This window comes from Chondromyces crocatus (assembly GCF_001189295.1).
Lineage (GTDB): Bacteria > Myxococcota_A > Polyangia > Polyangiales > Polyangiaceae > Chondromyces > Chondromyces crocatus.
The window spans coordinates 7,552,672-7,610,342 of record NZ_CP012159.1; the positions used below are offsets into that span (position 1 = coordinate 7,552,672).

31 protein-coding genes and 34 tRNA genes (2 of these 65 only partly in view) are annotated in these 57,671 nt (G+C 69.3%); 17 read left to right on the forward strand and 48 right to left on the reverse strand.

The annotated features are described in order from the left end of the window. Window positions 1-502, forward strand: the 3' portion of a protein-coding gene (locus CMC5_RS26995) for a cytochrome P450 (protein ID WP_050433121.1). The gene continues 875 nt to the left of window position 1, outside the view; the window shows 502 of its 1,377 coding nt (coding positions 876-1,377); its start codon lies beyond the left edge, outside the window; its stop codon occupies window positions 500-502. 15 nt (window positions 503-517) lie between these two features. On the opposite strand, the gene CMC5_RS27000 is transcribed toward CMC5_RS26995, so the two are convergent. After that, window positions 518-1,924 (reverse strand): cytochrome P450, encoded by a 1,407-nt coding sequence (locus CMC5_RS27000; protein ID WP_169796669.1) that lies wholly within the window; start codon window positions 1,922-1,924, stop codon window positions 518-520. Window positions 1,925-2,200: 276 nt separating this feature from the next. Here CMC5_RS27000 and CMC5_RS27005 point away from each other — a divergent pair, with 276 nt between their 5' ends. The 3 genes from CMC5_RS27005 to CMC5_RS27015 all read left to right on the forward strand — a co-directional run bounded on the left by CMC5_RS27005 (window position 2,201) and on the right by CMC5_RS27015 (window position 18,358). Next, window positions 2,201-7,831, forward strand: coding sequence for a type I polyketide synthase (locus CMC5_RS27005; protein WP_050433123.1), 5,631 nt, complete (start codon window positions 2,201-2,203; stop codon window positions 7,829-7,831). Between the two features lie 4 nt (window positions 7,832-7,835). Further along, the gene (locus CMC5_RS27010; RefSeq protein WP_050433124.1) at window positions 7,836-17,219 is read left to right on the forward strand and encodes a hybrid non-ribosomal peptide synthetase/type I polyketide synthase; all 9,384 of its coding nucleotides are present in this window, start codon (window positions 7,836-7,838) and stop codon (window positions 17,217-17,219) included. Window positions 17,220-17,860: 641 nt separating this feature from the next. Further along, a complete protein-coding gene (locus CMC5_RS27015; RefSeq protein ID WP_156338893.1) occupies window positions 17,861-18,358 on the forward strand; it encodes a hypothetical protein in 498 nt (165 codons plus the stop codon). A gap of 167 nt (window positions 18,359-18,525) precedes the next feature. Here the strand turns inward: CMC5_RS27015 and CMC5_RS27020 are convergent, their stop codons facing one another. Further along, window positions 18,526-19,491 carry an AraC family transcriptional regulator gene (locus CMC5_RS27020; protein ID WP_063796356.1) on the reverse strand — a complete coding sequence of 322 codons (966 nt, stop codon included), beginning with the start codon at window positions 19,489-19,491 and terminating at the stop codon, window positions 18,526-18,528. Window positions 19,492-19,525: 34 nt separating this feature from the next. Between CMC5_RS27020 and CMC5_RS27025 the strand changes: the two genes are divergently transcribed. Continuing rightward, window positions 19,526-20,473 (forward strand): NmrA/HSCARG family protein, encoded by a 948-nt coding sequence (locus tag CMC5_RS27025; protein ID WP_050433126.1) that lies wholly within the window; start codon window positions 19,526-19,528, stop codon window positions 20,471-20,473. A 52-nt stretch (window positions 20,474-20,525) separates the two neighbouring features. Here CMC5_RS27025 and CMC5_RS27030 read toward each other — a convergent pair whose 3' ends face one another. From CMC5_RS27030 to CMC5_RS27180, 38 genes are all read right to left on the reverse strand, one after another. After that, window positions 20,526-23,432 (reverse strand): poly(A) polymerase, encoded by a 2,907-nt coding sequence (locus CMC5_RS27030; RefSeq protein WP_050433127.1) that lies wholly within the window; start codon window positions 23,430-23,432, stop codon window positions 20,526-20,528. Between the two features lie 9 nt (window positions 23,433-23,441). Further along, entirely contained in the window at window positions 23,442-25,220 is a 1,779-nt protein-coding gene (locus CMC5_RS27035) for an RNA ligase family protein (RefSeq protein ID WP_050433128.1), read from the reverse strand. 688 nt (window positions 25,221-25,908) lie between these two features. Then, the gene (locus tag CMC5_RS27040) at window positions 25,909-26,433 is read right to left on the reverse strand and encodes an HNH endonuclease (protein WP_050433129.1); all 525 of its coding nucleotides are present in this window, start codon (window positions 26,431-26,433) and stop codon (window positions 25,909-25,911) included. 52 nt (window positions 26,434-26,485) lie between these two features. After that, window positions 26,486-26,559: transfer RNA gene (locus CMC5_RS27045), tRNA-Leu, on the reverse strand. Window positions 26,560-26,572: 13 nt separating this feature from the next. Then, window positions 26,573-26,644 (reverse strand) — tRNA-Val (locus CMC5_RS44980). Between the two features lie 141 nt (window positions 26,645-26,785). Next, window positions 26,786-26,869, reverse strand: a tRNA-Leu gene (locus CMC5_RS27050). Window positions 26,870-26,873: 4 nt separating this feature from the next. Then, window positions 26,874-26,955, reverse strand: a tRNA-Leu gene (locus tag CMC5_RS27055). A 6-nt stretch (window positions 26,956-26,961) separates the two neighbouring features. Then, a tRNA-Val gene (locus CMC5_RS27060) sits at window positions 26,962-27,034 on the reverse strand. A gap of 47 nt (window positions 27,035-27,081) precedes the next feature. After that, window positions 27,082-27,155: transfer RNA gene (locus tag CMC5_RS27065), tRNA-Pro, on the reverse strand. Between the two features lie 21 nt (window positions 27,156-27,176). Then, window positions 27,177-27,251, reverse strand: a tRNA-Pro gene (locus CMC5_RS27070). Between the two features lie 21 nt (window positions 27,252-27,272). Next, window positions 27,273-27,346: transfer RNA gene (locus tag CMC5_RS27075), tRNA-Pro, on the reverse strand. An 84-nt stretch (window positions 27,347-27,430) separates the two neighbouring features. After that, a tRNA-Arg gene (locus CMC5_RS44985) sits at window positions 27,431-27,502 on the reverse strand. 207 nt (window positions 27,503-27,709) lie between these two features. Beyond that, window positions 27,710-27,780 (reverse strand) — tRNA-Gly (locus tag CMC5_RS27080). A 3-nt stretch (window positions 27,781-27,783) separates the two neighbouring features. Beyond that, a tRNA-Thr gene (locus tag CMC5_RS44990) sits at window positions 27,784-27,856 on the reverse strand. A gap of 20 nt (window positions 27,857-27,876) precedes the next feature. Then, window positions 27,877-27,947, reverse strand: a tRNA-Gly gene (locus CMC5_RS27085). A 4-nt stretch (window positions 27,948-27,951) separates the two neighbouring features. Then, window positions 27,952-28,026: transfer RNA gene (locus tag CMC5_RS27090), tRNA-Glu, on the reverse strand. A gap of 24 nt (window positions 28,027-28,050) precedes the next feature. Further along, window positions 28,051-28,123 (reverse strand) — tRNA-Ala (locus CMC5_RS27095). Between the two features lie 76 nt (window positions 28,124-28,199). Beyond that, window positions 28,200-28,270 (reverse strand) — tRNA-Ala (locus CMC5_RS27100). A gap of 125 nt (window positions 28,271-28,395) precedes the next feature. After that, a tRNA-Asp gene (locus tag CMC5_RS27105) sits at window positions 28,396-28,467 on the reverse strand. Window positions 28,468-28,487: 20 nt separating this feature from the next. After that, window positions 28,488-28,612: transfer RNA gene (locus CMC5_RS44995), tRNA-OTHER, on the reverse strand. Window positions 28,613-28,681: 69 nt separating this feature from the next. Further along, a tRNA-Ala gene (locus tag CMC5_RS27110) sits at window positions 28,682-28,755 on the reverse strand. A gap of 23 nt (window positions 28,756-28,778) precedes the next feature. Then, window positions 28,779-28,850: transfer RNA gene (locus CMC5_RS45000), tRNA-Met, on the reverse strand. A gap of 53 nt (window positions 28,851-28,903) precedes the next feature. Then, window positions 28,904-28,975: transfer RNA gene (locus CMC5_RS27115), tRNA-Asp, on the reverse strand. Window positions 28,976-28,995: 20 nt separating this feature from the next. Then, a tRNA-OTHER gene (locus tag CMC5_RS45005) sits at window positions 28,996-29,118 on the reverse strand. Window positions 29,119-29,187: 69 nt separating this feature from the next. Continuing rightward, a tRNA-Ala gene (locus CMC5_RS27120) sits at window positions 29,188-29,261 on the reverse strand. A gap of 104 nt (window positions 29,262-29,365) precedes the next feature. After that, window positions 29,366-29,437: transfer RNA gene (locus tag CMC5_RS27125), tRNA-Asp, on the reverse strand. Window positions 29,438-29,449: 12 nt separating this feature from the next. After that, a tRNA-Arg gene (locus tag CMC5_RS45010) sits at window positions 29,450-29,577 on the reverse strand. A gap of 206 nt (window positions 29,578-29,783) precedes the next feature. Further along, window positions 29,784-29,911 (reverse strand) — tRNA-Tyr (locus CMC5_RS45015). Window positions 29,912-29,991: 80 nt separating this feature from the next. Further along, window positions 29,992-30,062: transfer RNA gene (locus CMC5_RS45020), tRNA-Arg, on the reverse strand. Between the two features lie 451 nt (window positions 30,063-30,513). Next, on the reverse strand, window positions 30,514-32,220 hold the full coding sequence (locus CMC5_RS27130; RefSeq protein ID WP_050433130.1) for a TROVE domain-containing protein: 1,707 nt from the start codon (window positions 32,218-32,220) through the stop codon (window positions 30,514-30,516). Window positions 32,221-32,329: 109 nt separating this feature from the next. Then, window positions 32,330-32,401 (reverse strand) — tRNA-His (locus CMC5_RS27135). Between the two features lie 108 nt (window positions 32,402-32,509). Then, window positions 32,510-32,581, reverse strand: a tRNA-Glu gene (locus tag CMC5_RS27140). A gap of 8 nt (window positions 32,582-32,589) precedes the next feature. Continuing rightward, a tRNA-Thr gene (locus tag CMC5_RS27145) sits at window positions 32,590-32,661 on the reverse strand. Between the two features lie 28 nt (window positions 32,662-32,689). Further along, window positions 32,690-32,761, reverse strand: a tRNA-Asn gene (locus tag CMC5_RS27150). Between the two features lie 104 nt (window positions 32,762-32,865). Further along, a tRNA-Tyr gene (locus tag CMC5_RS27155) sits at window positions 32,866-32,945 on the reverse strand. 726 nt (window positions 32,946-33,671) lie between these two features. Beyond that, window positions 33,672-33,744: transfer RNA gene (locus CMC5_RS27165), tRNA-Lys, on the reverse strand. 762 nt (window positions 33,745-34,506) lie between these two features. After that, window positions 34,507-34,578: transfer RNA gene (locus tag CMC5_RS27170), tRNA-Lys, on the reverse strand. Window positions 34,579-35,947: 1,369 nt separating this feature from the next. Next, window positions 35,948-36,022 (reverse strand) — tRNA-Glu (locus CMC5_RS27180). Window positions 36,023-36,342: 320 nt separating this feature from the next. Here CMC5_RS27180 and CMC5_RS27185 point away from each other — a divergent pair. The 3 genes from CMC5_RS27185 (at window position 36,343) to CMC5_RS27195 (ending at window position 38,438) form a co-directional block, all read left to right on the forward strand. Then, window positions 36,343-37,449, forward strand: a complete 1,107-nt coding sequence (locus CMC5_RS27185) for a hypothetical protein (protein ID WP_050433133.1) — start codon at window positions 36,343-36,345, stop codon at window positions 37,447-37,449. 85 nt (window positions 37,450-37,534) lie between these two features. Next, window positions 37,535-37,900 (forward strand): hypothetical protein, encoded by a 366-nt coding sequence (locus CMC5_RS27190; RefSeq protein ID WP_050433134.1) that lies wholly within the window; start codon window positions 37,535-37,537, stop codon window positions 37,898-37,900. A 199-nt stretch (window positions 37,901-38,099) separates the two neighbouring features. After that, window positions 38,100-38,438, forward strand: a complete 339-nt coding sequence (locus tag CMC5_RS27195; RefSeq protein ID WP_050433135.1) for a hypothetical protein — start codon at window positions 38,100-38,102, stop codon at window positions 38,436-38,438. 69 nt (window positions 38,439-38,507) lie between these two features. Here CMC5_RS27195 and CMC5_RS27200 read toward each other — a convergent pair whose 3' ends face one another. The 5 genes from CMC5_RS27200 to CMC5_RS27220 form a co-directional block, all read right to left on the reverse strand. Next, on the reverse strand, window positions 38,508-39,320 hold the full coding sequence (locus CMC5_RS27200; protein WP_156338894.1) for a hypothetical protein: 813 nt from the start codon (window positions 39,318-39,320) through the stop codon (window positions 38,508-38,510). Further along, the gene (locus CMC5_RS27205; RefSeq protein WP_082362834.1) at window positions 39,317-41,011 is read right to left on the reverse strand and encodes an MFS transporter; all 1,695 of its coding nucleotides are present in this window, start codon (window positions 41,009-41,011) and stop codon (window positions 39,317-39,319) included. The genes CMC5_RS27200 and CMC5_RS27205 overlap by 4 nt, the downstream gene beginning before the upstream one ends. A 63-nt stretch (window positions 41,012-41,074) precedes the next feature. Then, a complete protein-coding gene (locus tag CMC5_RS27210) occupies window positions 41,075-41,701 on the reverse strand; it encodes an ABC transporter ATP-binding protein (RefSeq protein ID WP_050433138.1) in 627 nt (208 codons plus the stop codon). Further along, entirely contained in the window at window positions 41,698-42,963 is a 1,266-nt protein-coding gene (locus CMC5_RS27215; protein WP_050433139.1) for a hypothetical protein, read from the reverse strand. Before CMC5_RS27215 ends, CMC5_RS27210 begins: the two co-directional genes overlap by 4 nt. Window positions 42,964-44,007: 1,044 nt before the next feature. Then, on the reverse strand, window positions 44,008-46,140 hold the full coding sequence (locus CMC5_RS27220; RefSeq protein ID WP_050433140.1) for a hypothetical protein: 2,133 nt from the start codon (window positions 46,138-46,140) through the stop codon (window positions 44,008-44,010). Between the two features lie 258 nt (window positions 46,141-46,398). Here CMC5_RS27220 and CMC5_RS27225 point away from each other — a divergent pair, with 258 nt between their 5' ends. Then, complete coding sequence (locus CMC5_RS27225; protein WP_050433141.1) at window positions 46,399-46,785, forward strand: hypothetical protein; 387 nt, start codon at window positions 46,399-46,401, stop codon at window positions 46,783-46,785. Window positions 46,786-46,816: 31 nt separating this feature from the next. Here the strand turns inward: CMC5_RS27225 and CMC5_RS27230 are convergent, their stop codons facing one another. Continuing rightward, on the reverse strand, window positions 46,817-48,100 hold the full coding sequence (locus tag CMC5_RS27230; protein ID WP_050433142.1) for a hypothetical protein: 1,284 nt from the start codon (window positions 48,098-48,100) through the stop codon (window positions 46,817-46,819). A gap of 251 nt (window positions 48,101-48,351) precedes the next feature. Here CMC5_RS27230 and CMC5_RS27235 point away from each other — a divergent pair, with 251 nt between their 5' ends. From CMC5_RS27235 to CMC5_RS27255, 5 genes are all read left to right on the forward strand, one after another. Next, window positions 48,352-48,972 carry an OmpA family protein gene (locus CMC5_RS27235; RefSeq protein WP_050433143.1) on the forward strand — a complete coding sequence of 207 codons (621 nt, stop codon included), beginning with the start codon at window positions 48,352-48,354 and terminating at the stop codon, window positions 48,970-48,972. After that, a complete protein-coding gene (locus CMC5_RS27240) occupies window positions 48,969-49,487 on the forward strand; it encodes a hypothetical protein (protein WP_050433144.1) in 519 nt (172 codons plus the stop codon). Before CMC5_RS27235 ends, CMC5_RS27240 begins: the two co-directional genes overlap by 4 nt. After that, window positions 49,484-49,723 (forward strand): hypothetical protein, encoded by a 240-nt coding sequence (locus tag CMC5_RS27245; RefSeq protein WP_050433145.1) that lies wholly within the window; start codon window positions 49,484-49,486, stop codon window positions 49,721-49,723. Before CMC5_RS27240 ends, CMC5_RS27245 begins: the two co-directional genes overlap by 4 nt. Beyond that, the gene (locus CMC5_RS27250; RefSeq protein ID WP_050433146.1) at window positions 49,720-50,202 is read left to right on the forward strand and encodes a hypothetical protein; all 483 of its coding nucleotides are present in this window, start codon (window positions 49,720-49,722) and stop codon (window positions 50,200-50,202) included. Before CMC5_RS27245 ends, CMC5_RS27250 begins: the two co-directional genes overlap by 4 nt. Window positions 50,203-50,575: 373 nt before the next feature. Continuing rightward, the gene (locus CMC5_RS27255; protein WP_050433147.1) at window positions 50,576-51,574 is read left to right on the forward strand and encodes a discoidin/SUN/FTP domain-containing protein; all 999 of its coding nucleotides are present in this window, start codon (window positions 50,576-50,578) and stop codon (window positions 51,572-51,574) included. Window positions 51,575-51,634: 60 nt separating this feature from the next. On the opposite strand, the gene CMC5_RS27260 is transcribed toward CMC5_RS27255, so the two are convergent. Next, the gene (locus CMC5_RS27260; protein WP_050433148.1) at window positions 51,635-52,387 is read right to left on the reverse strand and encodes an SDR family NAD(P)-dependent oxidoreductase; all 753 of its coding nucleotides are present in this window, start codon (window positions 52,385-52,387) and stop codon (window positions 51,635-51,637) included. A 689-nt stretch (window positions 52,388-53,076) separates the two neighbouring features. Next, window positions 53,077-53,601, reverse strand: coding sequence for a hypothetical protein (locus tag CMC5_RS27265; protein WP_050433149.1), 525 nt, complete (start codon window positions 53,599-53,601; stop codon window positions 53,077-53,079). Window positions 53,602-54,070: 469 nt separating this feature from the next. Between CMC5_RS27265 and CMC5_RS27270 the strand changes: the two genes are divergently transcribed. The 3 genes in view from CMC5_RS27270 to CMC5_RS27280 are tightly spaced (each overlapping or abutting the next) and all read left to right on the forward strand, a layout consistent with a single transcriptional unit that may run on beyond the window. Then, window positions 54,071-55,231 (forward strand): efflux RND transporter periplasmic adaptor subunit, encoded by a 1,161-nt coding sequence (locus CMC5_RS27270; RefSeq protein WP_169796670.1) that lies wholly within the window; start codon window positions 54,071-54,073, stop codon window positions 55,229-55,231. Continuing rightward, window positions 55,228-56,709, forward strand: a complete 1,482-nt coding sequence (locus CMC5_RS27275) for a TolC family protein (RefSeq protein WP_050433151.1) — start codon at window positions 55,228-55,230, stop codon at window positions 56,707-56,709. The genes CMC5_RS27270 and CMC5_RS27275 overlap by 4 nt, the downstream gene beginning before the upstream one ends. After that, window positions 56,706-57,671 carry the 5' portion of an efflux RND transporter permease subunit gene (locus tag CMC5_RS27280; RefSeq protein ID WP_050433152.1) on the forward strand. The gene runs 2,265 nt beyond the window's last position, so only the first 966 of its 3,231 coding nucleotides appear in the window; the start codon lies at window positions 56,706-56,708; the stop codon falls past the right edge of the window. The genes CMC5_RS27275 and CMC5_RS27280 overlap by 4 nt, the downstream gene beginning before the upstream one ends.

The following is a 57,671-nucleotide window of genomic DNA, read 5'->3' on the forward strand; positions in this document are numbered from 1 at the left end:
GGTGCTCGGCCAGGAGACAATCGTGGCCGAGCACCTGCCTGCGCTGGAGTACCTCGACGCAGCCATCAAGGAGTCGCTCCGCTTGAGGCCCCTCGTACCGCTCATCTCACGCAGGACCAAGGCGCCCTTCGAACTCTCGCGGCACACGCTTCCGGCCGAGACCATGCTCATCCCGGCCCTCGTGCTCACGCACCTCCGCGAGGACCTCTATCCAGATCCCGAGCGCTTCGATCCGGCGCGGTTTCTCGGCACGAAGCCGGACCCTTATGCGTGGCTCCCCTTCGGAGGAGGCGCACGGCGCTGCCTCGGGATGGCGTTCGCCATGTACGAGATGCGCATGGTCCTCGCGACGGTGCTCCGCCGCGCGAGCCTCGAGCTTGCGTCGAACCGGCCCGTTCGCATGGTCAACCGCCACATCATGCTCGCGCCATCGGACGGAGCCCCCGTGGTGCTGAAAGCGCGCCGACCGAAGCCGCAGACGAAGAACTCGGCCGCGGCCTGACTTCCCCTCTCGGCGTCACGCCTCGCGGCGCCCCTCCAGAACGACAGGTACGCCGCTCGACGGTGCCAGGAAGATCCCTCGGCGCTCGGGCCGCACCTCACCGCCTCCGACCGGCCGAAGCGCCGCTCGCGCCACGAGCCGCGCGAGGATCACCTTCATCTCGTACATCGAGAAACCTGCGCCCAGACACCGCCGGGCCCCACCGCCGAAAGGAAAGAACTCGTACGGGCTCACGCGCCGGCCGATGAACCGCTCCGGCAGAAATCGCTCCGGCTCCGGCCAGAGATCCGCCCGCCGGTGCGTCAGGTACACGCACGGGCACACGTAGCTCCCCGCTGGCAGATCGTACTGCCCGAAGCGAAGCGGTCGCTGCAAGATCCTCAGGATGACGGGCGCCACGGGCGTCAGCCGCATCGTCTCTTTGATGAATGCGTCCAGGTACGCCAGCTCCGCCACCTCCTGCAGCCAGCCTGCGCCCTCTCCCTTCACCCCGGACAGCTCGTCGTCGAGCTTTCCTCGAACCTCGCGGTGCTGGAGCAGGTGGTGGACCGCCCAGGAGAGTGCGTTGGCCGTCGTGTCGTGTCCCGCAATGAACAGCGTGATGAGCTGATCGTGCAGCTCGTCGTCGCTCATCCCTTCGCCATTCTCGTCGCGTGCATCGAGCAGCATCGACAGGACGTCATCCCCCCGCTGCGAAGAGGCACGGCGCAGCGAGATCTCCGCGTGGATGAGCGCACCAATCTCCCGCTTCGCCTGCAGGATGGCGCCGCCAGGCATGAACAGGCTGAGATCACGCTCGCCGAGCGGCCCGAGCGCCACCTTCGTCGGCCCCCGCGTGAGCATCGACATCACCCATTCAGGCGGTAGCATCGCGAAGAGGCCGTGGAACAAGGGGCTCGTCGTCTGCCGCACCAGCTCGGCGACGAGTTTGCTGAACGGCTCGTAGAACGCCCGCTCGTGCACGCCGAAGAGGAGGCGCAGGATCACGTCGAACGTCAGCTCGTGCATCGCCTTGCTCACGGAGAACGATTTCCCGATGGGCCAGCGGTCGATGTGCTGATCGGTGATCTCGCGCATCAAGCGCCCGTAGCGCCCGAGCCGCTCGTTGTGGAACGGCGGGAGGACCAGGCGCCGCGACCGGAGGTGCTGCGCCCCGTCCAGGCTGAGGACCGATCGCTCACCGAACAGGAACCCCATCAGCCCCGTGTTCGCCTGGCCCGCGGAGAGGTCCTCTGCGCTCGCGACGAACACCTGCTTGATGACCTCGGGATCGGTCACGTACACACTCGGGGGATACGAGGTGAAACGCGTGGTGAAGGTGTCGCCGTGCTCCCTCGTGCATCGCTCCATGAACGAGGTTGGATCGAACATCCACCAGAAGAGCTGGACACGTCCTGGGAGCGTGGGACCGGAGGGGAGCATGGCGTCTGGTCGAATCCTCTCGTTGCGCGGCGCGGGATGAGCACGCGCGTGGGAAGCGACCATACCGCGCCGCGTCCGTGGGCCGGGTGAATATCGTGCGCCCTCGATCGGCTATGGCAGGATCCCGTGGTCGCCAGTCCGATATCAACCGGATGCGCGCATCCACAGCGCAGTGCCCCGCTTGACAGGGTTTTGTCCCCAAGAATACGTTGGCGCGGCTTATCGCCGATATCATTGCGATGTCGGCGAATGTCACACGAAAGCAAAAACGACCCCATGGCTGATCTGTCGAATCGCGAGGCGGCACAGGGAATCGACATCCGGCGCGTTATCATCGCGTGGCTGTCCGCGAAGCTCGGCATCGCGGCCGAGAGGATGAATCCTCGGGAGCGATTCTCTCGTCATGGCGTGACCTCCGCGATGGCAGCGGAGCTGATGACGCACCTCGCGGGCGTGCTCGGCCAACGGTTGCCCGCGACGCTCCTCTGGGATCATCCAACCGTGGAGGCCCTCGCGCGCCATCTCGAAGGCGCGGAGCAGCCCCGCACAGCGATGCGAGGTCAGGGCCTCAGGATGGCCCGTTCGACAGCGCCGGACGAGCCGATCGCGATCGTGGGGCTCTCATGCCGCACCCCGGGCGCCGAGGACCCCGACGCGCTGTGGGCGCTGCTCGCACGCGGCGGCGACGCACTCACCGCGCCACCGCCGGATCGATGGGGTGCTGGCGAGGCGAACGGCGGAGGCTTGCCGCCGAGAGGTGGCTTCCTGCGCCAGGTGGAAGGCTTCGATCCGCTTTCGTTCGGCATCTCGCCTCGCGAGGCAATCGCCATGGATCCACAGCAACGGCTCATGCTGGAGCTGACCTGGGAGGCGCTCGACGACGCCGGGCAGCCCGTCGACGCGCTGCGAGGTACGAACGCGGGTGTCTTCTTCGGGGCGATGTGGAGCGAGTATGGCCGCTTCTCGTGCGCGCGGTCGGATCTGATTGGCCCGCACACCGCGACGGGCATGGACTCGAGCATCATCTCCGCGCGCGTCTCCTACACGTTCGGGCTCGCAGGCCCGAGCCTCACGGTCAACAGCGCCTGCTCCTCCTCACTCGTCGCCGTCCACCTCGCATGCCAGAGCCTGCGCCGCGGCGAGTGCGCGGTGGCGCTCGCGGGGGGCGTGAACCTCATGCTGCTGCCCGAGAGCACGATGGCGATGGCCCGGTTTGGAGGGCTATCTCCGAACGGCCGCTCCAGAGCGTTCGACGCAGGGGCCGATGGGTACGCGCGCGGCGAGGGTGCGGGCGTCGTCGTGCTGAAGCCGCTGTCGCGAGCGCTCGCAGACGGCGACCCGATCTACTGCGTCATCCGCGGGAGCGCCGTCAACAACGACGGATTCAGCAATGGCCTGACCGCACCCAACCCTGCAGCGCAGGAGGACGTACTGCGCGCTGCGTGCGCGGACGCAGGCGTCTCGCCGGGCAGCATCCACTATGTAGAGGCTCACGGCACAGGGACGGCGCTCGGCGATCCCATCGAAGCCAAGGCGCTCGGCGCGGTCCTGGGCGAAGGAAGGGATGAGCTTCGCCCTCTCCTCGTCGGCTCGATCAAGACGAACATCGGTCACCTGGAGGCCGCCGCCGGGATCGCAGGTCTCATCAAGGTGGCGCTCGCGATGAAGAACGGCATGCTCCCAGCCAGCCTTCATTTCGACGAGCCGAACCCCGAGATCCCCTTCGACGCCCTGAAGCTCCGCGTGCAGCGCGAGACGGCCCCCTGGCCCTTCGCAGACGAGGCGCCGCGCGCCGGGGTGAGCTCCTTCGGCTTCGGCGGCACGAACGCGCACGTGATCCTGGAGGGGTGGAGACCAGCCGCGCAGATCCTCCCGCTTTCGGCGTCGGATCCAGCGGGACTCGTGAGCCACTCAGAGCGGCTCGTCGAGCAGCTCGACGGTGGGGCGCCCTGGGAGGGTGTCTGTCTCGCCGCGGCGCGGCGGATCTCGAAGGGTTCCAGCCGTCTCGCGATCGTCGCGCAGTCTGGAGGCGAGCTCGCGGCACGCCTTCGCCAGGGTGCGGAGAGCCCCCCGCACACAAAGCGGCGCCTCGTCTGGGTGTTCTCCGGCAATGGTGGCCAGTGGGCCGGCATGGGGAGGTCGCTCCTCCGCACAGAGCCCCTGTTCCGAGCCGAACTCGCACGGTGGGACGCCCTGTTCTCACCAGCGATCGGTGGCTCGATCGTCGACTGGCTCGCGGCAGGCGAGGACGACGAGCACCTCGAACGGGCGGACGTGCAGCAGCCACTCCTCTTCGCGCTCCAGGCGGCGCTGTCCGCGCTCTGGCAGTCGTGGGGGATCAAGCCGGACGCCGTGCTCGGACACAGCGTCGGCGAGGTGGCCGCCGCGTACGTGGCCGGGGCGCTCGACGCAGCGTCGGCGGCGCGCGTGGTCCTGAATCGCAGCCGACTGCAGCAAGCGGCTGCCGGGCAGGGCGCGATGGCGGTCGTCGACCTCGCGCCCGAGGCGCTCGAACCGCTGCTCACTCCGACCGCGGGCGCCGTGGTGGTGGCCGCCATCAACGCCCCGTCCTCCGTCGTCCTCTCCGGCGAGACACGCGCGCTCGCCGACATCATCGAGGCACTGGAAAGCCGCGGGGTCACGGCCCAGCGCGTGCGGGTCCCTGTCGCCTACCACAGCCCCCAGATGGATCCCGTGCAAACGGCGCTCGCGCAGGCCCTCTCCGGGCTCGACCCACGCCGCGCAGCCGTGCCGATCCTCTCGACCGTGACGGGCGCCCCCATCCCGGGCGAATCCCTGGATGCCACCTACTGGGCGCGTAACGTGCGGGAGCCCGTCCGCTTCGCCGACGCCGTGCAGCGAGCCGCAGCAGACGGCGACGCCGTGTTCCTCGAAGTGGGTCCACACCCCATCCTCGCGCGGTCCATCGAGCAGTGCCTCTCGGGGCTTCAAGGTGGTCCGGTGCTCGGCTCCCTGCGTCGCGGGGAAGACGATCGGCGCGCACTGCTCGAATCGCTGGCTGCCCTGTACTCCCTCGGTGCCGAGGTGCGCTGGGAAGCGGTGTTCGGGGCCAGCGGAAAGGAAGCGTCGCTCTCGCCCACGCTGGCCCTCGATCCGCGTGACGACCAGGCGCCCGAGGGCAGGGCCGAGCTCGTCGTGCTGTCGGCGCCCTCGGCCGAAGCGCTGCGCGCGCTCGCGGCGAGCACCTCGGCCAAGCTCTCGGGGGGCGACGCTCCCCTGCTCACCGATGTCGCGTATACCAGCTCGATACGGCGGGCCGCGCTGGAGCACCGCGCGGCGGTGGTGGCGCGCTCCCGGGCGGAGGCGGCCGAGGCGCTGGATGCCGTGAGCGCGGGCGAGACACGCGCAGGCGCGGCGTCGGGCCGATCGGCGCCCGCAGGCCCACCGGGGCTCGCCTTCGTGTTCTCCGGCCAGGGTCCGCAACACCCACAGATGGGCTGCGCGCTCGCCGCCCAAGAGCCCGTCGTCCGGGCCAAGCTGGACGAGTGCGCGGCGCTCATCCAGCAGCACGCGGGCTGGTCGCTCTGGGACGAACTGAAAGCCAGCGAGGACCGATCGCGACTCGGTCGCACGGACATCGCGCAGCCCGCGTTGTTCGCGCTGCAGGTGGCCGTGGCGGCGCTCTGGCGCTCGTGGGGAATCACGCCGTCCGCGGTCGTCGGACACAGCGTCGGAGAAATCGCGGCGGCCTGCGTCAGCGGCGCGATCGATCTCGACGAGGCCATGCGCGTGGTCATCGCGCGTGGGCAGGCGATGCAGCGCGCCGCCGGCTCGGGACGCATGGCGGCCGTCGAGATGAATGCGGCCGCGCTCGGCGAGAGGCTCGAAGCCTTCGGAGGAAAGCTCTCCATCGCGGCCTACAACGCGCCGACGGACACCGTGGTGGCCGGAGATCCCGCGGCCCTCGCCTCGCTCATCGCATCGCTCGGCGACGAGGGCGTGTTCGCGCGTGATCTCGGCGTCGACTTCGCCTTCCACACCGCCCAGATGGATCCGCACAGCGCCGCGCTGGCCGAGACGCTCGGGCCCGTCGCGGTGCGGGCCGGCACCGTGCCGCTCGTCTCGTCGACCCTGGGCGAAGAGATCGCTGGCGCGGATCTCGTTGCGGACTACTGGGCCCGGAACATCCGGGAGCCCGTCCGCTTCGGAGCAGCGGTCGAGGCACTCCTCGCGCACGGCATCCGTGTCTTCGTCGAGGTCGGCCCCCACCCCGTCCTCACCCACGCGCTCCTCCAGGTCGCGAGCGGTGCTGGCAGCGCCGAGGTTCGCGCCTTGCCCTCACTGCGGCGGGATCGCGACGCACGCGCAGTGATGCTCGGCTCCCTCGGGGAACTCTGGGTGCGCGGCTACCCTGCCGCCCTCGGCGCCCTGTTCCCTGACGGTGGTCGCACCACCCGGCTGCCGGCCATGCCGTGGCAGCGGGAGCGCTGCTGGATCGACGCCCCTCGCACCGAGCGGCTCCACGCGGCGGCCTCGGTCGACCTTCACACCGAGCCGCCCCGCATCGAGCCATCCCGCGTCGAGCCATCCCGCGTCGAGCCCCTGCGCGTGGAGACAACGCGTGCGACGCCATCCTCCTCGGAAGCCGAGCGGGACGCGCTCGTGCAGTACTACGCATCGCTCTCCGCCCGCTCGCACCGCTGGGAGCACCTGCGCTTCGGCCCGTTCCGGCAGATCCCACCCGACTACTCCTGGGTGATGACCTGGGCCGAGCCGGAGCAGCACCCGGAAGATTTCCGGCGCGTGCTCGGCGCCATCGAGGAAGTGTGGCGGTTCCTCTTCCGCGGCATCGACTTCGGACCCATGACGCACGCCCTCGATGTCGGCTGCGGGTACTCCTCGGACCTCCTGCGCCTCGCCACCGAGAACCCCCACCTGAAGGTCCACGGCTACAACATCTCCCCCGACCAGATCGAGATCGGCCGCGCCCGCGCCGCGGCGGCAGGGGTCGGCGACCGCATGACGCTGTTCCACCGCGACAGCTCGCGCGACGAGCTCCCTGGCCATTACGATCTCATCATCGCCTTCCAGGTCATTCACCACATCCAGGACAAGGCCGCGGTGCTCGCGAACATCGGCCGGCACCTCAGGATCGGCGGGCTCGCGGTCATGGCCGAGATCCTCTCGAACATGTCGACGCCCATCGATCACCCGGCATCGACCGCCTATTTCACACCGAAGGAGCAGTGGGCCGAGGACCTCGCGCGGAGCGGCCTCAGGGTCGTCGAGTGCGTCGACCTGAGCCAGGAGGTCGCGCTCTTCCTCCACGACGACGACTTCGAGAGCAAGTATGCCTACCTCGCCGAACGCTACGACGAGGCCTCCCTGCACCACCTGCGCGGGCCGAACCAGCTCGCGGGTCTCCTCTCGCGGGGGCTCGCCATCTACGCGCTGCTGCGGGTGCAGAAGGAGGCATACCTGACCGTGGACGAGCTCCTCCGGATCAACCACGCGCACCTCGGAGCACCGACGCCCTATGCGCGCGTCGCCGGAGAGGCGCTGGTACAGGCCGAGGCGCAGACGCACGTCGAGGCGAAGGCCCCTCAGGGCGGCCCGGACTGGAACGCCGTGCTCTCGGCCTCGCCCGGGGAGCGACGATCTGCGCTGGAGGACGGTCTGCGGCGCTGGGTCGCGGGCCTCCTGGAGATCGCGCCGACCCGGCTCGCCATGGACCAGCCGCTCCGGAAGCTCGGCGTCGACTCTCTGCTCGCGCTCCAGATGCGCCACCTGCTCGCGAGCCGCTTCGCCGTCGACGTACGGACCCGCGATCTCCTGGGCGGCCTGAGCCTCGGCGACGTCGCGACGCAGATCGTGTGCGCGCTGGAGACCAGGGCAGCGGACGAAGACCGGGGCGAGGGACAGTCGTGGGAAGAGGGAGAGATCTGACCTCATGCGCATCGACGAGCTGATGGCGAAGCTCGCGGCCCTGGGCGTGAGCCTCTGGGTCGACGACGGGAAACTGCGCTTCCGGGCGCCTGCTGGTACGCTGAATCCGGAACTCAAGGCGCAGCTCGGCGCCCACAAGGAAGCGATCCTCGCACGGCTCGCCGCGACAACAGAGGGACAGGAACACCCCCTCTCGCACGGCCAGCGCGCGCTCTGGTTCCTCCACCAGAGCGCTCCGCAGAGCACCGCGTACAACGTCGTCTTCGCAGCGCGGGTGCGCTCCCGGCTCGACGCGGGCTCCCTGCGCGCGGCGGCGCAGGCGCTCTCCGAGCGGCACCCGAACTTGCGCTCCGTCTTCGTCGAGGAGGCGGGACAGCTCGTGCAGCGCGCGGCCCCGGCTGGCGACATCGCCTTCGCAGAGGTGGACGCATCGAGCTGGACCGAGGAAGCGCTCCAGGCCCGGCTCGAAGAGCTGGCGCGGCGACCTTTCCACCTGGAGCGGGGCCCCCTTTTCCAGGTGCATGTGTTCCAGCGCGGCGAGGAGCACGTGCTGCTCCTGCTCGTGCACCACATCGCAATCGATTTCTGGTCCACGCTCGTCGTGCTCGATGAACTCGGGATGCTCTACGAGGCCGCCGGGAACCGCGCGGCCCTGCCGCCGCCCAGCGCGCCCTACGCCGAGGTGGTGCGGCGCGAGGATGCGCTGGTCCGTGGCGAAGAAGGCGCACGGTGCCTCCGCTACTGGCAGGACGCACTCGGCGAGGAGCCTCTGCCCCTGGATCTACCGCTCGACCGCCCCCGCCCCCCATCGCCGAGCTACCGGGGCGACGTCCACGCCTTCGCGATCGAGCCCGATCTCACCCAGCGGCTCCGGGCCGTCGCCCGGGCCCAGGGCGTGACGCTCAACACGCTCCTCCTCACCGCGTTCCAGATCTTGCTCGGGCGCTCCGCAGGGACCCCGCGCGTGTGGGTCGGTTCGCTGACGTCGGGACGCGGCGCGGCGGACGTGGCCGGCACCGTCGGCTATTGCGTGAACCCGGTCGTCATGACTGCTGATTTCAGCGACGATCCGCCGTTCAGCCGCGCCCTGGAGCGCGCGCACGAAAGCGCGCTCGGCGCCTACGAGCACCAGGGCTACCCGTTCCCGCTGCTCGTCGAGAAGTTGCACCGCAGCCGCGAACCCGGACGCTCGCCCTTCTTCCAGGCGATGTTCGTGCTGCAGCAGCCCCACCGCCTCCCAGCAGCCCTGCCGTTCGTCCTCGGCGTGGGTGGCGCCCGGATGCAGCTCGGCGGCCTGGATCTCGAATCGATTCCCCTACGGCACGGCGCAGCCCGCTTCGACCTCGACCTCATGATGGTCGCCGAGGGCGAGAAGCTCGCGGGTTACCTCATCCACAACGTCGACCTGTTCGACGCCGAGACGGCTCGGCGGATGATGGATCACCTCCAGGCCCTGCTCGAAGACGCCACGCAGCGACCCGAGCGGCGAATCTCGGAGCTGTCGCTACTCGGCGCGGCCGAGCGGAATCGCCTGCTCGAAGGCTTCAACGCCCCCCGCGTGATCGTCGAGAACGAGGGGACGTTCCCCGCCCTCTTCGAAGCCCAGGTCGCGCGCACCCCCGAGCGTGTCGCGGCCTCGTGCTGCGACGAGACGTGGACCTACGCGGAGCTGGACCGCCGTTCGAGCCGCATCGCCCACCAGCTCCGCGCCCTGGGCGCAGGCCCAGGAGCGCGCGTCGGAATCTTCCTCGAACGCTCTCTCCAGATGCTCGCCGCCACGATCGGCGTGATGAAATCCGGCGCCGCCTACGTGCCACTGGATCCGAGCTTCCCCGACGAGCGGCTCGCGTTCATGCGGCAGGACGCAGAACTCCGGGCGCTGATCACCGAGCAGACCCTCGCCGCGCGCCCCTGCGTCGCAGCCGAAGGCCTGCCCCTCCTCCTGCTCGACAAGGACGACGCACGAATCGTCGAAGAGACGCCACAGCGCGAGGGCATGGTCGTCCCGGCGCTCTCGGACGTGGCTTACGTGCTCTACACGTCCGGCTCCACGGGCCGCCCCAAGGGCGTGCAGATCCAGCACCACGCGCTCACGAACTTCCTCGGATCCATGCGCAAGGAGCCCGGGATCCGGCACGACGACGTGCTGCTCGCGGTGACCACGCTGTCCTTCGACATCGCGGGGCTGGAGCTGTACCTCCCGCTCCTCGCCGGGGCACGGGTCGACATCGCGCGCCGCGAGGACGTGTCGGATGGCGCGCGGCTCGCGGCGCGGATGGCCGAGGTGAGCGCAACCCTCCTCCAGGCGACGCCGTCGACGTTCCGGATGCTCCTCGAATCCGGGTGGCAAGGGCAGCCTGCACTCACCGCGCTCTGCGGTGGCGAGGCTCTGCCGCGGGACCTCGCCGACCGCCTCCTCGCGCGCGTGGGCACGCTCTGGAACATGTACGGCCCCACCGAGACGACCATCTGGTCGATGGTCGCGCGCGTCGAGCAGAGCGGCGGACCCATCGTCCTGGGGCGACCCATCGCGCAGACGCAGGTCTACGTGCTCGACCGTCACCTTCAGCCGGTGCCCGTGGGCGTCCCCGGGGAACTCTACCTCGGTGGGGCTGGCCTGGCGCTCGGCTACCTGGGTCGACCCGCGCTCACCGCGGAGAAGTTCGTGCCGGATCCCTTCAGCCTGGAGAGCGGCGCGCGGCTGTACCGGACCGGAGATCGCGTGCGCTTCCTCCGCGAGGACGCCATCGAGTTCCTCGGGCGCGTCGACCACCAGGTGAAGCTCCGGGGCTTCCGCATGGAACTCGGCGAGATCGAGGCAGCCCTGCGGCAGCACCCGGCGGTGCGGGAAGCCGTCGTGGTGGCCCGCGCGCTGCAGACCGACGACACGCGGCTCTTCGCCTACGTGACCGTGGACCCGATCGCGCTCTCGACCGAGGAGATCAAGGTCGAGCAGATCGCGCAGTGGCAGAGCGTCTGGGGCGAGATCTACCAGAAGGGTGCCGCCGAAGCGCCGCCGGATCCCGAGCGCGACACGTCTGGCTGGAACAGCAGCTACACCGGGCAGCCCATCCCCGCGCCAGAGATGACCGCATGGGTCGACGGCACAGCACAGGACATCCTCCGGCTGAAGCCGCGGCGGGTGCTCGAGATCGGCAGCGGCAGCGGCCTCGTGCTGTTCCGCATCGCTCCCTCGTGCGAGCAGTACTTGGGCACGGACTTCTCGGCCGCCGCCCTCGAACTCCTGCGTCAGCGGGTGGAGAAGCGAGGCCTGCCCCAGGTCAGCCTCCACCAGCGCTCGGCGGACGATTTCACGGGCGTCGAACCGCAGAGCTTCGACCTCGTGATCCTGAACTCCGTCGCGCAGTACTTCCCGAGCGCCCAGTACCTCCGCACCGTGCTGGAGGGCGCCGTCGCCGCAGTCCGACCGGGCGGCGCAGTCTTCATCGGCGACGTCCGCAGCCTGCCACTGCTCGAAGCCTTCCACGCCTCGATCCAGATCTTCAAGGCCCCCGCAGATCTCTCGCGCGCCAACCTCACGCAGCGCGTGCGCAAGGCGGTGACCCAGGACGAAGAACTCGTCCTCGATCCCGCCTTCTTCCACGACCTGCGGCATGCGCTCCCCCGCGTGAGCTGGGTGGACATCACCCCCCGGCGCGGCCGACAGCACAACGAGCTGACGCGCTTCCGCTACCAGGCCGTGCTGCACGTCGAGGCCCCCGCTCCGACACCCCTCGGTGCTCCGACCCCCTGGAGCGAAAGCTGGACTCTGGAGGCCGTCCGCCGCCACCTCACCCAGCAGACCCCCGCCGCGTGGGGCCTCGCCAGCGTGCGGAACGCCCGACTCGCCGAGGAAGAGCAGGCGCTCCGGTGGATCGAGGGAGGTGGTCCCGACGCCGTCTCCACCTTCCGCGCGGCCGCGGCGACGCAACGCCCACCTGCCCTGGACCCTGCGGATCTCTGGCAGCTCGCCGCGGAGCTCGGCTACGAGGTGCGCTTCGGCTGGGCGCAGCACGGCGCCGACGGCCGCTATGACGCCGTGTTCTTTCGCGACGGGATGGAGCGAGCCGCAAGCCCCTCGGACCCCGCTCTCCTTGAAGCCGCAGACCCCACCCGCGCGCTGACCAACTCCCCTCTCCTCGCCAGGCTGACGCGGCGGCTCGGCCCCGAACTGCGCAGCTTCCTCCAGGAGCGGCTGCCCGAGTACATGGTGCCCTCCACGGTGACGCCGCTCGAAGCGCTCCCGCTCACGCCGAACGGCAAGATCGACCGACGCGCCCTCCCCGACCCCGAGGGCCTCCGCCCCGAGCTGCGCGTCGCCTACGAGGCCCCCCGCACGGACGTCGAGAAGCTCGTCGCGGGCGTGTGGCGCGACGTGCTCCAGATCGAGAAGGTCGGCCTGCACGACAGCTTCTTCGATCTGGGTGGCCACTCGCTGCTGCTCACGCAGGTGCGCACGCGCCTGAAGGAGCTGTTGCGCCGCGATGTCCCGATCACCGGCCTCTTCCGCCACCCCACCATCGCCACGCTCGCCCACTACCTGACCGAGCCCTCCCGCACTTCCACGGGCCCCTCGGCGCGCGCCAGCACGCGCCGCAGCCGCCGCGTCACGAACGCCGGCGCTCCCGAAGGCATCGCGATCATCGGCATGTCGGGTCGATTCCCCGGCGCGCCGGACCTCGACATCTTCTGGCAGAACCTGCGCGACGGGATCGAATCCATCGCGTTCTTCTCCCCCGAGGAACTCGAAGCGATGGGCGCGGACCCGGCCATCGTGCGAGGCCCTTCCTACGTGCGCGCTGCCTCGACGATCGAGGGCATCGACCAGTTCGACGCCGCGCTCTTCGGCTACTCCCCCTACGAGGCCGCGCTGATGGATCCACAGCACCGCCTCTTCCTCGAGTGCGCGTGGGAGGCCCTGGAGACCGCCGGCTACAGCCCCAGGACGCGCGCTGGCGCCCGGGTTGGCGTGTACGCGGGCCTCGCGCCGAACAGCTACCTGCCGTTCGCGCACCTGCTCGGCAACTTCCCGCCCGAGGCGCTGGCGCGCTTCGTCGCCGGCTCGGCCGATTTCCTCGCGACCCGCGTGTCGTACAAGCTGAACCTGCGGGGCCCCAGCCTCACGCTCCAGGCGGCGTGCTCCACCTCCCTCGTCGCAACCCACCTCGCCTGCCAGGCGCTGCGCGCGGGGGAGTGTGACACGGCGCTCGCGGGCGGCGTGTCGATCAAGGTGTCCCAGGTCCCTGGTTACTTCTACCAGGAGGGCGGCATCTCCTCACCCGACGGGCACTGCCGAGCCTTCGACGCGCGCGGCCGTGGCACGCTGTTCGGGAACGGCGTCGGGGTCATCGTGCTGAAGCGGCTCGCCGACGCCATCGAGGACGGCGACATGATCCGCGCCGTCCTCAAGGGGACCGCCGTCAACAACGACGGCGCTGCGAAGGTCGGCTTCACCGCGCCGAGCATCGACAGCCAGGCCGACGTGATCGCCACCGCGCTGGAGCTGGCGGGGGTCGACCCCGAGACGATCGACTACGTCGAGGCCCACGGCACCGGCACGCCGCTCGGGGACCCGATCGAGGTCGCCGCGCTTCGCCAGGTCTTCGGCGCCCGCGCGCGCCCCTGCGCCCTCGGGTCGGTGAAGTCGAACATCGGTCACCTGGACGCCGCGGCCGGCGTCGCCTCGCTCATCAAGACCGTGCTCGCGGTCGAGCACGGGCAGATCCCGCCGAGCCTCCACTTCGAGACACCGAACCCCGAGCTCGACCTCGCCCAGGGCCCGTTCCGCGTGAACGCTGCGCTCACCGACTGGCCGGCGGGCGTCGCCCCACGCCGCGCCGGGGTGAGCGCCTTCGGCTTCGGCGGCACGAACGCGCACGTGGTCCTCGAAGAGGCCCCCTCGGCGCCCCCGCGCCCCGCAGGCCCCGAGCGACCGCTGCACCTGTTCACCTTCTCCGCCCATACCCCCGAGGTCCTCGACCAGCTCGCGCGGCGCGTCTCCGCCCACCTCGGGGCTGCGCCCCCCAGCGCGCTCGGCGACCTGTGTTTCACCGCAAACGCAGGTCGCGCGCACCTCGACCACCGCGTCGCGATCGTGGCCGGCTCGCACGAGGAGCTGCGCGAACGGCTCGGCGCCTTCCGGCGCGGTGAGCCCACCCCCGGCGTACACCACGGCGCGGTGGAGCACGGCTCCCCACCGCGCCTTGCCTTCCTGTTCACCGGCCAGGGCGCCCAGCACGTCGGCATGGGCCTCCGGCTGTACGAGACCCAGCCCGTCTTCCGCGAGGCCATGGATCGGTGCGACGCCCTCCTCCGCGACCACCTGGATCGCCCGCTGCTCTCGGTGCTGTACCCCTCCGGCCACGCCACCGCGCGGGCCAGCCGCTCCGACGACGACGAGCCCCCCCAGCTCATCGACGAGACCGCCTACGCGCAGCCAGCACTGTTCGCGGTGGGCTTCGCGCTCGCCACCCTCTGGCGCACCTTCGGCATCGAGCCCCACGTGGTGATGGGGCACAGCGTCGGTGAACTCACCGCCGCCTGCGTCGCCGGCGCATGCTCGCTCGAAGACGGGCTGCGGCTCGTCGCCGAGCGGGGGCGGCTGATGCAGTCCCTGCCCGGGGACGGCGACATGGCGGCCGTGTTCGCGGGCGAAGCGCGGGTCGCCGAGGCGATCGCGTCGATGGCGTCGCGCGTGTCGATCGCGGCCGTGAACGGCCCTGGCGAGACCGTCCTCTCCGGCGAGCGCGCCGCGGTCCGGCAGGTGCTGGAACGCCTCGCAGCCGAGGGGATCCGCGCCCGCCACCTCCGCGTCTCTCACGCCTTCCACTCACCCCGGATGGATTCCATCCTCGACCCGCTGGAAGCAGCCGCCGCGCAGCTCTCGCTGCACGCCCCCCAGATCGAGCTCATCTCGAACCTCACGGGCCAGCCCCTCGGAGCCCTCTCGGCGACCTACGTGCGCCACCATGCGCGGGCGCCCGTGCGGTTCTGGGACGGGCTGCAAGCCCTCGACGCGCGCGGCGTCGACGTGCTCCTCGAGATCGGCCCGCAGCCCACACTGATCGGCATCGCCGAGCGCGCCCAGCCCGCGCATGCCGCGCTTCGGCTGCCGTCGCTCCGCAAGGGCCAGGACGACTGGCAAGTGCTCCTGAACAGCCTCGGCGCGCTCCATGCCAGAGGCGCAGACGTCGACTGGGACGCCTTCGACCGAGGCTACGCACGCCGCCGCGTGCCCTTGCCGACCTACCCCTTCGAACGGCGCCGGCACTGGATCGACGAGCCGGATCGCGCCGCGGCGAGCGCGCCCCCGTCGATCGTGGAGCGCGTCGACCTCCCCAGCGTCGAGCTGTCCAGCACCGGGCCCGTGACCCAGCGCGCGGTCGGCGCCCTGAAGCTCGACTGGCTCCACGAGACGGTGTGGCGTGAGCACCATCCTTCGGCCGACCCCACCTCGATCCGAGCACCGGCGCGCTGGCTGCTCCTGGCCGACGAAGGTGGCGTCGGCGAAGCACTGGCCACACGGCTCCGCGCGCGAGGCAGCCATGTCGTGATCGCGCGGCGTGGCGCGCAGTGCTCCGAGGAGAGCCCTGGCCTCTGGACCGTCGCCCCGGACCGGCCCGAAGACCTCGTCGAGCTGCTCACCCGCGCGTTCCCAGCGGGAAGCGGTGGCCCCGGCGCCGTCGTGTACCTGTGGACCCTCGACGCCCCCGCACTGAGCGGGCCCGACGCTACACCGGAAGCTGCCGAGCCACTGACCTGCGGGAGCCTGCTCCTCCTCACCCAGACGCTCGCGCGACACGACCTCGGTCCGCGCCTGTGGCTCGTGACCCGAGGCGCCCAGCCCGTGGAGGCAGGTGCGCCCGTCGCGGCGCAGCAAGCCCCCGCGCTCGGCATCGGGTGGACCCTCGCGCTCGAACACCGCACCCTGTGGGGCGGCGCGATCGACCTCGATCCGCGCGCCCCCGACGGTGAGATCGAGGCCCTCTGCGACGCGCTCTGCGCGCCCGGTGGCGAGGACAGGATCGCCCTGCGGAGCACCCCCGACCGCGGTCTGCGTCGCTGGTTCCCTCGCCTCGTGCCCCGGGCTTTCGACAGCGTCCCTGCGTGGCGCCCCCAGCGCGGATCCACGTACCTCGTCACCGGCGGCCTCGGCGGCCTCGGCCTCCGCCTGGCCCGGTGGCTCGTCGAGCGCGGCGCGCGCTCCCTCGTCTTGATGGGCCGGAGCGCCCCATCCCCTGCGGCCTCGGAAATCCTCTCGACGCTGCGCGAGCGCGGCGCCCATGTGGAGATCGCGCAGGGTGACGTCGCCCGCGCCGAGGACGTCACCTGCACTCTCTCGATCATCGCCCACCACGCCTCGCCCCTTGGCGGTGTCTTCCACGCAGCAGGCGTGCTCGATGACGGCATGCTCGTCGGCCAGGACCCGGCGCGCTTCCATCGCGTCCTCGCGCCCAAGGTTCAGGGCGCCTGGAACCTGCACGTCGCCACCCGTGACCTCCCGCTCGACAGCTTCGTGCTGTTCTCCTCGGGCGCGTCGCTCCTCGGCTCCGCGGGCCAGAGCAGCTACGCGGCCGCGAACGCCTTCCTCGACGCCCTCGCCCACCAGCGCCGCGCCGAGGACCTCCCCGCACTGAGCGTTCACTGGGGTCCCTGGGCCGAGGCGGGCATGGCCGCGAGCCTCACGCAGCAGGACCTCGAGCGCTGGGCCGACCGCGGCGTCGGGCTCATCCCCCCCGCCGAGGGCCTCGCCTTGCTCGGCGAGCTGCTCGGCGGCGCCCCCCCCGAGGTCGCCGTCTTGCCCATGGACTGGAACAAGGCTTCGGAGACGTTCGGACGCACGGGCCGCCTCCTCTCCGAGCTGACCCGCGCCCCCGCCTCGCGCCGCGTCGCGGCCCCGGTGAAGATGCGCTCGTGGCTCGACCCGCTCCCCCTCGACGAGCGCCACGACGCCCTGCTCACGCACCTGCAGCGCCGGATCGCCGATCTCCTGCACCTCGACGGCGGCACACTGCCCGAAGCAAACCAGGGGCTGTTCGGGATGGGGCTCGACTCGATGATGACGCTCGAGCTGCGCAGCCGGCTGGAGCTGGAGGCCAGTCAGCCGATGCCAGCCACGCTGCTGTTCACGTACCCGACCATCGACGCCCTCACGCGCTACCTCCTCGGGGAGCTGTACTCGGCACCGCTGGTCGCGACGAGCATCCCGTCCCCGCCTCCGGCTTCGCCTCCGCCGAACACCCCGGTCGTCGCGACCCTCTTCTCCACCGCGTCCTCGTCCCCGGACGATGCACAGGAGAGCGCGCTACACGACCTGTCCGAGAGCGAGCTTGCACAGCTTCTGGACGACGAACTCGCATCCATCCTGGGAAATCCAAGCGGCTCGTAGGCTGAAGGGACGCGACCCCTCCCTGGCGCCCATCGCGATGACCATGGGTAGCTGTCCAGGCGTCGGTTCCCTGCGGGGAACGACCCCGGGGAGCGCTCCGATCGTCGATTCCCTGCGGTGAACGACTCCGGGGAACGTTCCGACCGTCGATTCCCTGCGGTGAACGGCTCCAGGGAACGTTCCGACCGTCGATTCCCTGCGGTGAACGGCTCCAGGGAACGTTCCGACCGTCGATTCCCTGCGGTGAACGGCTCCAGGGAACGTTCCGACCGTCGATTCCCTGCGGTGAACGACTCCAGGGAACGTTCCGACCGTCGGTTTCCTGCGGTGAACGGCTCCGGGGAACGTTCCGACCGTCGATTCCCTGCGGGAGACGGCTCAGAGGAACACGCTGACCGTCGATTCCCACGGAAGACAGGCTGGAATGGGCCCCTGGCCCCCTCACCCATCTCGTGTATCTTCAGGGGGTCTCCCGGTGATGCCATGAAGGTCTTCCTGTAGCAGCGCGGTCCGTTCGTCGGGCGGGTTCTCCCGTCGCCCACGCTGCTCTCGATCCGGCGCACTCCATCGCCACTCGTCCCGCGGTTCGCCGCGCGAGCGAGCTGGTGTCGCGTTTGGCCTTCGACCCCGAGGACTCTCTCATGGCGCTCCGTCTCCCGCTGTCCATCAAGCTCACCCGCCGCGTCGTCGCGCGGCGCGATCTCTTCTGCGAGTTCGTGCAGAAGACGACGAACCCTTCCCAGGCCGATGCGGCCTTCGCGTTCCATGCCTTCGCGTTCAAGGCCGACGAGCATGAATTCGCGCGCGCGTTCCTCTCGCAGCGCACCGAGTTCTGGCTCTTTCGCGCGAACCAGCGAGCCTTCTGCGGCGACTTCCTGGCCGTCGACATGTCGAGCCCGTGGCTGGCCGGGCGGCGGGTCTACGTGATCGAGCTGAAGCAAGGCATGTCGATCCGGATCGGCAGCGGCGCCGTGGGGGTTCAGCTCAGGAATGCAGCCACCGCGGTGCGGGCGCTCGCGAGAGATCGAGGCCTGGTCGGAGAAGACGCGGCGAGCGTCACGGTGGCCGGCGACGGCGCAGAGGTCTGTGCGACGTTCAGAGACGGCGTGGGCATCGAGGGCGGCCGCGCCAGCCGTTGATGCCGAGGCGGCCGCGCGTACGCGCTGGGAGGCGAGGCATGCGAATGGGGTGCAGTGTCGTGTCGAGCACTGCCGCGGTCAGTCCAGCCGGTCGATGAGGCTCTGGAGCTGGAAGGGAGAGGTGCCCAGGCTGCTGACGCGGCGGTGCCGGCGGGAGGGATGGGCAGCTAGCTCCGGGAGACGCGGTGGTGCGACGGGCTCCTGCCTTGCCAGCGTTTGAAGGCCTTGCTGAAGGACGGCACACTCTCGTAGCCGACGCGCTGGGCGATCTGCGCCACGCTGTCGTGGGTCTCGCGCAGGAGTTCGGCGGCGCGGGCCATGCGCCAGCGGGCGAGGTACTGGAGCGGCGGGTCACCGACGACCTGGGTGAAGCGCTGGGCAAAGCCGGAGCGGGAGAGGCCGACGCGGGCGGCGAGCTTGGCGACGGTCCAGGGTTCGTCGACGCGGGTGTGCATGAGGTTCAAGGCGTGGTGCACGGGGGGATCGGAGAGGGCTTGCACGAGGCCGCAGCCGTCGTGGGTGGAGAGCCAGCGGAGCACCTGCACGAAGAGGACATCGGCGAGGCGCTGCAAGACGAGGGTGCTGGCAGGGCCAGGGGAGGCGATCTCGGCGAGCATGAGGTCGATGGTGGCGGCGCTCCAGGGTCGCGGGGCGTCGCGCGAGGCGGAGAGGACCACGGCGTGCGGGGCGTGCTCGAGCAGGATGGGTCGCAGACCGCCGGTGTAGGGGAAGAAGCCTGCGAGGAAGGTGGTGAGAGCGCCTTTGCCGCCGATGCGGGCAGAGCCGGTGCTGACGCAGACGGGGCCGTCGTGGACCAGGAACAGGTGGCGGGCCGCCTCGTCGCGGAAGATGTGGGCCCTGCCGTGAGGGATGAAGGCGACGTCGCCAGTGGAGAGGGTGCGCGGGGGCTCGCCGTCGACCTCCAGGAGGGCGTGGCCGCGGACGACGAGGTAGAAGACCGCACGGTCGCGGGTGGGGACGCGCAGTCCCCAGGGGGAGCGGGCCTCGATGCACTTGTAGAGGGCGTTCGGGAGCAGGGAGACGCTCAGCACGTCGGCGAGGACGTCGCCACGGGGGTCCTGGAGGTCGAGCTGTTCTGGCGTCCTGGATATGAGGTTTGGACGTCGAGGCATCGATCGTCCATAGCGCGGGGCGTATGAAACGCCCATGAGCAAGGCAACGACATCCGATCCGATTCTGGTGACGGGCGGTACGGGCAAGCAGGGGGGCGCGGTCGCACGCGCGCTGCTCGCGCAGGGGGTGCCCGTGCGGGCGCTGGTGCGGGATGTGGAGGCGAAAGGGGCGCAGGCGCTGCGCGAGCTGGGAGCAACGCTGGTGCGGGGGGACCTGGATGACCCGGCGTCGCTGCGGGCTGCGTGCGCAGGGGTGCGGGGGGTGTTCTCGGTGCAGATGCCGAACCTGAAGGATCTCGGAGACGATACCGAGCGGCGCCAGGGGAAGAACCTGGTGGAGGCAGCGCAGGCGGCGGGCGTGCCGCAGTTCGTGCACACGTCGGTCTCGGGCGCGGGGGAGCACCATCGCCAGCAGCCAGGGTGGGGCTCGCCGGAGTCGAACGTGCACTACTGGGAGAGCAAGGCGTACACGCAGGATCTGGTGAGGGAGGGGGGCTTTCGCTCGTTCACGCTGCTCAAGCCGGGGTTCTTCATGGAGAACTTCGTGCGGCCGTCGTTCCTGTTCGCGAACGGGGTGGAGGACCGGCTGCTGACGATGCTGGCGCCGAGCACGGTGCTGTCGCTGGTGGCGATGCAGGACATCGGGGCGGCGGCGGCGGCGGCGTTCGCGGATCCGGTGGGCTGGAACGGGGTGGAGCTGGAGCTGGCCGGGGACCGGCGGTCGATGCGCGAGATCGCGGAGGTCCTCTCGGAGGTGCTGGGCACGCACATCGAGGCGCCGTCGCTGACGGCGGAGGAGGCGCTCGCGCAGGGGCTGTGGCCGCCCTTCGTGACGTCGCAGCAGCGGATGAACGAGATCGACAGCCCAGCGCGACCGGAGTTCGCGCGCGCGCTGGGGCTCGCGACGACGGACTTCCGCACCTGGGCGAAGGCGCACATGAGGGGCGTCGATACCGTGCAAGAGTCGCGTTCGGAGGCGTGAGCCACCATCGCAAGGGGGCGACGTCGGAGGGGTGAGCCCCCAGGAGCAAGGCTCAGCGCAGCGTGGGCACGGCGCCGCCTTCGACGAACTCGACGTGGACCTCGTGCAGACCGGCCGCCCAGGGCCCGACCACCTTCTTGAACGCATCGGTCGCGGGTGGTCTCTGCCCAAGACCGATCGCGTGGCGGCAGAGCCGCGGCGCCGTATCGAACGCGCGGGGCCAGGCCCGCAGATCCGTGACGCCGGCGCGCTCGAAGGCGGACAGGAGCGCGCGCATCCGGCCGCGCATCCGGCCTACAGCGGCAGGCAGTCCCTCGGGCCGGGTCACCGCGACGGTGATCACGGCCCAGGCGGCGTGTCGCCGGTGCAGCAGGGGAGGCGCGCAGAGATCCGGCAGCGGATCGCGCCCTTCGGTCAAGGCGGCCTCGACCACCTCCCAGGCCGCGTAGAGCTCCTCGGACAGGTTCGCGAGCGAAGCGGTGCTGACGCCATCGCTGCACGAACGCAAGGGCGGCGTCGGCGTCGCGATACGAACGGGATCCCCCGGCGCCCCTACCGCCGGGGCCGAGGGCGCCAGCGCGATGGGGCTGCGCCAGTCCCAGGCCGCCCAGTTCCCGAAGAAGCTGGCCAGGAGGCGCCCGGGTTCGAGGTCCCGTGCCTCGCGAACCGTGCGCGCCGAAAGCACGAGCCATGCGATGCCCGGCAACCCGCCGAATGGCGCCGCGTCGAGGCCCTTCGCGCGCGCCCACAGCTTGACGGTGCGGGCCAGGATGAGGAACGCCTCGCGGCGCCGCGCGGGACCGGTGTGAGGGGTGGGTCCAGCCAGCTCCTGGGTGGTCTCCACCGCTTGGAGCACAGCGTCGGCGTCCGTCACGGCGCTCAGGGCCATCGCGGCAGCCTCACCCAGTTCGAGACGCCGTGCGACGGCCTCCTCAGGCGGTGTCGTGCCGGCGTCGACGATCGTCAGGTCCACGTCCAGCCCCGCCACGCAGAGTTCCAGACCAGGAACACGGATCGCCTCCACGCGCCGCAGGGTCGAGGCGTCGGGCAGGGCCGCGCGCACCCGGGCCTCGGTGGCGTCGAGATCGACGGGACCTGGCAGCACAGCGACGAGGTCCAGGTCACCGCCCGGCAGCGCGCAGCCGAGCCGCCTCGATCCCGTGACGTGGAGCACGCCCCCGGGCAATGCCGCCTCCAGCTCGGCCACGAGCGCCGCGCTACCGTCCGGCCTCGCTGCGGCAGGAGGCCTTGCCGTGCCGGTCGCCGAGGGCGCCACGGCCTCGGACGCCCAGCGCACGACGCCGCTGCCCAGCGCGACCCAGGCCCGCGCTTGCATCGGCCCATCACCGCGCCGCGACAGCAGGACCAGCTCGCCGACAGGTGCCTCGCGGCGACCCAGCCGGGCAGTCCACTCGGCTTGAACGCGCGCCGGCTCGTCCACGCGCCCCAGGGTCAGGTGCGGCGTGTAGCCCTCGGCGCGCCCTCGGCAGCGGGGGAAGCGGCGCACGAGCGCCTGGTGCAGCCGCGCCCAGGGCGCCGTGCCAGCGGCCGCTGGGTCCAGCCAGACCGTGGCGTCCTTGCTGTGCCGGAACGAACGCGCGCCTTCGAGCACCGCGGTGAAGGGTTCGACCTCGCCCGCTGCTGCCGAAAGCAGCGGCATCGCGGCCTCGAAGCTCGACTCGGGCGCGAAGCCGAACAGGAGGTTCACGTGCGGTGGCCAGCGGTCGATCTGGGGATCGTGCGCCGTCCGGATCGCCTGGATCTCGCGCCAGAGGGACTCGGTTGGCACCCAGGCCAGGGCGGTGCGCGCGGTCGGCGCGGTGTCCAGCACCTCGCCGGCCTCCTCGCCCACGGAGAGATCCACGGTGACGCCGTAATGGTCGGACAGGAACAGGCCCGCTGGCGAGACCGGCGCGGCCCCCTCCAGCGCTGCGGCCACGGAGCGCAGCGTGGCCCCGCGGACGAGCACCCGGTCCAGGCGGAGGGCGCGGCCGCTCCGCGACGAGACGGCGGCCAGCGGGTTGACCGTGGGGTCGAAGGTGGGCGTCTCGTCCTCCGCGCCGCGGGCCTCCAGCCACGCGTCCTTCATCCCCAGCGTCGCGGCAGGACCTCTCCCCGCGTCGTTGAGGTCACCCAGCAGGACCCGATCCCCCTCGACCGCCCCGAGCCCTGCGGAGAGCGCGGCGAGCTCGGTCACGCGGCGCAGGGGCCCGTCGTGCGTGTGATCGCTGGTCAGGTGCGTGGCCGCCACGATGAGCGGCTGCCCCGCGAGCGCCACCGTCATGGCGACCACCGCCTTGTGCGGCCCCAGCGCGTGCCACCCGACCTCGAGCACCGGCAGGCGGGAGAGCAGCAGGAGGCCTGCGGTGTCCACGTCGCGGCCGCGCGGGCCGTCGCTCAGCGTGTACCCGGCGCGGACCCAGCCTGCGGCGAGCAGCATCTCGAGCAGCGGCAGCTCGACCTCTTGCAGCGCGATCACGTCGGCGTCCGCGCGATGCAGCGCCTCGACCAGCAGCGGCCTTCGCTGTGCGGTGTGGATGCGGTCGGCGTCGTAGCGATCCCAGAGGGTGTTCCACGTGAGCAGCCGCAGCCGCGAGGTCGCCTCCGGCGTGAAGGTGGGCGCAGGGGTCTCCGCCTTGACCCAGCCGCTCTGCGCCGGGTCCCAGCGCATGGCCGAGCGCGGTGAGAAGAAGGGCGGTCGCAGCCGCTGCGGTGTGCGCACCAGGCCCGCCTGCGTCTCCCCCAGGCAATCCACGCCCGTGAGGCGGTCCCAGATCACCTCGCCGTCGGCCTCGATGGTCACGATCCGGTGCCACGGGATGTCACCTCCCGGCACGAAGGCAGGCAAGGGGATGCGCTTCGGCGCGGCCGCGTGCATGTCGATGCCCAGCACGAAGCGCGCAGGCTCGAAGCGCGCGTCCCAACGGATACGGTTGTAGATCTCCTCGCTCGTGCGCATGGCGCGTCCTCAGGGTTCCTCACGCTCCGGGCCGGAGAGCGTGCCTTCTGAATCGGCGACGCGGCCCGAGGCGTCGATGTACCAGGTGCGGTGTGCGTCGCCCGGGTACGGCGGCGCGAAGCGCTCCAGCTGGGCAGCCAGCGCCACGTCCCGTACGCGGTGTGTCCGGTGGGCGTTGCGCTCGGTCAGCACGGTCCGGGGCACCAGGAAGACCGCGCAGGTGGTCAGCGCGTCCCTTCGCCGCGCGACGGAGAGCGGCAGCGAGCGTTGCTGCGCGGTGAGCGCGGTGGCGTCCCAGACCACGCTCCGGCCGGCGGCGAGGAGCCCTTCGAGGCGCTCGAGCCCCTCGCGCAGGACCTCCGCGTTCGCGTCCTGATCGGCGCGGCTGCCGCGCGCGGCGCGCAGCGCGTCCAGGGAGACCACCGCGGCGCCCGACAGACCCTGCTCCACGAAGCTGCTCTTGCCGCTACCCGACGGCCCCACGGTCACGACCAGGCGCGGGAACTGCCCCTCGCGCCAACGAAACCCGTACGCGGCGGCCTCCTCGGGGCTGTGCAGGCGCCCCTCGGCCCAGGCGTCGGCGGCCTCCGCCCAGCAGCGATCCTGCGCGTCCGCCTCCAGGTCGCCGAGCGCCGAGCGCAGTCCCTCGCAGAGGGCAGCGAGGGGCGTCTCCTCCAGCAAGTCCGCTTCGGCGGCATGAAGCTCGCTCCAGGCGACCTGCTCGCGCGCAGCGTCCACGTCCGCCCCGCGCTGCCCGGCCAGCGCGGCGGCTGCGACGGCATGCAGAGCCCCGAGGTCGGCGGCCCGGACCATGAGCCTGAGGCCGGCGCGACGCCGCTCGTCCGGGAACGGGGCGTGGAGCCGACCGTGAAGCCCGACCAGGTCCCCCACCCTGCGCGCGAGCGGCATCCCGAGCGCCGTGGGCAGGTGCGTCATGAGGGTGACCCTCGGCCAGCCGTGCAGGAGCGCTCCAAGCACGCCCGCGAGGCGCGCGTCACCGCGACGGCCCAGGACATCCAGGCGCACCGCCGCGTCGACGACGGCTGCTTCTCCGCGCTCCGCCGTCCGGGCGCCGGGCAACTCTTCCGCGTCGGCCGGCAAGCGCAGCGCGCCCCGCAATGCAGCCGCCTCCGGCGCCGCGCCCGAGCGCACGTCCCACAGCGCCGCGCTCGGACCACGGCCATTCGGGATCACGGGCCCGAGCATCCAGTGCTCGTCCGTCTGCACGTGGCCCGAGCGGACCCACTTCGCGACGCTCCGCGGAAAGTGGTCGCGCGAGAACCCCCGGATCGTGCGCACCACATAGCCTTCCTGCCGACTCAGATCGAGGCGCAGGGCTCGAAGCGCGCGCACGTTCATCGTCCCACGCCACAGCACGGGCGGGACCGGGACGCCCAGGCGGCGTGCGAAGCGCACGGTCGCGTCCCAGTCCAGGCAGCGGTCCTCCCCGGTCCAGACCGAGAAGGCGTAGAACCAGCTCTCCAGCGCTTCATAAGCGATCGAGTGGCGCGCGTAGAGGTTCTCGCCAGAGACGCGAAAACCGGCTGGTATCAGCGAGGCGATGCGCCCGTGGAGCGCCTTCATCCAGGCGCGGGAGGGGTGGTGGGCCGAGTCCAGCGACCGCGCGTGCAGGCCGTCGCGGTAGAGGGTGGTGTTCTCGCCGTCGAGCTTCTCGGTGACGACGATCTCCTGGCCCTCGAGGCCCGAGAGGTCCGCGGCGCGCACATCGTCCGAGGTCGCGCCAGGCGACCAGGGCAAGTGGGGCGTACGTGGGTAGCGGACTCGCATGGCGGGAGGGGGGCTGGAGGTAGGCTCGGGTCAGGTTCTAATCGAAAGACGTTCGAAGCGGGTCGACGTGAGCGTCAGGCGCGTATGCGCCGATCGTGATCGAGCCACGGTATCACCAGGTATGCTCCCCTCATCCAGAGGAAGCGCAGCTTCCGACACCTGTGGGGATCGACATGCGCTGCTGGTAGACCACGGAAAAATCGAGCCTTCGCGCGAGGAGGCTGGGGCGACCCCGCGCGGGTCGACGGAACCAGTTCCGGCGACAGTTGCGGAGAATGCTGCGCGTGAGGCGTGAGGGATGGGGCGGAAGCTGGGTGAGTCGAACACCATGCCGAGAGGCACGCACCGGGTAGCAACCGGGCTCGGCACCGCTGCCGATTCTAGCTTCCAGGATGAGGCGGAAGTCGGAGGTCTCGATCCCCACACCCCTTCTGGAGGTGCGCACTGCTTTCGAGGCAGGCCCGGTCCCAGACCGGTTCGGCTTCCAAAAAACCCGATCTCACGCGCGGTGGAGCCCAGAGGAGTCGAACCCCGCACCTCGCGGTGCCCTCCGCTTTCAAGGCGGCGCCGGGTCCACACCCGGGATGCGCTCCACACACCCGGGCATCGCCGGGCGGTCGCGAACTCGATGCAGGCCGCCCGCTCTCCCCTGCACCCAGGGCACAGGAGGGAGCGGGACTGGACTGCCTCAGGCTGCCGTGACGTCGCCGCAGTAGCCGGACCAGACCTCGGGGATGCGACGCTGGCCGAGCTGCACCACGGGCACCTGCGGGAGCCACTTGGGCTTCACAGGGTGACGGAGCAGCTTCATGCTCGCCTGCTCCGGGGTGCGACCGCGCTTCTTGCCATTGCAGGGATAGCAAGAGGTCACGATGTTCTCCCATACCGTCTTCCCGCCCTGTACGCGCGGGATCACGTGGTCGTAGTTGAGCTCGTGTGCGGACTTCTGCGTGCCGCAGTACTGGCAGCGGAAGTCGTCCCTCACGAACACGTTCCGGCGCGAGAACTTCACGCCGCGCTTGATGTGCCCCGGGGTCCGCTTGAGGCGAACCACCGCCGGCGCCCGGATCGTCAGCGAAGGAGAGCGAATCTCGTCGTCATACGTCTCGAGCACCTCGACCTTGCCCAGAAAGCTCAAGGTCACGGCGTCCTGCCAGGGAATGATCTGATGGGGAACCATCCAGGGTGTCAGCATCAGGGTCAGCGCGGTCATGATCCACCTCTCATCTCCTCTTCTTCATGGTCTTCTCCGAAGGTAAATCCGGTGCTCGGAGAGGGATTCGAACCCTCAATCGACCGGGTTTGAGCCGGCCACGTTTGCCAGTTACGTCACCCGAGCCTCGGGCATTCGGTACGGGGCGTGGGAATCGAACCCACCTCGACCGGCCTGTCGAACCGGCACTCTCCCAGAGAGCGAGCCCCGCATGTCCTACGCGCACCAGAGATCCCCTGGTACGCGGTGGGGTATCCGTGAGTTGAACACGGCACAGGCTCTGTATCAGAGAGCCTAGATCGACCGGATCGTCCTACCCCGTGCTGCATACCCTGGAGGTACACAGTCCTTGTGTCGCCGGTGGGAATCGAACCCACAGTGCCCTTGCGGGCCCAGGTTCTCAGCCTGGTACGTTTGCCATTTTCGTCACGGCGACAGGGTGTCCACGGAGGGAATCGAACCCTCATTGCCCGGAGGCACGGTGTCTGAGACCGCTGCGTTTGCCAGTTTCGCCACGTGGACAGAGCGTGCGGGGTCAGGGGATCGAACCCTGCTGGCTCGGTGTGTGAGACCGGTGCGTTCACCAGCTCGCTCACCCCGCGGGAGAGTACCAGACGAAACCATCGAGATTTCCTGACGTACTCTCGGTCTGGGTGGAGGGATTCGAACCCCCAGTCCCCGGCTCCCGACGCCGGTGCTCTACCAGATTGAGCCACACCCAGATGTCACTGCATTCCTCTCGGTCTGGGTGGAGGGATTCGAACCCCCAATCTCCGGTTCCCCGAACCGGCGCTCTGACCAGGTTGAGCCACACCCAGATGTCACTGCATTCCTCTCGGTCTGGGTGGAGGGATTCGAACCCCCAATCCCCGGCGCCCAAGGCCGGTGCTCTGCCAGGTTGAGCCACACCCAGAAAAACTGCGAAACGCGGTGGAGGGAGTCGAACCCTCTCGGACAGCCTCATGAGGACCACCGCCCAGACCATGGGTCACCGCGGCGCCCCTGCCAGGAGTCGAACCTGGAGCGGCAAGCTTCGGACGCTTGCGTCTGGTACCGCCAGAACAGGGGCAAACTTCGAATCAGTCAGTCTCCCTGCGAGGAGTCGAACCTCGCCAATCGGCTTCGCTGACCGATGCCTGATCCACCAGGACAGGGAGAGGAGAGAGCCGGCCGGGAATCGGACCCGGAACCGCGGTTTTGCAGACCGCGTTCCTCGCCAGAGATCCGGCTCAATCGGTCGCCTCCCCTCGCGGGGCGACGACCTCGTGGAGATCGGAGCGGGCAGCGGGATTCGAACCCGCACATACGGTGTGGAAGACCGTGGTCCTACCCTTGGACGATGCCCGCAAGAGCTGCACGCGAGAATTGCACTCGCCATCTCCTGTGTACCAAACAGGTGCCCCGCTATCTGGGCCTGAGCAGCATCACGCACACGCACAGGAGAGCGGTGGAGGAGAATCGAACTCCCGTCGCGAGCTTGGCACGCTCGCACTCTGCCATTGAGCTACCACCGCACAGTGCCCCCAGCGGGATTCGAACCCGCGTTTCCGGATTGAGGGTCCGGCTGCCTGGGCCATCTAGCAAGATGGGGGCATACGTCGTGTCATCGAGACACGGTGGAACCGGCCGGAATCGAACCGGCGACCTTCTGACTGCCAGTCAGACGCTCTCCCAGCTGAGCTACGATCCCATGAAGGACGGGCGAGCAATGCTCGTGGGATGGGTTCAGTTAAGGGCTGATAACCCACGAGCTCCGGCCCGACCAGTGGAGTGACGGGGAGTCGAACCCCGATGTCTGCTGTGCAAGAGCAGCGTTCTTCCATTGAACCATCACCCCGAGAATGCGGACGAGATAAGGGTCTGGGAGAGCGGGTGTGACCCCGCGTGCGGGATTCGAACCCGCGACTCCGCCCACCAAGGGGCGGCACTTACCGCCAGTAACCCAGACCTTCCGGCCCGCAGCGCCCCCGAGGAGGATCGAACTCCCCTCACCTGATCGACAATCAGGCTGCTTCACCAGATGCATACGAGGGCAAACAGAACACAGACGTGAGTGCCGCTGGCGGGACTCGAACCCGCATCTTCACCGGTATGAAGGGTGGTAACCGTCCTCGTTCGGCCCGTGACCGGGCAAAGATGTGAAGACGGGCTGTTGCTCTACCCGTTGAGCTATAGCGGCATGAGTCAGGCAAGGGATGTCCGTGGGAGGATCTGGTTTCAGTTGATAACCCACGGACCACGGCCCGACTGGTGGAGTGGCGGGGAATCGAACCCCGATCTCTGCTGTGCAAGAGCAGCGTTCTCCCGTTGAACCATCACCCCGAAACGCGGACGAGAGTCGAGCCTGGGTATGAAGACGGGACTCGAACCCGCAACCTCTGCCCCGATGAGGGGCAGCGCTCTACCATTGAGCTACACCGGCAGAGATTGTGACTGGTGCCGGTGATAACCCATGCCCTTCGGCCCGCGGCGCCCCCGAGGAGGATCGAACTCCCCTCACCTGATCGACAATCAGGCTGCTTCACCAGATGCATACGAGGGCAAACAGAACACAGACGTGGGTGCCGCCGGCGGGATTCGAACCCGCATCTCACCAACTCCTCGATGGTAACCGTCCTCGATCGGCCCGTGACCGGGCATGGAGGAGAAGACGGTCTGTTGCTCTACCCCTCGAGCTACAGCGGCGTGAGACGGGCAAAAGATGTCCATGGGAGGGTCAAGGTGCAGTTGATAACCCACGGACTACGGCCCGACTGGTGGAGTGGCGGGGAATCGAACCCCGATCTCTGCCTTGCGATGGCAGCGTTCTCCCGTTGAACCATCACCCCGAAACGCGGACGAAGGTTGTACCTGGGATGCGCGGGACTGAACCCGCAAGCCACCCATGGGGCAGCCAACCGTTAAATGGTAACCCAGACACTCCGGCCCGCGGCGCCCCCGAGGAGGATCGAACTCCCCTCACCTGATCGACAATCAGGCTGCTTCACCAGATGCATACGAGGGCAAACAAAGACATTGGAGCCACCGGCGGGAGTCGAACCCGCGACCACCTCGTGGGAAACGATAACCGTCCTCATCCGGCCCGGATCGGGCGATTTGTTCGAAGACGGGTTCAGGTGCTCTACCAGACTGAGCTACAGCGGCGTGTCGGTCCGGCGCGTGCCGAACCTGGCGGGGGGTGAAGGAATCGAACCCTCTCGCAGGAGTTTTGGAGGCTCCGCGGTCACCATGACTCTACTCCCCAGACGTGAGCGCCCCCCGAGGAGGCTCGAACTCTACTCACCTGTCGAACTCCCCTCACCTGATCGACCGTCAGGCTGCTTCACCAGATGCATAGGAGGGCAAAAGAGCGCCGCCGGCGGGACTCGAACCCGCGCCTCCACGGTTACAGCGTGGCGTTAACCGTCCTCTTTCGGCCCGCGACCGGGCAAGGATGCGAAGACGGCGACTGTCGCTCTGCCAGTTGAGCTACAGCGGCATGGTCGGAGCTTTCGGTAACCATTCACCATCGGCCCGGAACGGGCGCACTGCGGCAGATGGAGGATTGAAAAGCTCCGGAGCCCCCGGAGGGAGTCGAACCCACCCGTACCGGTTTAGGAAACCGGCCCCTCTCCGATCGGATCGGGGGCAGAGAGCGGAGTATTGGAGTCGAACCAAGATAACCGTTCCTCGTCGGCCCGCGGGCGGGCAAGGGGAGAAGAACGGAAGCAACGCCACCCAGATGTGGCAATACCCCGCAGAAGGAGAGCCCCGTCTCCGGGTCCCTCGCACGAACCACACTCCTCCCGGAGACCGCTCTCCCCCGACAGGAGAGCAGTCCCTGGACGTCTCGACGTGGCTGCCAGAAGGCTCCCTTGGATTGGCTGCGCCTCACGGAGCAGAAACCTTCGGGAACTCGAGAACCGAAGCCCTCGCTGACGGCCGACCTGGCCAGCACCCCGCCCCCTCCTGCCGACCACACCTCACGGGGTAGCGACCATCGGGAGCGTAGGGGGCAGAGCCCCCTGATTCGGCAGCCGGCCCTGCCGGCCGGGAGCGTAGGGGGCAGAGGCCCCTGATTTGGCAGCCGGCCCTGCCGGCCTAGTTGGTAGCCGGCCCTGCCGGTGCCGACGTGTCGGCCCGGGAGAAGTCGGCCATCACCCGGGGGGCAGCGGCGTCGAAGCCCACCACGTCGAGCATGCCGGGGTCGGACGGGTCGGCGATGGTGAATCGCGTCGCCGTCATACCCACCACGATCAGCCGCGCGGGGCGGCCCATCGCCTGCCGGTAGTCGCGGAGAGCCTGGAACGGGTGCACGTTGCCCGCCCAGGTCTCGTTGTCCGTGTAGACGACGAAGGTGTCGACCTCGATCTTGTTCTTCTGCGCCCAGATCATCGGCAGGGCGCAGTCGGTGCCGCCGAACGGCAGGCCGTCCACGGCCTTGAGCACGTCGTCGAGCCGCTGCTTCGGCGAGATGCCGAGAGGCCGGAGCCCCTCGACGCCCTTCGAAGAGAACGGGGCCGACAGGCCCTGACCCGAGGCGAAGCCCACCGCGGTGAAGGCCGGCTCGAGGCGCGCCGTGGCCATGGCCATGGCGGCGCTCGCGACCCGTGGGGTGAGGCCCGGGACGCCGGCGATGGTGCCGCAGGTCATGGACCCGGACACGTCGAGGGCGAGGAGGTGCTTCTTCCCCGTGGGCTCCATGGCCTGGAACGCCAGGTAGAAGGCCTCGTTCAGCGCGTCGACGATCTCCCGGGCCGGGGTCCAGGAGAGGGCGTTGGCGCGCTTCTGCGCCCGCTCACCGTGGCCCTGCTCGTAGACCTTGAGGGCCGAGAGCAGCGCCACCGGATGGACGCGCGCCTTGCGGAGCCGGTCCTTGTCGACGAGCTGCTGCGCGACCTTGCGGGCCGCGTCGCTGCCCGGGACGAGGAGGCCGACGGCGGTCATCTTGCCGAGGTTCCGGACGAGTGCGGTCTGAGGCATGTGCTCGAGGAGCGCCGCCCAGACCTCGGGGTCGTTCTTCCACTCGGTGAGGAGCATCTCGTGGGTGAAGCGGTGCTGCCGGATGAGGGCCAGCACCTGCTTGCGGTTCGTGGACGCGCGGAGCGCCTCGAAGCCGCGCACGAGCTCCGGCAGCGAAGCGGGGCTCAGCGCCCCTCCCTTCGCCGTCTCCTTGGCCATGCCGTCCAGGCCCTGGGTGATCCAGCGGAAGAGCGCAGCCTGCTCGGGCGTGCGGGCCACCGGGTGCGACAGGCGCAGCAGGTCGCGGTGGCTCCAGCCGTCACGCTGCTGGTACTTGATGGCCTGGTAAGCGAGGGCCTCGGCAGGCTTGTCGAGGTACCAGCCGGCAACCGCGTTACGGAGGCCGCGGCCCCACCGGCGGAACCCCTCCACCGCGCGGGCGAAGTGGAAGAGGTCGGTGCCGGTACGGCAGACGAGCGGGAGGGCCTGCAGCGCGGCCTTGCGCGTCTCGAGCTGCGCGTCGCCGGCCGCCATGGCGAGGGCGAAGAGCGCGGGCTCGTTCTTGGGCGCGCGGCCGGAGGTGCTGATCTCGACGAGCCGCTTCACGGTGCGCGCGCCGTCGGACGCGAGGCATGCCTGGACGGCGCGGGCGTTGTCGACGGTGAGGGCCTGCTCGGAGGCGTAGTAGGTGCCGCCGTCGGCGCCGAGGATGAGCCAGCGGTCGAGTCGCGACCAGTCATCGAGCGCAAAGACGAAGCCACCGGCGCTGTTCTGGACCTGCTCGGGCAGGGCCTTCTCCCGCTGGCGAGTGAAGAGCGAAGCGAAATGCTGAAGATAGTTGGCCATGATGACACCTCCGGCCCGCCCGGATGGGCGAGGCGAGATTGGGACGGATGAATGCATGGCCTCGGGATTAGCCACCCAAAGGATAACCGAGGCCTCACGACCCGTCCGGGTGGACGTACGGGAATCGAACCCGCCTTCGCAGGGTCACAACCTGCCCTCTTCACCAGATGAGTAACGCCCACAGAACCAATCACACACACAGTGGGTCGCCCTGGGATCGAACCAGGTTGACGGGATTTTCACCCCCGCGCAATCACCAGACTTGCTCACGACCCATGCACACACAGAGTGACCCGTGGGGGAGTCGAACCCCCGTTGCCGACTTGAAAGACCGGCATCCTGACCGCTGGATGAACGGGCCTGGAACGGAGCCCTCTCCCGGAATCGAACCGGGATCACCTACTTACGGGGTAGGAGCTCTGACCATTGAGCTACGAGGGCGCAGAGCCTGACCAGGACAGGCTCTCGGCTTCAACGGGGGGAGTCGAACCCCCAACCTTCCGCTTAACAGGCGGTCGCTCTGCCATTGAGCTACGTTGAAACGAGGGGGGCGCATGGTGCGCCCCACTCAATTCGCGTGAGATCGGGTTGTCAGAGATCAGGGCGGAGACGAGTCTCCGCGATGGCCCACCAGAGGCAGGCCGGTGTGGACGGGAGGATTCGAACCTCCACAGCCGAAGCGGGCGGGTTACAGCCGCTTGAGCTCACCAGTGCTCAGCATCCACGTACTGCGTACCATTCAGGTGCCTTCCGGCCCCCTACGTTCCCGTTGGTCACTCCCCCGTCTCCCAAGGGAGCGACCCACCAAGGACCTGCCGCAAATGCCCCTCCTGCCATGACTGGCGGGAAGCGACGGCCAGGGACCTGAAGGAATTCAGGGCCTGACGAACTCGCGGACCGGATTCCTCGTTCGAGGGGTTCCGTGCCTCAGGCGCAAGCCTGAAACGACAGAGGCCGCCTCGGGTCTTCCCCGGGCGGCCTCCGCAGACATCCAGAAGGACGCCCGCCTATGCCGTTCGGGGGTTTCTCATTCTCTCGATCGGGCTCAGATACAAACCCGACTGCAACATGGACCGACGAGGGTCGAAGCGCCCCTCGATGCCTGCGCAGGCACCGCTCACCGTCTCTCGAGAGAGAGCATCGGTATGACAGGCGTCGAGCTGCACGAAGAACAGCTCGCTCCACCTCTGTCGGCGCTGCCGACTGTCGCCTCGCGTATCCACCGTCGTCACCTCTCCATTCTATTTACCTCACCCGATTCAGAAGTCAACCATTTTATTTTCAATCGTCGAACTCATTTATCGTTTCAATCAACAACTCCTGGACGCAGACGCACGATGCCGTGCGCAGCCTCTCTCGATGGGAGGGAGGTCGGTACCGGGAGCAGCGCTCGAACCTGCCCCGAAGGCTTCAGAGACCGCCAATCGACAGATTAGACGATCCCGGCAGGGTGGATCCGGGAGGACTCGAACCTCCACACTTCCGCTTAAGAGGCGGTTGCTCTGACCATTGAGCCACGGATCCAGTCGCGGAGAGCCATCTCCGCCTTGCTTGTGAGAAACAAGCCAGGGGACGCCCGCGAGGTGCGGGGCAAGGGCGGGTGGGAGGCGGCGCGCCTCCGCGGCACAACACACCCGGCCCACGGCCGCGCGATTGCGCCTCGACACCCACGGTGTCCATGATTGCCCGAGTGCTCCGCGATCCAGGACGTGAGCCTGAAACGACAGAGGCCGCCTCGGGTCTTCCCCGGGCGGCCTCCACCAACATCCGTGAATGGATGTCGGCCTATGCCGTCAGAGGTACCCTCTTCTGCTCCGGGAGCATGCTGAACCGATGCCCGCCGGATAGACGAAACCCACCGCCACGAGTGCAGTCCGCCTTGGCCCCTTCGGGGGCGCCGGCGCACCGCACCACAGGCTGCCCCGAGGGCAACCCGCGCCGTGTCTGGCGATTGTCTCCGCGAACATCGCCGCGGCTGTCTTTCAGGACGTTCATCATCGTCTTCTGCCCAATCCATTTACTCCATTCGCCACCAGAGTCAATCTCAATTTTCATTCGCCAGTCTCATCTTCAATCGTTTTTACAGCTAGTTTCCGATTGAATGATACAACTTTCCCGGCAAGTGGACCTCTGGGAGGTCACTTTTGGGAGAGCCGCTCGGCCTCGGGGCAGGACTCGAACCTGCTTCTGCAACCTCGAAAGGAAGCAGCCCTGACCGACTGGACGAACCTGGGTCGAGACTGTCTGGATTCACCCTTCCCTCTTCATACACACCTCGTTCTCCGGTGGATCCGGGAGGGCTCGAACCTCCACACTGCCGCTTAAAAGGCGGCTGCTCTACCATTGAGCTACGAATCCAAAGGGCACACCATGCCCTGTTCACCGCAATGGCGGTGAGGCTACGGCTCTCGAGAGGGAATCCTCGCTGGAGTTCCTCCCTGTGAACATCGACTGCGACCCCGCGGCCGCAAGACACACCTCTCCCCTGTCAGCGCACGCCGTTCAGGCGCACACCTCTCCCATTGCGACGATCCCACCTTGGCGAATGCCTGGTTGAATCGCCGCGCTCCCCCGTAGGAGCACTCGACCTCCGGTCTCTGATCCCTGGTTTACCCCTGTCACCCGTCGCCAGGTGGAGGAGAGAACCGAAGGCCAGAAACGCCGAAGGCCGCCTGGTTACCCGAGGCGGCCTTTCAAACGTCGTTCAGACGCTGGATTCCGCCGCCTCTAGGAGCCCTTCCCCAGATTCCCGAGATCTTTCGCCTCGAACCGACGAAGATGCTCAGGCATGCTGGCTTCGGGCGCACCAGGCTTGCTGATGACCGGGCAAATGACGGCCGAACCTTCCAAACGGAAGGCTGAGGCGGTCATTGGCTCGTTCCAATAGCAGGTCATAATGCAGTGCCCGATTGATTACCCTGCTTCAGATGCGCAGAGCAACAAAATAGTTCCCCGCTCGATCACTTTGTTCTTGGATCTGCGAATGCAACCTCTGCAGTTCAGGATCTCGAACGGAGGATTCTCCAGGGATCTCGCTGCACTTGCGCCGCGCGGCCGAGTGTTTCGAGGCTTGCGCACCCAGGCCCGGGCGTTTCCCCTCCCCCGCCTCACCTGCTTGGCGCTTCGTCGAGGTGCATGTGCGAATCAGGAGGAGGATTCAGGAGCCTTCACGGTCCCGGCCCCGTGTCGGCTGTCCAGACCGCAGTCCGCCGGGGGAGAGAGTCGCACCGACGTGAACGGTACCGAGCTGTATCGGCCGGACTGGACCGCTCCGGCCGGACTGGCCCCTCTGCGACGAGAATGCCGACCTCGCGCGCCGAATGCCTCATGCGTCGAGTTCCCCACGCGCGTCGTTCGATCGACCGGAGCGAAGGGACCCAGGACGAGGCGGAGGCGTACCATCGGCGCCGCGTCGCTCCCGAGTTTTGTACCGAGCGTGGACTGCCGAGCTGTTCGCCAGCGCGACCGCGAGCAGAACACCTGGCACGCTCCCCGACACGACGGGCAGCACCTGGATGATCATCCGCGGAGAGACGCCCGGCGCATCATGAATCGCGCCGGGCGCGAGTCCATGTGGCTCACAGAGCGACGACACGCGTGACGCGGAGAGGTGGAACGCCTCCGCTACGTCCTCACGCTTCTCGTTCCAGAGCGATCTGCCCCGAAATTCTGACCGAAGAAGCTCTCTTCTGCGGTCGACTTCGCAAAAGCTACGAAGAGATATGGGCGTCCCCAGCGGGATTCGAACCCGCGTAACAGCCTTGAAAGGGCTGGGTCCTGGGCCGGGCTAGACGATGGGGACGGGCCGGACGCGGCGGAACCTAGCCGCCACCGCGCAGCAACGCAAGACCTTGAAGAGAGAACCGAAACGATCACGTGTTCCCGCTTCCCACGCCCCCCTCCTCGCCACCACAGGACGTGAGGTCGCTCCGGAGCCCGCTCCTGAGGTGACCGCAGCGGAAAAGTCGATCCCCTCGCGGCTTTTCTTCAGGCGCCCTCGGAACACGGGAACTTCGCCGACCCCTCCAGTTCCAAGGAAGGCCTGTCCGGCGCAGGACGCCTCGGCGCGGACCGCGCCTGGCAGCCGCCTCGACGATGGTTCCCTCTGGCCAGGAGCCGACCATGCAGCCATCCACCCACGCTCAAGCCTCCCTGGACGCTCCGGTGTCCCCTGCTTTGCCGTCGCTGACGACCTTCACGCCCTCATCTGCTGACCCCTCGTCCGCGGCGGCGCTCCTCTCCGGATTCTCTCCTCATGTTCCCGGGCCGCGCTTCCACCTCGTCCTTCCCTTCACCGTGCTCGGTGTCGCTGGCGGATGGATGGCCGCGGACTTCTTCCGGGTCGGCGCCCTCGAACACATGGATGCGGGGCTCCGCCCCTCCCTCGTGGCCATCGCGGCCCTGGCCTCGTCGCTCCTCGGCCTCTTGCTTCAGCCGGTCACCCGCTGGCCAGGGTGGAGGGCGACGGTCGTGGCCACGGCGAGCGTCCTTCTCGCGGGCATGCTTGCTGGTGGGTTCGTCGGCGTGATGACCTGGTCGCGGTACGGTCTGGGGGAAGGCGCGGCCAGCGGGTTCTGGTGTGGGGTCGCGTTTTTGCCAGGGTTCGCGGCGATCTTGATGGCAGCGCGACGTCTGGACAGAGCGCGCCCTGGTTCACTGGTGCATGGCGCGGACAGGCGCGCCGTCTGGCTCGCCGTCTCGGCAGCCGTGGCCATGGGGACGCTGGCGGCACTCCCGGACTGGACCTTCATCCCCGGGATGGGTCGACCCGAGCTCGGTGTTTCTCGCTGGCTCGGCGTGACCTCGGTCGTCGTCATCGGCGTCCTGCTCCTCTCGAATGGCGTCGGCGTCATCCGGGCCCACCGGGCGGCAGGCAAGCTGCGCGACATGCGTACCTGCGCGCCCAATGACCCGAGCCTCTCATGGGCACGACGTCAGCTCGACCTCGGTCTCGGCCACGAGGCCGCGGCTTCGGTGATGCCGTCCGCCGGGATTTACCGCGAGCATGACCGCATCATGGAGGTGGTTCGTGGCGATCCGGCGCGCGCAGGGCAAGCACTCCTCGGATCCTTGGGACTGTCCGCGGCTGCCCTCGCGTGCGGCGTCGCCTGTCTCGTCGCCACCGCCTCGCACAGCGCGTTCGCAGCAGCAGCGCCGAAGCGATCCCTCTCGGAGATCCCCCTCTCCGGCGGTGATGTCTCTGCTGCCCCGAGGTCGTCACCCCGGTGATCGGGTCCGTCGTCTCCTCGACATGACCGTCCCCTGCCCCGCTCGCCCTCGCCGCTCGCCCTCGTAACGTGTCAGGGAGCGTCGCATGCTCGACTCCCTGTCGGACGCCCAGAAGGCCAGAGGGGGCGGGCTCCTGCTCACCGGGATTGGCGTCTGGTTCCTCAAGATGGGCCTCTTCGACGTCCTCCGTGAAGCCGAGATGGGAACAGCTTCCATCAGGACATCGGGCAAAGCGCTGTTCGTCGCGCCAGCGTTTCTCCTCTTCGGATTGCTGCTGGTCGTCACCGGGGCGCCAGGAGATGGCACGACGGGCATCGGGCGTCACTTCGTCCGGCCCGCGGACAGAAAATTGACGTCGTTCGGCTGGCTGCTCACAGCGGTGGCGTTCGCTCCTGGCCTGGGCCTTTACATCTGGCTCAAGCAACGGCTGCAGGAACTCGGCTACGAGTAAATAGATCACCCGAAGGTGCCCACCCCCTTCAATCTTCCGCTCACTGGCACCGTGCCCGAGCATCGAACGCAGCTCCTGCGTGCCCCGAAGATTTCACTTCTGCTCCCCATCGACGTCGCGTCTCGCCGGCCCACCAGACTGAACACGTCGCTCCAGAAGCGACACGTGACCTGTCGCCTGGCCGGGGTACACTCCGCAGGTGCGCCCGCGCGACAGTCGCTACGAGCAGGTCGATCCTCAACACCGCATCGAGTACCGCGACCCCGAGGATTTCGATCGGATCGCTTTTGCCATGCGCGCGCTCGATCGGCTGCGGCCCAAGCGACTGACCGTGGCCGTCTACAAAGCCGTGGCCTCGATTCGCATCGAACAATGGAGCGATCTGCGCCGTGAAGGTGCGAGCTGCGCCATCGTCGGCATCCCTCCGCAAGCAAGCCGTGAGCACATCGCATATGCGCTGGCAGAGCTCGCGGGGGTCGCCTCGGTCCCCTACACGGTCCAGATGCTGCTCGCCGAGGAACGACGCCCACGAGCTTGAGGTGACGACACCTCGAAAGAGACAACGTGAGGGCGTCGGTGACCGTGCGCTCGTCAGGGCACGTGTCGACTACCGGGCCAGGGGACTCACGTTCCCATCAGCCGAAATCACGACCGAGCGACCTCCGGTCTGCACGCGCACGACACCTCCGCCAGCGGACGTCGCCACCACGCGAGCGGCCTTCTGCGCAGGCGCCGGGCCGACCCGGTGGGGCGCCCCCCAGGCAGCGCTCCCGCGCCCGTCGTAGCGCATCGCCAGGAGCACCGACGAGCTGGTCCCGTGCAGCGCCCCGACCTGGAGCAGCACGAGCCCATCTCCGTCTGGCGCGATGCTCACGGGCGCTCCCGTCATCGACTGCCAGGGCAGGAACACCCCGGCTCGCCCCCAGGCCCGCCCGCCCTGACGATCGATGATCTGCGTCCGGGCCCCTTCTTCGCCAGCGACGGCCAACACCATCCCGTGACCAGGCCAGTGCGCGGCCGAGAGCGCAGCGCATCCACCTGCGTCGACGACCTCGTAGTCAGCCACGATCCCACCGTCGGCGTCCCAGTGCCGCAGCGCCGCGAGCTTTCCCTCCGGATCGCAGAACGCGAGGGCCACCCCGCCCTCGGCCGCGCTCAGGATTGCCATCTCGTGCACGCCGGGGAACACGCCCACGAGGGGCATCTCCTTGGTCCAGGCGCGCCCGCCATCCGCCTCGAGCACCAGCACCAGCGGCTCGCGTGCCTCCGGAGGTCCGAGGATCAGCAGCGCCTCTCTCCCTGCCGGGAGCTTCACCGTCTGCACCTCCAGCGGCCACGGGGGTTTGTCGCCGTACTGAGTGGTCAGCGTCTCTTTGTGACGCAGCAACCTCACGTCGTCCGCGAGGCGCCGCAGCATCACCCGCCGCGCTTCCGCCGACGGAGTCGCCTCCTCGTCATCCTGCGCGGGAGGTTCGGCCCGCTGGAGCGCCTCCTCGCCGCCAGCAGGCTTCTCCCTTGCAGCGGGCTCGTCCCCCTGGACACGCTCGCCATCATGGCTCTCGGCGTGGGCCGCCGTGTCCCCCGGGGCGGCTGCATCCTGGGGCTCCGCTCCCGTCCGGCTGCATCCACCGAGGGAGGCGACGATAAGGACCCTCGTTGCCCACCTCGCACCGTACCGTTCTGGTCCAAGCACGGGGGAGGATCATAGGCCGGCTCGCTGGAGGGGCAAGGCGCGGGTTGCCGAGCCTGCCGCAGGCTCGCCACGTCGGTGGAGGGGCCGAGGCGTGAGCTTCCGGCCGCTTCTGGCGACACCACGAGCCCCGTCTCGGCCCCTCCTCGGGCGGCTGCATCCTCGGAGGGCACCACCTCGGGAGGCATCTGCTCGACGGGCCCTGCCTCCAGCGCCACGGTGTCTGCCTGCAGCGATGTCTGCCTGGGAATCTTCGCGGTCGCGGTCCCGAAGATCAGGGCCGCCATCACGCCGACGGCCAGCGCGCAGGGCCACAGCACCTGAGGACCGAAGTGGTTCAGCACGAGCAGGCCAGCGGAGGGGCCGAGCATGAACGAGAGCCCCGTGGTGGTGCTGTGCAGCCCCATGTACTCGCCCATGCGCCCCACGGGTGCCCGCTCGGCGATGGCGGCGGTCGCGGCAGGCGTGAGGATCATCTCACCGAAGGTCCACACCGCCACGCTCAGGGCGAGCGTGAAGGGCCCGTCCGCCAGCGCCAGCGCGCCGAAACCGCCGCCGAGCAGCGTCGCCCCGAGGCCAAGGGCCCACACGTGCCGCCAGTGCGCCGTGGCGCTGTTGAGCGGGAGCTCGAGGAAGACGATGAGCAGCGTGTTGACCGTGATCAGCGCGCCGAACGAGTAGCCGGGCATCTCGAGATGCCGCACGAGATAGAGCGGCAATGTCGAGTCGAACTGGAAGAAGATCATCCCCGTGAGCAGCACCCCGACGAGCAGCGCGAGCAGGATCGGATCGCGAGAGGCAGGTCCCCCCGCCAGACTCGGAGGGACGTCGTCCATCTGCACGCCACGGCTGCGGTGCCGCAGGGGAGACACGAAGACCAGCAGCGCCGTGAGCAGGCTGGTGGCGCCCTCGACGAGGAAGAGGGAAGGGAACCACAGCTCGGAGAGCACACCGCCGACGATGGGACCGATGCTCATCCCGAGGTTCGCTGCCAGGCGTGCGAAGGCATAGGCCGGCTTGCGGCGGTCGCGCGGGGCGAGCGCCGTCACCACGACCAGGCTGGCTGGTCGGAATGCCTCGGCCGTGGCAGCGAGCGCGAACGTCACGACCGCCAGCGCGGTGATGGTGCGGAGGAGCGGGTAGGCGAGCAACAAGCCACCCGACGCCAGCATCGAGCCGATCAGGATGCTGCCAGGACCGATGCGATCGCACAGCCGTCCAGCCGCCGTCGCGCCGAGCAACGCGCCGGCGCCATAGGATCCCAGCATGAGGCCGGCGACGGCCGTGTCATGACCGAGATGACGGATGAGGTACAGCGACAGAAACGGTACGGCCATGCTCCCGATCCGGTTGACCAGGATGGCAGCCGCCAAGATCCAGAGATCCCGCGGCATACCGCGCATCTCACGCCACGGATTCATTGGGACCTCCAAGACTTCACGGGTCCTTGCTTCGCTTGTAGCAGGCCCGTCGCGGCGGTGTCTTCAGCCCTGGACGCGGCCCTCTTCGAGACGGACGTGTCGTGCGCCGATCGCATCAGCGAAGGAAAAATCGTGCGTCGCCACGAGCACCATGGCGCCCTGAGCAGCGCGCTCGCGCAGCAGCGCGATCAGCATGGTCAGCCCAGCTGGATCGAGTCCGTTCGTGGGTTCATCGAGCACGAGCAACGTGGGGTCGCCAACCAGGGCAGCCGCGAGGCACGCGCGCCGCCGCTGGCCGAGCGAGAGGCTGCCCATGCGCAGATCGAGAGTCGAACGCGCTCCGACGCGGTCGAGCACGGCTCCTTCGAGCGATGGGGCGCGCTTGAGCGCTGCGACCAGCGCGAGCAGCTCGCGCACGGAAAGGTGCGGCGGGGCAGCGGCCGCCTCGGGCAGGTAGCCGAGACCTGCGCGTGCGGGGGCGTCTCGGCCCAGGAGCGACGTGCCGTGCAGCACCACGGTGCCGGCCTCGGGCTCGATGAGGCCGGCGACCACTGAGAGCAGCGTCGATTTGCCCACGCCATTGGTGCCGACGAGCGCCACCCGCTCACCCGGCTCGATGCCGAGTTCCACGCCCCGGAGCACCTCACGGCCGCCAAAACGTTTGTGAAGCCCCTCGATGCGCAGGCTCATCGCGCCGTGCCTCCTGAATTTCGCGCGCAGCGCGGCGGAGGAAGCACCGCAGCCTTTCGCGCCGAGAGCGCGGCGAGGGCGATGCTCAGCCCGGCGATGGGCACGATCGCCACCTCTCCGAGCCAGCCAGCCAAGGAAACCGTGAGCCCTGAGAGCAGCAGGACGCGGATCGAGCCCACGCGATCCCGACGCGGTCCTGCGACGAGCGCCTCCCGCGCGTGCCACACTGCCATCACGCCGAGCGAAGCCCCCCAGAGGGTGCTCTCCACCACGAGCCTCACGACCAGCGTAGGGCTCGCTCCGAGGCCGAAGGCCGTCAGCCCGCCGTGGGCCCATCCGAGCAGCGCGCCTCCGACGCCCGACGCTCCAGCCGCACCGCGGGTGCGCAGGCCACCGGAAACCCCGAGGGCGTCGAGCAGCCAGGCCTGCGCTTGCTCCGCCCGCAGCACGGCAGCACCGATCCCGGCCCCCCCGACCGCGAGGGTCACTCCCGCGATCTGCAGCGACAGGGCGCACCGTTCTGCCGGCACCTCCACGTCATGCCCCCGGATCGCGAACGGTGTGACGAGCCCGCCGAGCAGCGCGAGCACCATGCCCCGCAGGAGTACCCCTGGCTCGGCCCGACGTGCCACCCGGAGCAGCGCCACCGCGAGCGCGGCCGGCGCCCAGTGCGGGAGCCCCCCCCCTCGAGCGCTCGACGTCCGCTCGGGTGCGCGTCGCCACGCAGCCATCACACCCAAGGGTGCCACGAGCGCGGCGAGCGGCGCCGAGGCCTCACCCGGCAGCGCGGCGACCACCACCAGCACCACGGCCGCAGCGAGCTCCGTCAGCCGAGAAGAGCGCGCAAGGAGCAGGCCGTGCAGACCGACGGCCACGGCCAGCGCCCCCATCCCGGCGAGCCCCCCCTCGCCCCTGCCCCACAGCACGCCCCAGGGCGCGTGGATCACCGCCAGGTGCAGCCCGGTGATCCCCAGGAAGACCCCTCGGTGCACCGGAAGCGCCCGCAGAAGGAGCGCCTCGGGCAGCTCCACCACCGCCCGTGCCACGTGCGCCGTGAGGAGCAGCCACATGGAGAGCAACCCCAGCGCCAGGGCCGGAGAAGCCTGCGCAGCGCGGGTCACGGTCTCGGCGCGGAGGCCGTTCGGTCCGAACAGCACGGGGAGCACCAGCAAGAGACCGAGGTACAGCGGTACGGCGCTCGGCGCGGCGGCACGCGCCGCCGTCGTCGTCAGCACCCGGAAGAGCAGCAGATGCGCGCTCACGCCGGCTCAGCGCATGCGGCCGAGGCGGCGAAGCCCGGCCCCATCCGATGACCCGAGCGACGCCCCCTCCAGGAGCCGGACGCCACGAGCCTGCCGAAGTCACGCGAACGCATCGAGCACCGTCTTCCGCTTCCGCCGATCCCTGAACTTACCACACGGCATCCCTCCCCTCGGATGCAGGGGCTTCCGTTTCACCAGCGTTCACGCATCGACGAACCAGATCGCCAAGGATGAAGCGCCTCGAGCCTCGCCGAAGCGCACACTTCCAGGTGGCCGAGCCTCCACGCATCTGCTCCGTTCGACGCCTGGACGCTGCCTCTGCCCCTGCCCCACCTCACGGCAGGCCCCCCCGCCACGGTGCGTGACGGCACAGCGCACACGCCCTCAGGTCCGCGACGCGAGCTGGCTCACCGCGGCGCCTTGCACCGCTGAATCGAGCCCAAATTCAAACAATTACCGCTAGTTGGATCGGATCCCGATAACTTCAACCACTGCGGGAACCATCTCGCTCAAGCGCTCAGATCAGGGCGAATCCACAAGTTCAAGTCGATGGATCTTCTTCGGTTTTTCGACGAACCGCCGGCAGAGAGCGTCGCTCCATTCAATGGATTGAACCGGCCGTCTCCCTGCCCCTACGTTCAGCGGGCCAGATTCCCGTTCAAAAACCTCGAAACAACTACCGAGAATCAAGCTAACCACATGAAATTAAACAACTAACAAATCGGATCAACACCGATCCGCCATGACGGCTTGCGGACGTGAAAGCTTGCCCCCCAGCGCCCCCCGCAACGATGGAAGCCAGCACTCCGTGAAGGGCTCATCGCCTTCGCGTGGGTCTCCCGCTCCAACCACCAGGGCGCCTCCAGCAGCCCTGGCTCCGCGGCACCGCGCGCACGGGAGCGCTGTCCTCCTTCACGCACGCCGACGTTCGCCTGAGGCCAGGGCCTCGGTCAACTTACTGACAGCGCCTTGCAGCTCACCGACAGCACCCCGCCACCGGACGACGGGGAGCGAGTTCGGCGGCAAGCTCGACGCCGTCGAGGGCTACTCTGCTTGCCCGTCGTCGCCGGTCCAGGCGCCTGGCACGGCGTTGGCAATCAGGATCGACCCCGCGCAGACGAACAGCCAGCGCTCACAGGGCATCCCCGGGAACCGATCGAGGCATTGTGCTGCGCTCGTGCCGATGCGGACGAGGTTGCCGTTGCCTCCGGTCAGCCCCACCACGAGCTGGGCCTCGTCGAGGAACGCAGCCCCGTGGACCCTCAACCGTGTCCCCACCGTCCCCCCCGGAGGCGGCTGGAACGTGTCCGGGTAGGTGACGCTCGACAGGCTCTTCCACGGCTCCACCTGGAAGACCTCGCTGCCCTTCGACGACACCATGGCCACGCAGGTGCCATCGGGAGAACGCACCAGCCCATCGCCCGCCTGGCAAGGATGCAACAGCCGCCAGGCGTGGGTCGCCGCATCGAAGTCCAGCACCCCTCGCTGCCCCAGCGCGAGCCAGCGATCCCCATCGAGCCACGCCACGGCGTGCACCTCCTCCGGCAACGGAGGCAGCGCTTCCATCACGCCCGTCGCGGGGAACACGAGGGCGGCGCGTCCACGCTGTCCGGTCACCAGAAGCCGACGCCCCACCCCGTCGAACGCGGCAGCGAGCGGCGCTTCGAAGGGAAGCCGGGTCGGCTCCTGGAGCCCCACCAGCCAGACCCCTCCCTCTTCCAGCACGGCCCAGAGACCTGACGAGGAGGCCGCGAGCGAGCGTGCCGAGGGGCCCACCGTCACGAGGGACTCGCGGCCTGGAACGAGCTTCCCGGTCTGCCCGTCCAGCTCGCAGAGCGTCCCCCGCCCATCGAGCACCGCCACCCGCCCATCGCCCGTGCCGAGCGCCACCACCTCGGCGTCGCCACTCCACCGCCACCGCGGCGCGTCCTGCGCGTGGGCGAGCACAGCGCAGTCGTCGGCGATGAGCGAGATCCCCTCCGTGAGCTCGGCGGACACCCGCGCTCGGGAGGCGGAGCGTGTCCCCGACAGCGCGGCGCAGGCGGGCCGGACATGGATCGTCTGGCGGCGGGCCTTGGCGCTGACGCGCTTGCGTGGCAACGCGGTGAGCTCCTCACCGGGCACCCCGAACAGCACCAAGGACCCGCGCAGCTCACGCGCCACGACGAGGATCCCTGCGTCGCTCCATCGAAGGAAGCTCGTCCCCTTGCGCGGGGGCAAGCACCTCGCGGGGACCTTCACCAGCGCGTCGTCGGCAGGGTCGTAGAGCATGATGCCACCGCTCGTGAGCTCGAGCAGGAGGGTGCCCTGAGGGCCAGGACCCATCGTCTGGATCGACATCCCGGCGAGGTGCTGGACGAGGTCTGCCTTGCCGCGGCGCGCCTCCACGAGCGCAGAGCGCTCGTCCAGGAAGAAGAACCCGTCCTGGTCCACGGGGACCGGCGTGAACCGCTGCCACCAGGGAGCGCGCATGCGAGGCTCGAAGGTCGTCACGAAGCGCCGGCCATCCCACTCCAGACCGTGACCATCCCAGAGCAGCACATCACAGCCATCCCCGAGCTGGATCACGCGCATCGAACAGCGCTCCGAGCCACTCTCGTCGGGCCGCCGGTAGGGAGGGACGCTCCGCTCCTCGACCCACGCACCGTCGCGCAGCACGTAAGGGTGATGGCGCTCGTCGATGCCGGAGAACCGCGGCAAGAGGACCGGCATCTCTCCGACGTAAGCGACATCGTCGACGTTGTAGGCGTGCGCCCGCTCGGAGCTGCGCGTCACCTCGTCGAGCGGCCTCAGCGCCTCGTCCCAATTCGGCGGCGGCACCGGCTCCGGACACTCCAGGGACGGGAGCGTGTCGGCCCCGGACTCGTAGATCCGGAGGAAGTACGTGTGCCGTGGAGGGGCGCTGTCCCCTGGGCTCTCCAGGTCCGGGTCGAACCGTGGGTCCCGATCCCTGTACCCGTGCACCAACCAGCGACCACGCCGGCTTCGCGCCGCGTGGAACACGCGCCCCGTCAGCGCATGGGTGACCACCTGGGGCGGCCAGGTCTGCACATCGACGACCACCGACGTCCCGGTGGCACCGTCGCTTCCTCCGTACGAAGACGAAAAGATCAGCTCAGCCCCTGAGAAGGCCGCGAGGTCGGGGAGGCTCAAGGGAACCGCGAACGGAGGTTGCATCGTGCCCTCGGCCCGAACGTATCCCGGACCCGGCCGGGGGCCCGCGGGATTCCGACCAGCGCACAACGATGGCCAGCGCTCACGGAATGGCGGTTTCCGGAAGCGGGATTACCCTGGTTCGACGACTCTCTTCGACCCGAGGGCTGTCCAACCGAGGATGGCAGCCCTAGCTGTCTCCGTGGACCACGGCGTGTCCGCCGACGGCCGACAGCGGCTCCCCTGCCGCAACCTCGGACCGGCCGGAAAAACGAGGGGTTCATGGGAATCCAGCCAGAACGAATCGCGACGTCTCAGGACCGCAGCATCCAGCCCTACCTGGACAGACTCTGCCGCCACCTGCGCCAGACGCACCACGCGGCAGTCTTCCGCTACACCGAAAGCGAGCTGCGCGCGCTGGCCGAGGCTGGCATCGCGCGCGCCCGGCGCCACGGCTTGACCTTCCAGCCAGCCATCACCTTCTTCGTCACCCTGCAGTTCGTCATCGCACCCGACTTCGACGAGCACCCCCGGATCCGGCAGATCCTCATGGATGAGCGCCTACCACCGGACGAGCGGATCGACGTCCTCGCCGTGAGCGTCCCCGAAGCCACCTGGCGCGAGGCCGCCCGCGCCAGGGGAGCTCGTGGCGAGGCCGCCATTCAGTGACGACGAGGCCTCTCGCGCCCCCGAACGCACCTCACAACGGGACGACGCTCAGAGAAGCGGGCGCGTTGCCATTCGCGAAGAGGCCATGCAGATAGTAGAGGCTGGAATCCGCCACCACGAACGCGAAGGGGGAGTGCTGTTGCGCCACCAGCGCCTGGGTCGGGCAACCTCCCGCCTTGGGGCCCTTCATGATGAGCATCGTCCCGATGCCACTCTCCATCCCATTCGTGAAGACGAAACCATCGCGAAGCACGAGGTGATGTGCGTTGACCGAGGCGTCCGAGATCACCTCGGTCTCTCCCCCCTGCTTCGGAATGCGAAGGACGGCATCGCCAGGGCCGCTCCTGTCGATCCAGTACACGTGGCTCTCGTCGACGGCGATCCCGGAGATCACCTCGCTGAACTCTTCTGGACATGGCGTCGATGCGAGCACCGTGAGTCCGCTTCCATTGAGGTTCGCGCGCATCACGGCAGAGGTCGTGGTCCAGTAAACGGCTTGCGAATCGACCACGATGTTCCGTACCCACTCGTCGTAGTGAAAGCTTCCCCGGGGCAACGAGGCCAGCCGCGTTGTTGCGCCTCCGTCGAAAGGAGCAGTCATCACGGCGGCTCCTGATGTCCCATCGTACGTCCAGTAGAAACGCCCCGTCGCCGTGTCGGCGATCATGTCGGAGACTTTCCCGGTCAGATCCGAGGTGCTCCAGAGGGTTCCCTGCGCGCCACTCAGGGTGTCGCGCCACTGGATCGTTCGGCCGAACTCGACCCAGTAGACTCTTCTCCCTCGGATCATCAGCTTGCCGGGGTTGACCCCCGTCACGACCACCTGCTCTGCCCCTCCCTGAAGGGGCATACGGGTCACCGTTCCCTGATTGAAGGTCGCGATGGGATAGGTGCTCCAGTAGAGAAAATCCCCTGCGATCTGGAGATCTTTGGGTCCCTGGATGCCTTGCACCAGCAGCGTCGGCGTCGCCCCCCCACCAGGCAAAGGACACGCCGCCGTCCAACGCTCGTCGCAGGCCAATGCACTCCCGCCAGAGCCCCCTGCGCCGCCACCACTCCCGCCAGAGCCCCCTGCGCCGCCACCGCTCCCATCCGAGCCCCCCACGCCGCCACCGCTCCCATCCGAGCCCCCCACGCCGCCACCGCTCCCATCCGAGCCCCCCACGCCGCCACCACTTCCGCCGAAGCCCCCGGCGCCTTCCGGAGGGTCGCCCGTCGTAGAAGTCGTCGACGTGTGCTCCGAGCTGCACCCCAGGAGCACGACGAGCAGCGCGGACACGGAGATGAGAGACTTTGCATGGAACGCTCGGAGCATCGTCAACCTCCCGGTGGCTGGCTGCCACACGTCCGATGGACGACCGTGCGCCTGCACCCATGCAACGAGAGGCGTCGGAATCCTGCTTTTCGCGCCTCGACCCCGCCTGCAATGCAGCTCTGCACGCCTGTCGTGCGGAGTTACGACGCGCACCTCCCAGATGCCGCTCACGACGGGATCCATCGACAGCCGACGATTCCGCGTTGTTTTGCTCCTCGCGGGAGCAGCCGACTGGACTAGGGTCGGCGTCGATGCGTTCCCGTTACCCTCTCTTCGGGATCTTCGCTGCCCTGCTCTCGGCCACGGCCTGCGTACCTCGGTACACGCAGTTCCACGGAGAGACGATCGTGGGCGTCGGCGAAGAACTGAACTGTCCACCTCCAAGACCTCCGCCTCAGAGACCACGCCGGCGTGTGACCCTCGGGAAAGAGCGGCTGGAGATCAACGAGAAGATCCAGTTCGCCGTGAACCAGGCCGTGATCTTGCCGGCGTCTTCGTCGCTCCTCGACGAGATCGCACAGACGCTGAAAGAACACCCGGAGCTACCGAAGATCGAGGTTCAGGGTCATTCCAGCAGCGAGGGTGACCGGAACAAGAACAAGACCCTCTCGCAAGCACGCGCCGAGGCCGTGGTGAAAGCCCTGACCGATCGCGGTGTGAAAAACGAGGTGCTCACCCCCAAGGGCTTCGGCTCCGAGAACCCCGTCGCCAGCAACGACACCGAGGAGGGACGCGAGAAGAACCGCCGCGTCGAGTTCGTCATCGTCTACCCGGAAGGCCCTGGCGGTCCTCGGGGTCGGCGAGGTGGACCCGAAGGTCGGAGACCGACGGACACCGAAGGCGCTACGCCGCGAAAGGATGGTGCGAAATGATGCGTACGCTCTGCATCACCCTCGGCGTCGTGACGCTGAGCGGCTGCATGGTCGACAAAGGGGGCGGCGCGACAGCCCGCACCCCCGTGGAATGGCAGTCGCTCGTCGGACAGCAAATCGACGCGCGCTCCGACGCGCTCTACGCCTGCTACGCTCAGGCAGAAGCAGCATCTCCGGATCAGCCGCCCCCACCTCCGCCAGGTCCCGACGCCAGGCGTCCCCGCCGGCGCGGCCAGTCTCCCACGGGCGAACCAGTCCCTCCGAAAGAGTCCAAGCTCGTCGTCGTCCGGCTCTTCGAAAGCGTGTTCGTCGGCGAATCGTTCGTCGCCTCGCAAGCCCCGGGACGTCACGGCACCCCGATCGACGACGCCCTCTCCCGCTGCGTCGTGGGAGCGCTCAGCGACATCGCCCTTCCGGCCGGCGACAAGAGCCGCGGCGTGGGCACCTGGTGGATCGTCTTCGACCCCGCCAAGCTCGTCACCACGAAAGCCCCAGCCGCCCAGGAGGCACCATGAACAGCCACGCATTCCAGCAGCGCAAGCGCCTCACGATGGCCCGAGCCGCGGTGTCACTCGTGCTCCCCCTCGGCCTGCTCGCCTCGATGACGGGCTGCACCTACTCCCCCTACGTGCGGGTCGAGGGGGACACCCTCGTCGGCGGCCAGCTCCCTCCACCGCCCTCCTGCCCGCCCTCACGCGCCTTGCCGCCTCCCGCAGACGGCGATCCCGCGTCCCAGGAAGGTGCCCAGTGAAGCGCCTCGCCCTCGGTTGCCTCGCCATGCTCGCCCTCTCGGGTTGCTACGCCCGCCAGGGCACCATGCTGCGCACACCGCAGCAGTGGCAGCAGGCGATCACCCACGCCATCGACGAACGACAGCACCTCCTCCGGTTCTGTTTCAACGAGGCCCCCCCCGAGCCCACGACCGTGACCGTGCTGTTCTACGGCTACCCCGACGACAGCGGCTCACAGATCCTGCAAGCGTCCGTCTACCGCCCTGCAGGAGCCACACCTCTGCCCCCGGCCGCGGCCGCGCTCTCCGAGTGCGTGGTCAACACCCTCAACAACACCCTCGTCATCCCCGGCGACGACGGCAACGCGGTCCAGGCCACCTGGCGTCTCACCTTCGATCGCGGCGCCCCGGCCCGCATCACCGCGAGCCCTGCAAGCGCGTCGACCAGCGCCGCCGCAGAACCTCCCGCCAGCGCGCCGACGACACCTCCGACCCCGTAGTCACGCGTCCCCCACGCCAAAAGCACCCTCCCATCAGGAGCCCATCCGCGACGGAATCGCGCTCCGCCGCCATGAAGAACGCGCGTCCACGCTCTCCATCGCCGTCCTCGAAGCCCCCCGCGCAGGCCCACCGACCAGGGCACTCACGATCTCGAGGCCTGAACGAAGAGGGATCTCGGTCCGGCTTCCTCGACGCACGATCTCGGCGTTGTAGGATGCGCTCGGGCAACCTGTTGCGAGCCGTTTAGCTCACCGCAGGCCCGACGGAGAGGATCGAGCAATGCAATCGAAGTCACGATGGGGTGGACTGACGTCGTTATGCGCGCTGGCGCTCCTTGCATGCGGCGAGACCAGTTCGGAAGACGAAGAGCTCATGCTCGACATGGGCATGGCCTCCCAGGCCTCCTGCGGTGTGGCAGGAACCAGCAGCTTGATCCCCACGATGTCCGGCAACACGAGCCCATCGGGAAGCGTCACCAGCAGCGGCGTCTATTCATCGAGCTATTCGCCCTGGCAGGCTCTCGATGCGACGACCGCCACCCTCTGGCTGTCGAACATGTACGCCTCCTCGGTCTGGCTCGCCTACGAGTGGGGTGGAGGCGTCGCCAAGACGGCGACCTCGTACCAGATCACCTATGCCAACGGCAGCTGCTGCGAGCAGCGCGGCCCCAAGAACTGGACGCTCCAGGGCTGGAACGGCGCATCCTGGACCACCGTGGATACGGTGACGAACCAGACCGGATGGTACGGCAATCCCATTCGCACCTTCGAGGTCGACCATCCAGGGTCCTTCACGAAGTACCGGCTCCACGTGACGGCGGACAACTACAATGACCCCGGCCATCCGATCACGCTCGTCTCCATTGCGTCCCTCCAGCTCCAGGGCCGCGACGTGGTGTCGCAAGTTCCCACGATGTCTGGCGACACGAGCCCGTCGGGGCTCGTCACCAGCAGCGGTGTCTATTCATCGAGCTATCCGCCCTGGCAGGTGTTCGACGCAACCACTGCCACGCTCTGGCTGTCCAACATGTACGCCACCGCGGTCTGGCTCGCTTACGAGTGGGGTGGAGGTGCCGCCAAGCCGGTCACCTCGTACCAGATCACCTACGCCAATGGCAGCTGCTGTGCACAGCGCGGTCCCAGGAACTGGACGCTCCAGGGCTGGAATGGTTCGTCCTGGATCACCGTGGACACGGAGACGAACCAGACCGGATGGTACGGCGACCCCATCCGCACCTTCGAGGTCGACCGGCCCGGCTGCTACACGAAGTACCGGCTGCACGTGACCGCAGACAACTACAACGATCCCACGTACCCGATCACGCTGGTGTCCATCGCGAGCCTGCGACTCCAAGGCCCCGAAGCCCCCTGAGGTCCCCCCCGCTCGGCGTGACGGCGCGACGCCTTCCCGCCGACGAACCTCCTCCCGCGCTCACCGGATCGTGTAGCCGCCGTCGATCACGAGCGACGCGCCGGTGATGTAGGACGCCCAGTCCGACAGCAGGAACAGCACGGGGCGCGCGATCTCCTCCTGACGCGCCCCACGCCCCAGGATCGTCCCGCTGATGAACCCGGCATAGAGCGCCTGCCCTTCCTTCACGTGATCCCAGATCTCCGTCTCCACCGGCCCTGGCAGCACCGCGTTCACCCGGATGTTGCTCGCCGCCGCATCCAGAGCGGCCCCCTTGGTCAGCCCGATGATCCCGTGCTTGGACGTCACGTACGCGGTCATCATCGGCGCCCCCACCATGCTCAGGACTGACGCGCAGTTCACGATCGCGCCTCCGCCCGTCTTCTGCATGGCCTGGATCTCGTACTTCATGCTGACGAAGACGGCGTTCAGGTTGACCGAGATCAAGTCCAGGTACTCCTGGTGGGGAACCTCGTCGAACCGCTGGAATGGACCTGCCGTACCGGCGTTGTTGAATGCGCCGTCCAGCCGCCCGTACTCGTGGACGGTGCGCTGGACGAGCGCAGCGAGGCTCTCCTCTTGTGTGACGTCGGTGCGCACGAACAGCGCGTGTCCCCCTTCCGAGCGGATGCGGGCGACGAGTTCCTCGCCCCGGTCGGCGCGACGGCTGGCGGCGACGACCTTCGCGCCCTGGCGTGCCGCTTCCACTGCGGTCGCCGCGCCGATCCCCGAAGTCGCGCCGGTGACGATGATGACTTTGTCTTTGAGCAACATGGATCTCCTCGTGGCCACTGGCCTGGTGATTGAATGATGCAATCATCCGTGCGAGGGACGTTCCCCGGGATGGAGCACGTCCGACGCCGGAACATCCGGGTCCTCTCCGTGATGCGATGGCCTGACGACCGTATTCAGGGCTGCGCGGGGACCGTTCGCCACGAGGCGACACCGGCCAGCGACGTTCTCACCAACGCCACCGCACCGTCCACCTGCACACCGGAGATGGAACGAAGCACGTCCGCCTTCCTGTGCGGCTCATCCTGCCGGTGCGACCGCCACCAGCAGCGCCATGTTAGCCAGCTCAACGGAGAGGACAAGCCTCCAGCATGTCCCTCTTTCGGGATATGCGATCGGAGATCGCGGATCTCTCGGTCCGCGAGGCATGCATCGAGCGCTGGGCGGGGTCGCAGGGGAAGCGCTGGACGCCCTGATTCACACGGCAGGGGCACGCGCCCCCGCCGCCCCGCCGAGCAAAGCTCGTCGGGGCCCCACCACCCCGCGATCCACTCGGGAAATCAGGCATGTCTCGCCGCTTCGGGCCTGACGTCGGTGCATCGAGAAGCGGGCGAAGTCTCCGGCCGTGTGCATGAGGAGGCCATCGCCCCTTGAAGTCGTGTCCTGGGAGGGAACGCCCGCGCGTGAAGACAGGGGCGCGACGACGCCAGCCGGCGCCGTCGCGCGGAGGCTCAGATCTTCACGCAGGTCGCCGCATTGTTGAACGTGCTGCAACCACCGCATGAGCTGCTGCAGAAGAACGACGACGCGGCGTACCCGCTGGGGCAGACCGTCCCGCAGGTGTTGAAGCTGCTGCCGGTATTCGCCTCGCAGGTCGCCGCGTTGTTGTAGCTCGAGCAGCCACCGCAGGAGCTGCTGCACAGATACTGCGTCGGGTGATACCCGCTCGGACAGATGGTGCCGCACATGAAGAAGCTGCTGCCCGTGTTGGGCTCACAGTTCGCGGCGTTGACGTACCCGATGCAGCCGGCCCCGCACGACCCCGAACAGAGGTACTGATCGGGGTGGTAGCCGCTCGGACAGGCCGTCCCGCAGATGAACAGCTCGGACTCGGCGGTCCCCACGGCCTCCTCCTCCCCCTCGACGATCGCGGAGGACGGGTCATCGACGAGGTCCTCCTCCGGCGCCACGGCGCAAGCGACGGCGAGCGAGGCGAACACGGACAGAGCAGCAGACGCGAACAACTTCTTGATCATGACGGGGCTCCTGAGCATGCCGCGCCGATGGACGGGCATCTTCGAGGGGTTCACGACGAACGTGGCGCCAGCGCAGCGAGGCGAGCAGCTCACCGCGCACACCGGCCCACGGACGGCAGCCGACGCACGATGACGAACCAGAACGCATCGATGCACCCGCTGCGGTTCGCGCCATGAGCAGGGCGCGTGCCAGCACACCATGGGAGAGAGCACCGCAAGGACGCGCACGAACCTGGTCGCCATCGAGGCAGGCCCCGTTGTGCGAGCGCTGCGCAACTGGAGCGAAGATCACGCGACCGGAGCGCCGTCGGCACGCCCTGCCGCCAGCGCGCAGCGTCCCCCAGCCTGACCGCGGCCCGTCCCCCACCGCGGACGGGTCGTGCTCGCGAGGGCCCCCTTCGTCGCCCCCAGCCCACGCCTCGTCAGGCTCTCGTGGCTGGCGTCGATCCCCCCCTCTATGCCAGAGACCATGGTTCGACCGACACGATGCGCCGCTGCTGCGCTGGCGTTGTTCGCGGCCACCGCGTGCACCGATCCCCCCCCCAGCGAGGCACCGACGAGCCCACGCGAGGCCCCCGCCACCCTGCGCGCGGAGGCCCGGACCTTGCCCCGGACGCGGTCGTACGTCGGCACCCTCGTCGCCCCCCACGACGCCACCTTGTCGACGACGAGCGGCGGTCGGGTCGAGGCGTACACCTTCGAGGTGGGCAAGCGCGTCCGTGCGGGCGACGTCCTGATCCGGCTCGGCGCGACCGAGCTCGCCTTCGCCTCCCAGGCGGCTGCCGCGAGCGCCACCCAGGCCGCCGCGCGCATCGCCGGCGTGAAGGAGCCGGCCGAGCTGCCCGGCGTGCTCGCGGCCAGGGCCTCCCTCGACATCGCGGAGGACGCCGCACGCCGCGCCGCGCAGCTCCACACCCAGGGCTCGATGAGCGAGCAGGAGCTGACCCGCCTCCGCACCCACGCGACCGCCGCCAGGGCCGAGTACGACGTCGCCCTGTCCGGCGCGAAGGCCGAGTTCGGGAGGCTCCGGGAACTCCAGGCCATGGCGGGCCAGGCGCGCGCCGCTCTCCACGACCGAGAGATCCGCGCCCCCTTCGACGGCCTCGTCCTGGAGCGGTTCGTCGATCTCGGCCAGATGGCCGCGCCCGGCACCCCGCTGCTCCGCCTCGTCGACGCATCGGAGATCCTCGTGCGCTTCGAGGTCCCTCAGTTCGACGCGCACGAGGTGGTGCTCGGGCGGCGCGCCACCGTGCGGCTCCAGGGCGCGCCGCTGAGCGCCGAGGTCGCACGCCTCACCCCCGGCCTCGTCGGAGACGCCAGCACCCGACGGGTCGAAGCCAGGCTGCTCGACCCCCCCGACGGAGCGCTGCTCCTGGGCGCCCGCCTCACCGTCTGGCTCGACACCGCCGAGAACGAGGAGCTGGTCGAGGTCCCCCTCTCTGCCATCACGCGGACCGCGGGCCTCTCGCGCGCCTGGGTGCTCATGGAGGGGCGGCTCGAAGAGCGCCTCCTCTCCGTGGCGCGCATCGAAGGCGATCGCGTGCTCGTCCGCTCGGGCATCCGTGGTGGCGAGGAGGTGGTGAAAGAGCCGCTCGCCGACTTCAAGCGCGGGGAAGAGGTGGCCCTGTGACCCCGCAGTCCCCTGCTGCCCCCCACACACGACGGCAGACCCGCGCATGCCTCACGCGCGTCGCCCTCGTACTCCTCGGCAGCCTCGCGTCTCCCTCGGCCCTCGCCCAGCCCATGCCCGCCGCGCCTCCCGCGTTGTCCCCCTCGGCCCTCGCCCCGCCCCTCACCCCACCGGCGCCTGCCGTCACCGGGGCCATCCTCCTCGACGAGACCACCGTCGCCGCCATGGCCCTGCGCACCCACCCCAGCGTCGACGCCTCCAGGGCTGCCCTCGGTGCCGCCCGCGCCGCCGCCACCGGCGCCGACCTCGCCCGCATCCCCGAACTCGACCTCTCCGCCCGCTACACCCGCTTGAGCCGCATCCCCGCGGAGTACACCACCCTCGGCGGCCTGGTCTTCCCGCAGCTCCTCGACAGCCTCGGCGCCCGCGCCCAGCTCACGCTCCAGCTCACCGACACCTTCCTCGGCCTCGCCGCGACGGCGCGGGCCGCTGGCCACGACGCCAGCGCCGCCGCCCTCAAGCTCGTCGCCACCCGCGCCCAGGTCGCGTACGACGCCCGCCTCGCCTTCCTCGACTACTGGAGCCGCTCCCTCGCCCTCGTCAACGCCACCGAGCTGCTCCGCGCCGCCGAGAGCAACGCCACCGACCAGCGACGACGCAAGGCCACCGGCACCGTCGCCCCCAACGACGTCCTCCCCTTCGAGACCGCCCTCGACGACGCCGCCATGAACCTCGAGCGCGCCCGCGGCGACCTCGCCGCCGCCGAGGCGACCTTGCGCATCTACATCCCCGACCTCGTGGGCAAGCCCCTCGCCGTCCGCCCCTTGCCAAGCATCCCCGAAGGCGCCCCTCCGCCCGCCACCCCGAAGCCCACCACCATGCCCCCTCGGCTGGCTGCCCTCGAACACCAGGCCCGCGCCGCGGACGCCCGCACCGACAGCGCCTCCCTTTCCCGGCTCCCCCGCCTCACCCTCTACGGCGCCGCCGACATCAGCGCCCCCAGCCCCCGCGTCTTCGTCCTCGACCGCCTCGTCGCCATCCCCACCTGGGAGGTCGGCGCCCGCCTCGAATGGTCCCTCTCCCAGGCCACCGTCGGGAGCGCGCGCACCGCCCAGGCCCGGCACGAGCACCGCGCCCTCGTCGCCCGCCTCGCCGCGGCCCGCCTCACCCTGGACGCCGAGCGCGAGGCCACCCGCCGCCTCCTCGAAGCCGCCCACGCCCGCCTCCAGCGCGCCCGCGACCGCGTGGACCACGCCACCGAACTGGCCCACGCCCGCCGCGGCGAACTCGACGCAGGCACCGCCCTCCCCCTCGACGTCGTGCTCGCCGAGACCGACCTCGTCCGCGCCCGCAACGAGCACATCGCTGCCCACGTCGAGCGCGCCATGAGCCGCGCCAAGCTCGACTTCCTCGACGGCCGCACCGACTTCACGCCGCCGAACGCGCGACCGAACGCCCCCCCGAAGGGAACCCCGTGAAAGCCCTCGTCGCCCTCTTCATCCGCCGCCCCGTCTTCACCTGGGTGCTCATCCTCGGCAGCATCGTCCTCGGCCTCACCGGCCTGCTGAAGATGCCCGTCGAGCGCTTCCCGAACGTCGACTTCGCCTACGTCTCCGTCTCCGTCTCCGCGCCGGGCATGTCCGCCGAGCAGGTCGAGAGCGAGATCGCCACCCGCATCGAGAACGCCCTCGGCACCGTCAGCGGCCTCGACCGGCTCGACTCCACCTCGTCCGAGGGCCACGCTTTCATCGCCGCCCAGTTCGTGCTCGGCAAGGACTCCATGGAAGCGGCCAACGAGGTTCGCGACCGCATCTCCCGCCTCGCCGAAGAACTCCCCCCCTCCGCGCGCCCCCCCAGCGTCGAGACCTTCAACGTCAACTCGGCCCCCATCCTGCTCCTCTCCGTGCAGAGCCCCGCGGGCGCCCGCACCCCGCGCGAGCTGACCGAACTCGCCGACACCACCCTCCGCCGCGAACTCCAGAGCATCCGCGGCGTCGGCGACGTCCGCCTCATCGGCGGCGAGACCCGCACCCTCTCCATCGTCCTCGACCCGCTCCGCCTGCTTGCCGCCGACCTCACGGCCCAGGAGGTCCAGCGCGCCCTCGCCCAGGAGAACCTCGAAGCGCCGGGCGGCAGCCTGACCGACGGCGCCCAGGCGCTCGGCGTCCGCCTCTCCGCCAAGGCACGGACCGCCGCCGACCTCGAACGGATCCTCGTCGCCAGGCGCGGCGACACCTCCATCCGCCTCGCCGACGTCGCCGACGTCGACGACGAAGGCCTCGCCGCCGACGCCCGCGCCAGCCTCACCGGAAAGCCCGCCGTCCTCCTCGCCATCACCAAGCAGCCTGGCGCGAACACCGTCAGCGTCACCGACGACGTCCGCGCCCGCGTCGACGTCGCCCAGCGCTTCCTCCCCGACGGCGTCGAGGCTCGCATCCTC

Excerpts from the sequence above, each read along its gene's own strand:
- CMC5_RS27190 (WP_050433134.1), top strand. The coding sequence starts at position 37,535 with ATGCTCGACTCCCTGTCGGACGCCCAGAAGGCCAGAGGGGGCGGGCTC.
- CMC5_RS27245 (WP_050433145.1), top strand. The coding sequence starts at position 49,484 with ATGAACAGCCACGCATTCCAGCAGCGCAAGCGCCTCACGATGGCCCGA.
- CMC5_RS27040 (WP_050433129.1), bottom strand. The coding sequence starts at position 26,433 with ATGACCGCGCTGACCCTGATGCTGACACCCTGGATGGTTCCCCATCAG.
- CMC5_RS27015 (WP_156338893.1), top strand. The coding sequence starts at position 17,861 with ATGGCGCTCCGTCTCCCGCTGTCCATCAAGCTCACCCGCCGCGTCGTC.
- CMC5_RS27210 (WP_050433138.1), bottom strand. The coding sequence starts at position 41,701 with ATGAGCCTGCGCATCGAGGGGCTTCACAAACGTTTTGGCGGCCGTGAG.
- CMC5_RS27130 (WP_050433130.1), bottom strand. The coding sequence starts at position 32,220 with ATGGCCAACTATCTTCAGCATTTCGCTTCGCTCTTCACTCGCCAGCGG.
- CMC5_RS27000 (WP_169796669.1), bottom strand. The coding sequence starts at position 1,924 with ATGCTCCCCTCCGGTCCCACGCTCCCAGGACGTGTCCAGCTCTTCTGG.
- CMC5_RS27185 (WP_050433133.1), top strand. The coding sequence starts at position 36,343 with ATGCAGCCATCCACCCACGCTCAAGCCTCCCTGGACGCTCCGGTGTCC.
- CMC5_RS27025 (WP_050433126.1), top strand. The coding sequence starts at position 19,526 with ATGAGCAAGGCAACGACATCCGATCCGATTCTGGTGACGGGCGGTACG.
- CMC5_RS27255 (WP_050433147.1), top strand. The coding sequence starts at position 50,576 with ATGCTCGACATGGGCATGGCCTCCCAGGCCTCCTGCGGTGTGGCAGGA.
- CMC5_RS27235 (WP_050433143.1), top strand. The coding sequence starts at position 48,352 with ATGCGTTCCCGTTACCCTCTCTTCGGGATCTTCGCTGCCCTGCTCTCG.
- CMC5_RS27225 (WP_050433141.1), top strand. The coding sequence starts at position 46,399 with ATGGGAATCCAGCCAGAACGAATCGCGACGTCTCAGGACCGCAGCATC.
- CMC5_RS27265 (WP_050433149.1), bottom strand. The coding sequence starts at position 53,601 with ATGATCAAGAAGTTGTTCGCGTCTGCTGCTCTGTCCGTGTTCGCCTCG.
- CMC5_RS27035 (WP_050433128.1), bottom strand. The coding sequence starts at position 25,220 with ATGCGAGTCCGCTACCCACGTACGCCCCACTTGCCCTGGTCGCCTGGC.
- CMC5_RS27205 (WP_082362834.1), bottom strand. The coding sequence starts at position 41,011 with ATGAATCCGTGGCGTGAGATGCGCGGTATGCCGCGGGATCTCTGGATC.
- CMC5_RS27020 (WP_063796356.1), bottom strand. The coding sequence starts at position 19,491 with ATGCCTCGACGTCCAAACCTCATATCCAGGACGCCAGAACAGCTCGAC.
- CMC5_RS27030 (WP_050433127.1), bottom strand. The coding sequence starts at position 23,432 with ATGCGCACGAGCGAGGAGATCTACAACCGTATCCGTTGGGACGCGCGC.
- CMC5_RS27270 (WP_169796670.1), top strand. The coding sequence starts at position 54,071 with ATGGTTCGACCGACACGATGCGCCGCTGCTGCGCTGGCGTTGTTCGCG.
- CMC5_RS27220 (WP_050433140.1), bottom strand. The coding sequence starts at position 46,140 with ATGCAACCTCCGTTCGCGGTTCCCTTGAGCCTCCCCGACCTCGCGGCC.
- CMC5_RS27230 (WP_050433142.1), bottom strand. The coding sequence starts at position 48,100 with ATGCTCCGAGCGTTCCATGCAAAGTCTCTCATCTCCGTGTCCGCGCTG.
- CMC5_RS27005 (WP_050433123.1), top strand. The coding sequence starts at position 2,201 with ATGGCTGATCTGTCGAATCGCGAGGCGGCACAGGGAATCGACATCCGG.
- CMC5_RS27240 (WP_050433144.1), top strand. The coding sequence starts at position 48,969 with ATGATGCGTACGCTCTGCATCACCCTCGGCGTCGTGACGCTGAGCGGC.
- CMC5_RS27010 (WP_050433124.1), top strand. The coding sequence starts at position 7,836 with ATGCGCATCGACGAGCTGATGGCGAAGCTCGCGGCCCTGGGCGTGAGC.
- CMC5_RS27260 (WP_050433148.1), bottom strand. The coding sequence starts at position 52,387 with ATGTTGCTCAAAGACAAAGTCATCATCGTCACCGGCGCGACTTCGGGG.